Here is a 57671-nt window from a genome sequence, read left to right on the forward strand (position 1 = left end):
ATAACTATAATAATTGTTACTTTTCACACCCAGTACATGGCACATTAAAACCACAGGCCAGATCTTCTTATGTTGGGCAATAAACGAATACTTTACTTCGTTTCTTTGGCAAAGAAGACCGTCGCTTTTTTTAATATCTCGCGCTCCATTTCGAGACGTTTCACTTGAGCTTTTAAGTTACGGATCTCTTCTTGCTCAGGTGTTAATTTCCCATTACCACGAAAAGCATGACCATCCTCATTTTCAGATTCTTTTATCCAACGACCAAGCATATTGGGATTAACGCCCAGATTTCTAGCGGCTTCTGCCTGCGAATAATTTTGTTCAACAACTAAGGCGATAGCATCAAGTTTAAATTCTTTTGAATATTTTTTACGTTTCGTCATTTTGGATCTCCTATTAAGTTTATTATCTCTTAACTGGAGTAGTCGAATCCATTAAACCACGTTACAGGGTTAAATATTTTAAAGCAAGATAATATTGATTTAGTGATCCTTGATGTTGGTTTACCAGATATAAATGGTTTTGAACTTTGTAAACAGATACGTTTATTCTCTGATTTACCTATTATATTTTTAACTGCACGAAGTGATGAAATAGATAGAGTTGTTGGGCTTGAAATTGGTGCTGATGATTATGTTACAAAACCATTTAGCCCAAGAGAAATGTTAGCAAGGGTGAAAATACGTTTAAAACGTCATCTGCAACCTGTCAATATTGAGCCTCAGGTACAGCAAGTTCTAATTGAATCAACAGCCGATTTTGACTTTAAATGTCATGGGCATTCTTTGGGTCTAACGGCAATAGAATACAAAGTTTTAGCTAAGTTATTTAATCAGCCTAAGCAGGTATTTTCTCGTGAACAATTGCTTAATACTTGTGGTGTGGCTAATGATGTCGGTTACGAACGTAATATTGATAGTCATATCAAAACCCTAAGACAAAAAATAAAGCGTAAAGATCACTCTTTAGATGTGATCAAAACTAAAAGAGGTTTTGGTTACTTTTATGAGCAAACACCCTCATGAACTATTGGCCTAAAATCCCTTTAGGGGTTAGGCTCTTTTTACTTTATTTTGTACTAGTAATACTGACTACTTATGTTGTTAGCAGTACGATAATGCGAGAAATAAAGCCTACAGTTAGACAAACAACAGAAGAAACCTTAGTTGATATGGCTAATTTATTAGCGGTATTAGTGGCTGAAGATGTAAAAAATAAAACCTTATCTCACAGTCGTTCGGCACAATTACTTAAGCATTACGGGCAGAGAAGACCACAAGCAAAAATTTGGGGTTATGATAAAAAACATGTCAATCACCGTATTTATATTACTGATCATAAGGGGATTGTCATTTTAGATTCTGAGAATACAGATCTAGGTAAAGATTTCTCTAAATGGAATGATGTATATCTTACTCTGAAAGGACAGTATGGTGCTCGTTCAACTGCACTTGATATTAATGACCCCTTATCCACAATAATGCATGTTGCTGCACCTATTTATAATGGAAATAAAATAATAGGCGTTGTAACTGTTGCTAAGCCAAACCGAAGTTTACAACCTTATATTGAAATTGCTAAAAAACGTGTGATCCAATGGCTTGTGGTTATGTCTGTATTGGTCTTATTTGTTGGGGCATTGATCGCTTGGCGTATAAACAGTGCATTAAATAAGCTTGGTAATTTTGCTGATAAAATTGGTCTTGGCGAGAAAGTGGCGAAACCTAAATTTCGTGTGTTTTATGAGTTTAATCAATTAAGCAATGCATTAGAAAAAATGCGTAAACAACTAGATGGTAAAAATTATGTTGAACAATATGTTAAAACCTTAACACATGAGCTTAAAAGTCCTTTAGCTGCGATAAAAGGAGCAAGTGAAATTTTACAAACGCAACTTACTGAAAATCAAAAAGTACGTTTTGCGATGAATGTTGAACATAGCTCAGAGCGAATGCAAAACTTAATCGAACGTTTATTGAGTTTAAGCAAAGTCGAACAGCAGCAGCAATTATCAGATATTAATATTATTTTAATTGAACAGTTATTGAGTGATATTGTTGATGCTATTTCACTGAGATCTGATCAAAAATGTATTCAAGTAATAAAACCAAAATGCAATGACATGAGCATCAAAGCAGATGTTTTTTTATTACACCAAGCATTACTCAATATTTTAGAAAACGCATTAGACTTTACACCAATAAATGGGTCTATCAGTATCAGTTTACAAAATACTCAAGGGCAAGTTGCTTTTGTGATTATTAATCAAGGAAAGCCTATACCTGAATATGCTCTTAACCGCGTATGCGAGCGATTTTATTCACTGCCACGGCCAAATAATGGCAAAAAAAGTACAGGGTTAGGTTTAAATTTTGTAGAGCAAGTTGCTAAATTACATCAAGGTTTATTAATTGTTGAAAATACAGAGGAAGGTGTGAAAGTAAGTTTATCTATATCGACTCAGTTAAAATAATAAACTCCATATATTTAACATATTAAATGCACATAAAACCCATAATCTTTTTTCATACTGATTCAAAATTAGTCGGAGAATGTTATGCAGCAAAAATTGGGAATGAAAGCATTAATTGTATTGGGTTTAATCGTTTTTTTAATGATCCCGCTTATTTTAATAGAGGGTATTGTTGATGACAGAATAGCGTTACAACAACAAGTACAGCAGGAGATTGCTCGCAGTAGTAGTGCAGAGCAAAAAATAATAGGGCCCCTGTTGAAAATTAATTTTAAAAAGGCAGTTGCGACCAAAGATGACATTAAATTTGTAATTTTCAATAAGGTTTTTTTGCCTGAGCAACTCAAGATTTCTTCTAGTTTAGATACTTATGAAAAATATCGTGGAATTTATAAAGCACTATTATATCAGTCAAAAAATGAATTTTTAGGTGAGTTTTTATTAAGTCAGGTTGAGAATGTAGAATTTGAAACGATTGAATCTATTAGTTTGGCTTTTGCCATATCAGATATTAGAGGGATCCAAAATACATCACATATTAGTATAAACGGTAAAAATTATAGCCTTGAGCCCGGAACAGATTTACCTTTTATATCTGACGGAATACATGTCAAATTACCCGTTGAGGCAATTTTAAATAAGAATAAATTGAATTTTAATATCAACCTATCGATTCAAGGTATGAAAAATATTGCTTTTTCGCCACTTGGAAAAACAACACAATTAAATCTGCAAGCAAATTGGCAACATCCTAGTTTTTATGGTGAATATTTACCAATAAACTCAAATATCACAGATGAAGGGTTTAGTGCTCATTGGCAAACAAATTATTTTGCAACCAATATGCAAGATATTGTAGCCAGTTGCATGGAGCGTGATCAATGTGGAGCACTTTATCAGCGCTCTTTTGGTGTCAATATGATTGATTCAGTAGATCAATATTTGAAGAGTTATCGCGCTATTAATTATGCTTTATTATTCATAGTACTGACTTTTTCTAGCTTTTTATTATTAGAGATTTTTAAAGCAATACCTATTCATCCTGTGCAATATGGATTTGTTGGTTTAGCTTTAGCCGTCTTTTATTTATTATTATTATCTCTGAGCGAACATATAGGTTTTAATTTTGCTTATGCTATTTCAGCCTTATCATGTTCAAGTGTGTTAGGTGTGTATGTTGGTGGTATTTTTAAAAGTAAAAAGGAAGGGGGATATTTTAGTATTGCTGTTGTTGTTTTATATATTTTGTTATTTGCTTTACTGAGTGCTGAAAATTTTGCCTTGCTTATGGGCAGTATTTTAATCTTTATTATTTTAAGTTTATTGATGGTGCTTACGCGAAAAGTTAATTGGTATGATTCTATTGTGCCTCAAGAAAACTAGTTAATGTTTATGCTGCATATGACGATTATAATATAACTATATGCAGCAAAGTTCATATTTTGTTACGAATAATTCATATAAAAATACAGGTATTACATCTCAATTTAGCTTTAAAGGTGAATAAATTCTGTTATAACTAAGCCTGATTAAATTTAACCCTAATGGAATAATAATAATGACACATTTAAAATCACTCTTTAAAGGTTCACTTATCGCAGCTAGTCTTTTATGTACAGGCATGGTTAGTGCTCATGAGTCACATCATAAAACGTCTCATACACTAAGTGCGCTAGATAAAGCGATTGCAGGTGAACATCGCTCAGATAAAAATAAAAAACGTGATATGTACCGTAATCCTAAAGAAACGTTAGAGTTTTTTGGTTTTAAATCATCCATGACAGTTGTTGAGGTATCTCCAGGTGGTGCTTGGTATAGTGAAATTTTAGCGCCTGCATTAAAAGGTCAGGGTAAATTTTATGGTGCACAATATCCAGATACAGGTGAAGATAATTACTATAGTAAGTCTCGTAAAAGATTAGAAAAGAAATTAGCGAGTAATGCTATTTTTAGTGAGATGATGCTTACAGATTTTACACAAAAAAAACAAAGTGTTTTGGCGCCAAAAGGCAGTGCGGATTTAGTGCTTACTTTTAGAAATTTACATAACTGGGGTGAAGAAGGAGTTGAACAGCTTTTTAAAGATGCTTTTGTTGCACTAAAACCAGGTGGTGCTATGGGGGTTGTTGAGCATCGCATGCCAGAATCACAAGATTGGAAAAAGAATAAAAAAAGTGGGTATGTGCCAACAACTATGGTACTGAAACTTGCCAAAGAAGCTGGGTTTAAATTAGCCGCGAGCAGTGAAATTAATGCCAATGCAAAAGATACTGCAATGCATCCGAAAGGAGTATGGACTTTACCACCTGTACTTGCTTTAAAAGAACAAGATAAAGCTAAATATGTGGCAATTGGTGAAAGTGATCGTATGACATTAAAATTTGTAAAACCAGGCGCTAAACTTTAATCATTAGTGTAAAAAAGGACTGTTCTTAAATTACAGTCCTTATTTTTGATAAGACCAATAGATAAATAACCTTGGTGATATACCTCCCTTAGAATAAGATTTTAATTTAAACGCCTTCATATTTAGTTTATATTTCGACAATACCTATACATTGAACAATTTTAAAGTTAATTTTTTAAATGGAAGCTTAAGAGTTGTCTTTGTGACAGATTCTTATCGATATGTCTTAGTACTATCAAAACAGTTAACATGATGTTCAATTATTTTAAATCAACTCAAAATGATGGTTTAATAAACATGTATATCATTTGAGTGTATTAGATTACCTCAGATAAATTATAACGATTTACTTATTTAACAATAAAAAATATGTTTTCATCTATCTAAATTTTCCTGCTTATTTTCGTAATTATTTTTAATTTTTAAATTTCCCTAAGCCTGAGGTCTTATAAGTCTTATTGTTGAGTTTAATGCTAAACAAAGAGGTTTTAGATTTTCATTTTTTATGTGTTTTTATTAGGCTATAGTTTAATAATTGTTAATTGCGCAATTATTAAAAATGAACGAAAAATCGTAATTAACTCCTATAATTCCAAAAGAGGTCTTGCTTAGCTGGCTATGAGTAATAAACAAGATAGGATGATAAGGTTAGCAAGAGTATTACGTTATAACCGAGATCGAATAGACAAAGCATTAACACTTTTCAATGACAAGAAACGTCCTCTTTTTTACGCTGTGCCATTTTTACTTCAGATCAATCATCCAGACTTTCCTGGTTATATAGATGACCCAGAAATAATTTATGGCTTAGTCCTTTACCCTTATACAAAAGAAATTCAACATGCCCTGCTGAAAATATTTCCCAATCAAAAAAAACTGATAGATGATCCTAGGGAGATTTGGCCGAAAAAACGTTGTATAGAAGCTTTGTCTTTAATGGGGAGCATAGGTACGGCGGCACAATCTGAAAAATCTGACTTAGATTATTGGGTATGTGTTGATGGAGAAACTGTAAAAGATGTTAGATGGGAGCTGTTACAAAAAAAGTTGACCTTAATAGAGCTGTGGGTCTGGAGCACTCATAAACTTGAGGTACACTTTTTTTTGTCTGATATTGAACGTGTGCGTAATAATGACTTTGGTGCCGCTGATGGGGAAAGTGCGGGTTCGGCTCAGCCTACATTTTTAAAAAATGAATATTATAGTACGAATGTTATGATTTCAGGGAAAGTTCCTTTTTGGTGGATCACACCATGTAACTGCTCGAAAGAATATTATCAACAAGAATATCTGGCTTTAAAAAAAGGAAATGAACTGAATCCAAATCATTTTATTGACTTAGGTAATGTTGAGAAGTTAGAAGAAAATGAAATGTTTGGTGCGGCTATTTGGCAACTGACTAAAGCGATGGACTCTCCTTTTAAGTCAGTTTTAAAAATGGCAAAGCTAGAAGTTTTTCTTGATAATGCTCAAAAGCGGATCCCTTTGTGTAATATATTGAAAGGGAGAGTGCATAAGGGCGTTAATTCTAAAAAAAATAGCCGATATACAGATCCTTATGCCTTAATGTTTGACAGCATCATCAGTTATTATGAGAAAAATAACCCAAAGTTTAATGAGCTATTTAAAATCTGTTTATATATAAAAAGTGATTGTGCTTTATCAAATCAATTTACGGATAATTTAACTACTTTCAAACAAAATATGATCTTTCAATATTTACAGTCATGGAACTGGCAACAAGACACAATAGAAAATTATGATAGCGTAAAAAATTGGGAGTTCCAGAAAGTGAGTGTACTGGGACAACAAATACATTCATTTTTAATTGGCTGTTATCGACGTTTATCTACACAGATTCAAGGCCACGAACAGCTTGTAAATAATGAGGATATGACCGTAATAGGTAGAAAAATAGTGTCATTTTACAGTGTTAAACCTGGGAAAATACAATATTTAAAACGGGCATTTGAAACGGGATTAATTCAATCAGATATAACGATAACGATGGAGCTAGATTTAAGCTTTGATACCAAGCAGCGTTGGTCGGCTTTTAGAGGGCGTCTTAATTACCCCGATACTATGCATGAGAACCCTTGTTTTTTAAAGGATAGTAGCGACCCAGTTGATTTAGTACTGTGGTGTATTTTCAATCGAATTATAGATAAACATCCTAGATTTTACTTATTACAGAGTCATTTGACTATTAATGTTGATGATATTAGTGAGCTTATAAATGATGCATTAATGGACTTTCATCCTATTCGAGTTTCAGAATTATCAAGAGAAAAATTACTTGAGCCATGTCAAATCACGCACTGTTTACTTGTTATTAATTTTTCGAGTCATAAAAGTGTCGCTGATGTTGAAACTGTGCGAGTAATATATTTAACGAGTTGGGGAGAGTTATTTAGCTTTGCTGGCATCAAATCTTTTACTGATATAAAGCATGAGTTTATTTCGCAAGCGACACTTCCTTTTTGTCGTCTTTTTACGCCCAGTAGAAATAAACGTAAAGTGCTTTATAAGTTTGTTGAACAATTAGTTGATTTTGACTTTGATAAAGTAGGATTAGAAATAAAAAAGAAGGTTTAGGTAATTAATGCCAATGTTATAAGTCCATAAAGTAATCTGTCTGTCATAAATTTCGCATGAAATAGACATGTTTTTTAACTCGTTTTGTCTTATTTAGACTTTATTGTATTGCCTGAATACAATAAATGAGTAAAGGATTATGAAGTTAAAATTACGAAGCGTAGCAGTTTTATGTGCAACATCACTATTGATAGTTGGATGTTCAGATTCAGATAAAGATGACCCCAGTCTTGCGCCTGAAATAGGTACTCAATTAGAGCTTCGTCTGTTAGAAACTACCGATTTACATGCAAATGTGCTGAGTTACAATTATTTTTCCGATAAATCTGATGATAAAGTAGGTTTGGCTAAAACGGCTTTATTAATCAATCAAGCACGAGAGCAAGTGAGTAATCATATCTTGGTTGATAATGGCGATTTATTGCAAGGTAATCCGCTAGGTGACTATATTGCAAAAATAAAAACATTGAAACCTGGTGATATTCATCCAATGTATAAAGCAATGAATACACTCAATTATGATGTAGCAAATATTGGTAATCATGAATTTAATTTTGGTTTAGACTTTTTACAAGAAGCCATTAATGATGCTAATTTTCCTTATATATCAGCTAATGTATTTGTTGATGATGGTGATGCTGATGAAGGCAACGATGAAACTTTATTCCCCCCCTTTTTAATCAAGGAAAAAGCTTTTACTGATAAATCAGGTAATACACATCAAATAAAAATTGGTTTTATTGGTTTTGTGCCACCACAAATAATGCAGTGGGATAAAGCAAATCTAGCGGGTAAAGTGATTGCAAAAGATATTGTAAAAATGGCGAAACATTATGTGCCATTAATGAAAGCACAGGGGGCTGATATTGTTATTGCAATACCTCACTCAGGACTTGATGTTAGTGAACAAAAACCATTAGCGGAGAATGCCAGTTATTATTTGTCAGAAGTAGATGATATAGATGCCATCATGTTTGGTCATGCCCATGCTAATTTTCCTGGTGAAAAATATGATGGTTTGGTTGAAGCTGCAATCGATAATGAGAAAGGAACATTAAATGGTGTAGCTGCTGTTATGCCAGGTTTTTGGGGAAATAATTTAGGCATTATAGATTTAAACTTAGAATATACGATAGATGGTTGGCAAGTTATTTCATCACAATCTCAATTACAATCAATTTATGAAATAGATGATAATAAAAAAGTTATTCCTTTAGTTACAAGTGATACAGATATTGTAGATGCGGTAAGTACTGAGCATGATGAAACACGAACTTGGGTTAATAAAGCATTTGCGAAAGTATCAGGACCTATCAATAGTTATTTTGCTTTGGTGAATGATGACCCTTCAATACAAATTGTGACAGATGCCCAAAGTTGGTATACAGCAAAAATAGTAGAAGGAACTGAACTTGAAGGGCTACCAATTTTATCTGCGGGAGCGCCTTTTAGATCTGGTCGAGGGGGGGCAGACGATTATACCGCAATAGAAGCGGGAGATATTGCATATCGCAATGTTGCAGATCTGTATATTTATCCAAATATTCTTAAAGTACTCAAATTAAATGGTGAACAAGTTAAAGAGTGGTTAGAAATGTCAGCTGGGCAATTTAATCAAATAACGGCTAACTCAAATCAAGTACAAGCGCTCATTAATTCAGATTTCCCATCATATAACTTTGATGTTTTAGACGGTGTCACCTATCAAATTGATGTAACACAGCCCGCACGATATGATACTAAAGGTACAAAAATAAGTGATGGTAACCGGATTAAAAATTTACGCTTTTCGGGTGAATTAGTAACAGATCAGCAAGTGTTTTTAGTCGCAACTAATAACTATCGCGCTTCAGGTGGTGGGCACTTCCCAAATATAGATACTAGTAAAGTCGTGATAGATTCACCTAATGAAAATCGTCAAGTGGTGGCTGATTATTTAACAGCACAAACAGAGTTAAATACTGAGTCTGGACTTGATCCATCCGCTGACATGAACTGGCAGTTTTCCCCAGTTGAAAATGTGAACATTCAATTTCACAGTTCAAATAGTGAACAAGCAAATGAGTTTAGCAAAAAATTCGACCATATTTTACCTACTGGTGAAATTAATGATGCAGGTTTTGCACTGTACTCATTAGATTTAAATATAAAAAAATAGCCCCCCTTTAAAACCTGCGTTCTTTAGCAGGTTTTTTTCTATGGAATGAAAAAATGAAAAATATCAAGATATTTAACAAAGCTTTGCTTAAAACGGCTCAAGCTTTAAGCTTAGCGTCTGTATTCTCTCTAAACTTTGCAAATGCAGCTACCCCTTATGCTTGGAATAATATAGCGCCAGTTAAAACGCCTAGCAGTACAAATAATAATGGAAAAACCGTTTTGTTTGACGTGTCTCATGGTGGTGTAGAGGGCAATGCTGATTGGGTCATTGACGGTGCATTTTCTGATTTTGCAGATGCACTTGTTATCCAAGGATATACGGTAAAAGAGTATAGAGGTATTGATTATAATCAAGATGGCGTAATACGTTTTCATGATGATAGAGTTAATAATACGCCTCAAAATGAAGCGGTTATCACTTATGATGCCATTAAAAATTCAGATGTATTTGTATTAGCTGAAACGAATCGTCCTTTCACATTATCTGAACAAACAGCATTAATTCAATATGTAAATGCAGGTAAAGGGTTGTTTTTTATAGCAGATCATTATGATGCTGATCGCAATTTAAATACTTGGGATGCCACCGAAGTGTTTAATGGTTATAACCGCTCAGACCTAGAAAAATATAATTTAGGTGGACAATATGGAGATTGGCGAAATCCTAAAGATGCATATTCTGGATGGTTAGTTGAAAATTTTGGTATTCGTTTTCGTTTTAATGCCATTGACTATAAAGCAGGTATAAGTGGTATTAAATCTCCAAGTGAAACAGAAGGAATTACGCAAGGTGCGCAGCCTGTTTTGATGGCGGGTGGTGCCACTTTAGCGATTGTTGATGAACAAAAAGCAAAAGGTCTTGTTTATTTTTCAGAAAATGACAAGCCAACAAAGTGGAGACATGCGAAAGATTCCGGGCTTTATTTTGGTGGCGAAGCTGAAGGCCCTTATGTCGCAATCGCTAAATCAGGTAAAGGAAAGGCTGCATTTATTGGTGACTCATCGCCTATTGAAGATACTACGCCTAAATATAAACGCCAAGATAATGGTAATTCAAAAAAAACGTACCCTGGTTGGACTGACTCAGGAAATGCGGCACAACTGAGTGTAAATATTATTAATTGGTTAGCAAAAACAGAAAACTATACTTCTTTTAATAATGAAGATGGTCATATATCAGGAATGGTTACCCCTGATGCGATGGCCACACAAGAGTTTACCGACCCTAACAATGGAAATCCTTGGGGAACACCTGCAAGCGGTTTTAATGCTTGGGATACAGATAGCTATAAAAATAATGCTTTTAATGCTGCTTTTGGCGATATTCAAGGTGAACCGGATCCAACGCCTGATCCAACAACAAATATATCTGTTTCAGAAGCATTAAAAATGCCGCAAGGGAGTAATGTCACTGTGGTAGGTAAAGTGACTGCCGCGGTAAATGGCATTTATGCGTTAGAACTAAGTGATATAAATGATATATCAAGTCATATTTTTGTAAAACTTGAAAGTACACAACGTTCAGACTTTAATCCGCAGCTTAATCCTGAAATTTTAAATCAACATATCATTGTTACAGGTATTCGTAATAGCTATATGAATGAAGCAGGTATACGCAATGTCAGCAAAATAGCACTCGCACCTACTGCATTATCAGTAAAGCAAGCACTAGCAAGTGCAAAAGGAGAGCTAATCACATTAACAGGAAAAGTAAAATCAGCATTAAATGATATATATGCTTTAGTGCTAGTTGATAATAATTCAGATCTCACAATAAATATTAAATTAGAAAGCAACCAACGAAGTCAGTTTAGTCCACAATTGAATCCTGAACTATTAGATGCACAATTATTAATAAAAGGTGTTCGTGATAGTTATATGGGGGGAGATGGCGTAAGACAAGTCTCAAATATAGAGCTTGTATCTAATAACACTCCAACCACACCAGAAGGGCTAACGGTTTCTCAAGCACTGGCTTTGCAAAATGGCACTTTAGTGACAGTTATTGGGGAAATTAAAAGCGCAATTAATGGTCAATATGCTTTAGCTTTGATTGATGCTGATAATCAATTTGAAACACTTTATATTAAATTAGAATCAAATCACCGAGACACTTTTAGTCCACAAATCAACCCACAAAATATAGGTAAAAAAATTCGTGTAACGGGTATTCGAAATGATTATATGAATGAATTAGGCGTTAAATATGTTAGTGATATTTCTTTTATAAATTAAATAAGCTTAGTGTAAGTTGCCAAATTTAGATGTGGTAACTACTTTTAAGCTGCATTGAGATAAATATTATATTTGGCAGCATTTACATTGAATTTTGTATGATATTTAGCCATCATTAATTTAGAGGGTATAATGATGGCTAACATGATAAAAAGTTTAATAATGTTTAACTTTTTGACATTAAGTATAACGATATTTGCTAATACTCATTTAAGCATTGTGATTGGAGAATGGCCTCCATTTAATTATACAAATGAAAATAATCAAATTGTTGGAAGTACAACAGACCTAGTTAAAAAGGTGCTAAAACAAGTCAATATTTCATATAGTATTCGGAGTTATCCTTGGGCTCGTTCAATGTTGATAGCGCAAGGTTCTGGAAATGTAATGATATATTCCATTTACCAAACACCCGAACGATTTAATAAATTTCAATGGATTTGTCCCTTATCCCCTCCAGTTAAAACCTTTTTGTATCGTTTAGAAAGTCGTAAAGATTTAGATATTTCCTCACTTTCGCAGGCAAAAAATTATCGAATTGGTGTCCACCGAAATAGCAGTACACATGAGTTTTTAGTTAAAAAAGGATTTGCAGCAGGTGATAACTTAGATTTAATTGCTGATGGTAAGATAAATACCCGAAAGTTCTTAGCTAAAAGATTGGATTTTATTGTAGAAACGGAATTTTCAGTGAAGCAAAGACTAAAAAATTTAAACATGTCTACTGATATTGTAGTTAAGGCTCTAGAACTAAAAGGCTTTAGTGGAAATTCGGTTTGCATGGCATTTAGCTTAGCTACGGATAAAAACTTGATAGAAAAAATAGAAATTGCTTTACGAAAAATTCAGAGTAAGTCGTAAACAGGTATAAGTGAGGAGGAATATATAACCATTATTATTCAGATAGATCTAATCCTTTTTAGTTGTTTTTTGATTGATATTTAGTCACTATGAGGGTAATAAATATTAAGGCTACTAAATATGATTAAACAGCTATTTTTGATATGTTTTTTATTTATAAGTAATAGTTTAAGTGCAGATGTTAAATTACAAGTTGTTACAGAGGAATGGCCTCCATTCAATTTTACAAACGAAGATAATCAGGTTGTAGGTACTACAACGACTCTCGTTAAAAAAATACTTAAACAGGCGAATATAGAATATTCAATTCATAGCTATCCATGGGCTAGATCGATGCAATTGGCACAAGGGCCTGGTAATGTCATGATTTATTCTATATATCAAACATCTGATCGTCTTAATAAATTTCAATGGATCTGCCCTCTATCTTCACCTGTTAAATCTTATCTGTTTCGTTTAACAAGCCGAAACGATCTCAATATCACTAAGCTTAATCAGGCTAAAAAATATCGCATTGGTATTAACCGTGCTGATAGCTCTCATGAGTATTTGACTAAATATGGCTTTATAGAAGGTAAGAATTTAGACCTAACGGCGGATGGAAAGGCAAATATTAGAAAGTTTTTAGCAAAAAGAGTTGATTTTATAGTGCAAACGAAGCATTCAATGTTAGAACGTTTAAAAGAAGTTAATATGCCATATAGCAAGGTCGAAAAAGTAATAGAGTTAACAGGTTACAATAAAAAATCACCTTGTATGGCTTTTAGTCTAACGACTGATAAATCTATGATAAAAAAAATACAAAAAGCTTTTTTAAACATAAAAAATCAGTCATAAAGAGTTTCTTATTTATTAGATAAAGTTAAGGTATTGTTTATTTTATTTTCGTAGTTTACTTTTATTTTATATAAATCGGTTGTTGGTGAGCTATATAAAATATCAGCCGTATCTATAACTAAAGCTAAATAATGCCCTTGAGGTACATCATAAGCTGTTGCAACTAAATCGATGTCTATCTCAATTGTTTCATTGGGGGTCGCGTTTAAAATTGTATAGGGTGCATGTGTGATTAAAGTACCAATACCAGCCCAGTTTACATCATATAAATATGCAACTAATAAGGCATCACTTTTACTAGGTGTAACATTTAAATGAATTTTAGATATGCCTCTAAGGTACATTTTTTCCTCTAACCAGTCTGATTCCCATCTAATAGCATTAACAGTACTGATCAAAGGCATGCTTGAGATAATCGGCAGGTCTAAGTAATCCTCTGTCATATATGAAATCAATGGAATTCCTGTACTTGCTAAAGTATCTAAACCTGAATAAATTGTATCCGTTTTAGGCCACCAAGGTGAATAAGGTGTTGTTTTCATATCCCCGTCACCATCAAGTTCTTTTTCATGAAGATATAAAGTAGTTTGAGATATATCGGCTGATGGCCAGTTATCAAATTGCTCGTACTCACCAAATTTGATTTCCATTTCAACTGGTTTCTTATTTGTAATACCGTTTTGTTCACCCTTCAACCAATGATCAAACCATGCATGTACATTTTTCCAAACATGGTGTTGTGCTTTACCCATACCGAGTACTTCACCAACGGCATGTGTTCCTTGGTTTAAATCGAGTAATTTAGGCCCTGTTAGCGCTTTATATAATTTTAAGACACTATTTGGCTGGAATAAGTTATCACCAAAATTATTAGATAAATATATCGGCACTGCATTTTGATTTAGTTTATCTATGTAATTTAATGGGGAGCGTTGGTTAGCCCATTGAGTAATTTCAGCAATACGCTCTTGTTTAAGTAAACCAATATAATTTTTTGCAATTTCATCGCTGGGGTCTCCTGTTAAATATCCTAGTCCAGTTAATAATGCCCCCCAAATTAATCTTGGAGACTGGTGACCATAAAGAGACTCTGTCAGGCTTCCCCAAGTGCTCATAGCGGCTACGGCATTAATTCTGGGCTCATGAGCAGCACTTAATAAACTTATACCTGACCCGTATGAAACACCAGCAAGGCCAATATTACTTTCGTCCACAGGATAGTTTGCCAATAAATAATCAATCACTGCAGAGACATCATTTATATCTTGTTCACCTGCGGTCGCAATTTTTCCTCCTGAATTGCCAAACCCTCTAGTCGAATAACTTAATACGATATACCCTTGCTCTGCAAATTTAGCTGCTTCAGTAAGGTATTCATATTCATCTAGCCCCCAGCTATTAATGAAAATTATTGTAGGATAATAATCTAACCCCGAAGTTGGTACGAAAATGTTTGCGTGTAAGTTAATACCATCCTGAGCAGTAATAATGATGTCGTCATTACTTGTATATAAATGTGACTGTTTAAATACTGGGTGCCCAACAAGTGCCTTTAATAAGTCTATTAAAGAGCTTGCATGTACTTGATTAGTTGAAAAAATAACGGTGAATACAAATAAAAACTTGTATAAATATTTCCTATTTTGTTTTTTTATCATAATAGTTCTCTTTTTATTTTTTATTTAAATGAACTCTAAACGGATTGTGCGATAATTGGCTTAGAGTTTTTATTCTAGGAACTAAAAAGAGGGTTTGATATTTTTAATATTTATATTCAATATTCACGATGTTTCTTTAATGGGTAACCAGCATGTTTGTTTTTCATTCAGTTTAGGTTAATCAATTTTTATTTATGCTTATAATCAAGTTTTAAAAACATGGGTAATAAAGAATGAAAAAGAGTACTCTTACGATTTCTTACATTTTAAAAACAATTACTCACGTTATTGTTTATGTTTTTATATAAAATGACCGTATTAGCATGATGCTATGCTAAGCATTTATTTCATAGTTTAAGAGTAATTAATATTTCATGTTAAAGCCTTTATATTCAAAAATTTTGTATTTATTAATCATTTTAACTTTGCCTGGTTGCGCAACGATGCAGTTCAGAGACTTGTTCTCAGGTTATGCTCAGCAAATGGAACCAGTGAAATTTCAAGCTAATAATGGTCAATTTAAACAAGCAATTGCTTCAACCCCAGAGCGCTCTGTGTCAGATACAAACTATGTTTTAGCTTTATTAGAAAAAGGTCGTCTGTCTCATTTGTCTGGAGATTATCCGACAAGTATTAAATTGTTTTCTCAGGCGAGTCATTATATCGATGAGCAAAAGTTGAAAGCAAAGTTACAAGTGAGTAAAGGTTTTCAAAATGTGGGGGCAATTGTAAGTAATGACAGTGCAATTACCTATGTAGTACCAGATTATGAACAAAGCATGATGCATAGTTATCAAGCTTTAAATTATCTTTATCAAAAAAATACTGAAGCTGCGTTAGTAGAAATCAGGAAGGCAAACTTAGTTCAAAGAGCTGCTTTAGAAAATAATTTTGATGCAATAAATGATGCAATTGATAGTTTAGAAAATGAAGTTGAAGTTGACTGGCAAAGTATTAGTGATACCTATCCTGAAATGGAGAATATAGTAGGAAAGGCCAAAAACGGTTTTCAAAATGCATATACTTTTTATATATCAGGCGTACTTTATGAAGCATCAGGTGAGTTAAATGATGCTTATATAGATTATAAAAAAGCCTTAGAAATATATCCTGAAAATACTTACTTGCAGCAAGATGTATTAAAAATAGCAAAAAAATTAGGCATGACAGATGATTTACAAAAATTCGAAAAGCGTTTTGGTAAATACACATCAAAAAATGTAAAAAATGACGGTCAGATTGTTGTGGTATATGAGCAAGATTTAGTTGAAGCGCGTGATGAAATGGTATTACGTCTTCCTGTTTATACGAGTAAAGATGATATGCGCTTTTATAGTCTGGCTTTACCTGTTTATAACAATAAACAGCAAGTATCTCATGTTGCTAATTTTCAGTTAGATTCAAAAGCATTAAAATTTTCTCAAATAGTGAAAGTAGAGGCGTTAGCTGCTCAAACATTAAAGTCGCAGTTACCGGGTTTAATAACACGTCAAGTTTTAAGGCTTATTGCTAAAGAAAAGGTGCGCAAAAAAATGAGTAAAGAAGCTGGAGATGTTGGCAATATTTTAGCGAATTTATATAACTTAGCATCCGAGCGAGCTGATACTCGAAGTTGGTTAACATTACCTCAATCAACCAATATTTTAAGAACTTATGTTAAAGAAGGTGAACACCATTTAGTGCTTAATATTGGTGGCAAGCATAAAAAAATTGAAGTTGATGTAAAACCAAACCGTATCACTTTAGTGAATATCACAGCAATGAGTAACCATATTGGTTACAAAACGATTAACTTATAAAAGGAAGAACGAGATGCTTAAGGTGATAAACCCCATTTTTTTAGTAACTTTTAGCTGTTTTATTTTAGCTGGATGTGCAAAACCTGTTACTTCAGGTATAGGAACAAGCCAATTAACTTTAGGTGATGATTTTAGTCAACATCTAAAGTTAGATAATCCCAAATTGGTTAAAAAATTGAAAATTTCAAATGTAATAAGTCGTAAAAATAATGATTTATTACAATTAAATTTAGAATTAAGCAGTCAATATAAAAAATCACAAAGTTTACAGTACCATTTTGAATGGTTTGATTTACAAGGGTTTGCTGTAGAAGCGGGTAAGTCACCTTGGCAGTCTTTAGACTTACATGGTTTTGGAGTTATTAATTTAACAGCATTAGCTCCTTCAGTTAGGGCCGAAAAATTCAAAATATATGTTCGCGAAGTATCAACAAAATCGCAAAAGTTTTAAATTAATAGTATTAGATAGAAAGAGGAAAATCCCTTGAAAAAAATTATAGTAAGTGCAGTCGCTGGTGTTGCAGTCTTAGCTTTAAGTGGTTGTGCAAATAAAGCCGTTGTGAGCTATGGTGATGCAACTGCCGTAGAAACTACAGATATAAACTTTGGATCAACCGATCTGCAAAAAGTAGCAACTCAAATGACAGATTCATTATTGTTATCACCTGTTGTAGGAACATTAACTGCGAATAGTCGTCCGGTTGTATTTGTTGAGCGTATTAAAAATAAAACCAGTGAACATATAGATACTGAGTCCATTACCGATTCTGTATCAACTAAGTTATTACGTTCAGGAAAGTTCCGCTTTGTTGATATGGGCCGTGTTGAAGCTGCTCGTGAACAACTTAATTTTCAACATAATGGCGGTATGGTTAATCCAAATAAAGCAATTGCTTTTGGTAAACAGGTTGGGGCGCAATATATGTTATATGGAAACCTTTCAAGCATAGTGAAAAGCAATAAAGATAAGGCCGATGTATATTATAAATTTACTTTACGTTTGATGGACTTACAAAGCGGTTTAGTTGAGTGGGCTGATGAAACAGAAATTCGTAAAACACGCGAAACAGCAAGTTTAGGTTGGTAAGCGAGTCACTTTTAAAGGGGGTAAATTATGAAAAAATTAATTTCCTTATTATTTATAACTCTTATATTTAGCATGCAGGTCAATGCTGGTTATGAAAGAAATAAAGCTGTGCCAGTACAGGAAGTTTTATTCGGTAAAGTGCAGTCTGTTAGAAATATAACTGAGCAAGAACTGGTCAGAGATAAAAACCAAGGTTGGAAAGTTTTTGGTGGTGCTTTAATTGGCGGTGCTATTGGTAATCAATTTGGTGATGGCAGTGGCCAAGTCGCTGCAACCATTTTAGGCGCTTTAATTGGCGCGTCTATTTCTGATAGTCGTCATCCTCAATATCATGAGCGCAGTCTGCGTTTGGTTGAGATGATGATTGAAACGGAGCAAGGCAAAGCGTACATGGTAGTGCAAGACTTTGATTCCAGAATGACCTTTAGTCAAGATGATAAAATACGCTTAATTTATCTTGAAAATGGCTCAGTAAGAATTGATAAAGCTTTTTAAGTTATAGCGCCAAATGCATAAAAAAGACCAGGAGCAAAAGTTACTGGTCTTCAATTGAAACTGTCAATTTATTTTAGAACGAGACAAGCTATAAATTATTTGGACTCTGCACGGCCCATAAATTTACGTTCTTCAGTATTGACTTTTATTTTATCACCCGTTGAAATATGTTCTGGTACTTGAACACTTAAACCGGTGGAAAGCATGGCGGGTTTAGTGCGTGCTGTTGCAGAACCACCTTTAATTGATGGGTCTGTTTCAGTGATAACTAATTCTACACTTGATGGTAAATCAATGCCGACAGGTGAGCCATCTACTAAGACAACCTGAACACCTTGGGTATTTTCATCAATAAATAATATCTCATCGGCGATATTTTCTTTATTCAGGTTATATGGTGTGTAATCTTCATTATCCATAAATACAAGTTCATCACCATCAAGGTATGAAAACATCACTTGGCGACGTATTAAATCAGCCAATGTAAGCATATCGCTATCTTTGAATGTTTCATCAACTTTCAAGCCTGAAACAACATCATACATACGCATACGATATAAACTACCACCAGCACGGCCTTGAGGTACAGAGCGCTCAATGTCTCTAATAATATATACACTATTGTTATATTCTATTGCGGTATTTTTTTTTACTTCACTGGCCTTTGGCATGATATTTTGTCCTGAAAAAAATAATGCGGTAAAAATAACATGAACTTAGTTTAATGCAAGTTGATTTGAGAAATTAAAAAACCTATATTGCAAGCAATATAGGTTTGAAGAAACGAACGGGAATTGAATTAGAAGGTCATAGACCAGCGATTAATTGTGCCTGTATCCCAATTAGCATTATCAACTGCTTTAAGTGACCAAGTGCCAGAAGTATCAGCGCCATTTAAAGTAACAGTGTAGGTTTTTTTGATATCATTTGTACTACCGCCTGAATTGTCATGTAAAACATAAGTTTCATTTGTCGGGCTGGTTAAAGTGACTTTTAAATCACCTTTATAGGTATGACTTATATCAACCTCAACACTCACTTGTGCAGACGTACCTATATTGCTAACGCTGATGTCACTTGTAATACCCTCTGAATTATTATCAGGAATTGGATAACTTTGATTGTTCTCAAATTTACCTGTACCGCCGCCATCACCATCTTCGGTATAGCTTGCGACTAAACTAACGCCAGAGTATGCAGCGTAGCCATCTAGCATAAATGAATAGCGAACAGTTTGTGGTTTGGCTTCAGCACAAGACTCAGTATTACCATCTTTATAAGGGCGACAATCATAATTTGATTTTGAAGCTGTACTGCCTGCTTTTAGATATAAATCAACATCACCTGTTCCTGAGCTTGTTTGCACACTTAAATCAGTCGCACCTGTTGGCACATCGATGTGGTATAGAGTTTGACTCCCTTTAGCGCCACTTAAACCCGTTACTGATACGCCATTTTGAAGTTCAACGCTTGGTTTAGTACCGCCACCACAAGTAGCATCGACACCAACAGTGTTAAATGCTGCAATAACATGGTCAACATTATAACTTGCATCTGCAGCAGCACGTTTGACACCACAGCCCCCTTCGTCAAAGGTAGAATTATCAGTCCAGTATAACTGATTCGCTCTTACCATCACTTCAAATGCTTTTTTTGTATCCCAACCAGCTGTATTTGCTAATAAATAAAAAGCACGGTTAAAAACTCCACTTGAAAGGTGAACATCTAAGCCACTATAGTAATCAGAAGCATGGCCTATAGAGCGACCATCTTGTGTTGGGTCTTGAAAGTAACGTAATGCACCTTGGGCTTTCAATATTTGTGCGCCAACTAACCAATCATTCGTACCATTCATAAAGAATTCTGCGGCTTCACCGGCCATATCAGAAAATGCTTCATTCATGCCACCAGATTGGTTTCTATAAATTAAGCCTGAATTTTGTTCTGTAAAACCATGGCTCACTTCATGCGCAGAAACATCTAAACTTACTAATGGATAAAAAGTATTTTGACCATCACCAAAGGTCATTGCTGAGCCATCCCAAAATGCATTGTCATAATTACTAGAATAGTGAACGCGCATGCTGAGTTGAAATGTCAAAGGTGCTGTGCCGTACCAATCTTTATATAAGTTAAAGACGACACCACCAAAAAAGTGTGCATCATTAAGTGGTGCATATGCCCCATTGATCTGTTTTACTGTATTACGCGGACAATTATAGCTATAAGCTGTTGAACCAGATGTACCACCATTTAGATTAACGGTTTTAACATTGGCATTATTCATGGTACAAGTATCACCTGATTGTTCTACATCTAAGTAGCCAAAATCAGTGCCATATTCGTATTGTCCAGTTTTTTCATTTCCACCAGGGCCAGTACCAACTAACGCATGCGCTAAACCATCCCATTGTGCTAAAAATTCTCCTGTATTGGCATCTAATATGCCAAATGGACGAGTTGGTGATTGGTGAGCATTAAAGTACGACACTTGATAAACAAGGCGAGCTTGTTCATGTTCGTCCATATAAATATAGAGTTCGCTTTTTATATTTTCGGTAACTACAGGCACTCCGCTTTGTGCTATTAGTATTTTTAAAGCGTCTTCGGCAGATAATTTTGGTGTTACGGAAGGCACATCTTGCTCTACTTGTGTCAATATTGAGCCAACACTCGATTGCATCAAACCAAAGTTATTTTCCTGTGCAACAACCGAACTAGCATAAACCGGAACTCCCTTATAATGCTGTTGGTATTTGGCTTTTACTTTGCCATTTGCTAATACTACACGGCGAACTTCTTTCATTTGGTAATCGTTTGAAAGATTAAGTTGCTGACTGATTGATTGCTGCATTACTGAGTTAGAAATATTGTTATTAGTGCTAACTTGTTGTGTATCCTGCCATTGTGCGGCTTGGACATTGACACTTAATGCAACTGCAACAGCTACTGGAGCAACTTTAAATAGATTTTTCATTTATTTGAATCCTTTAATAGTTATATTTTTGTTTATCTCACTCAACAGCAAATAATCTGAGTGGTGTTCCTATTTATAGAACACAAATAACGCTTTGCAAGAAAATAATTTACAAAAAATTAACTTTTATATTTGTTTTTGTTTGATTTAAAGGCAAATAGAAAGCTCTATAGTTTATCTTTGCGTACCGTTTTTGGTTCTTTTGTGGTTTGTTTGCATTTACTTTTTTGGAGGTTGTTTATTTTGAAATTTTTATTTTCTTTAAATTGTTTAACAAAAATTTAAAGAAAATAAGAGGAGTTGATCTAGTAAATAGATGTAAAGTGAATTAAGTATTTATTTTTACATGATGCAGTGAATCAATTTTATAGTTGGAATTTTGATGTTTTTATGCAATTTTTATCAGATTGTGAGTTTTTTCTTTATTTAATATGGCATTTTCATTCATAAAATAGGCAAGTATTTGGCTCATTTCATTAATGCGTATAATAAAACTCGCTTTACTTGCTCTTTCATTTATAGTGTGATCTCCATCTCCAAAAGGACCAAAACCATCAAGTGTAACAAGGCCTGCAGCTGACATAATATTTGCATCACTGACCCCACCTCTATGCTCTGTTTTTAATTCGTAACCTAATAATGAGTTGATTTTTTTGATTAATACTGCTTGCTTAGGAGTTGGCGGCATAACATCTCTTTGAACACCACCTTCTATAGTCACCTGTATATTTTCAACTTTTGGGTGATCAACTATGTGGTATATATTTTCAAGAACTCGAAGTTTTTCGTTAAAACAATTAAAACGTGCTTCTACAACTAAATTTGCTTTTGGTGATATGGTATTAGCACCAATTCCACCTGTGCATTTTCCAACATTTACAGTTGTAGCTTGTTCTAAATCGGTTAAAGCGGTTAAATCGATAATCATATGTGCGGCGGCTAAATTGGCATTTATACCTGATGTATATTCATTGCCTGCGTGAGCAGATTTACCTTCAATATTGATATTAAATGTTGCGACACCTTTTCTGGCTGTGACTATTTCATGATTTTTACCCGCAGCTTCAAAAACAAAACAGTAGTCATAATTTTTGGCTAAACGGGCAGATAAATGTTTACTATCATCACTGCCAGTTTCTTCATCACTTACCAGTAACATATCTATATTGGTAATTTCATTAAATTCTTGTTTTAATTTCCTAAGTGCACATAAAGCAACATAATTACCGCCTTTCATATCACATACACCTGGGCCATAAATCCAACTGTCATCTTCTGAAAACGTCTCAAATGTTCCTTTAGGAAAAACAGTATCTAAATGCCCTAATAATAAAACTTTCTTCCCTTTCACCTTGTTAGATATAAATAAAATATGGTTACCAATATCTTCTCTTTCAAAGGTTTGACATTTAAAACCCAGAGGCATCATCCATGATTTAAAAACATCTGCATTTTGATTTATTCCTCGTTTATTTTTACTGTGGGAATTTATATTAATGATTTTTGCCAGTTCAGAAAAATTCATATTAACATTCATAAATAAAGCCCATCCTTAGTGATAAAGTCAGTGTCATTGCACCTTGATTATCAATATTTAAATATAAAAGTTTAAATTTTCAGTTTCATTCTCATGACCGTTTTATGAACAATTTTGTTGTTTTATATTTCTTCAACAGATTGTCACAAAACTGGATTTTAATAGAGCAAAGAGACGCTTTTCAATTTTATCTAAACTCAGATGTTTTTTACTTTAATGGCTCCTTGTTCCTTAAAGTGATTTAGATATAGAGAAGGCAAATTTCATTGAAATTGTATTAATGGAGATAAGCAATGTCGGCAGCAAATGTTGGTTTGTGGTTATATGAAAATGGGGGCGGTTTACATATTCAAAATGCAATCGTCAATGCACTAAAGCAAAGAGATATTAATTGCATTACGGGCTTAAACCTAAGAGATGCTCATGCAAGAGATGGTCATATTCATTGTAATAATATTTTAATGGAAGAATTAGACTTATTTTTGAGTTACAACGCTGGTCAGCAAACCCAATATCAATTGTATCTTTATGAAGCGATTAGCCAAAGCATTCCAACTATTAATAATTTTAATGCTTTTGCTTTATCTGAAGACAAATTCAAAACGTCGCATTTGTTAAATAATCACGGGATTATTACACCTGAATATCGTTTGTGTCATAAAAATGATACTGATGGTTTAAAAAAAGCGATTAAAGATTGGGGAGGGAAATTAGTTTATAAACCGACAGATGGTTGGGGGGGCGCGGGTATAGTGAAAATAGAAGGAGAACAGGCGCTTGATATGCTGTTGCCCTTTTTAAGTCGAACAGATTTAAGATATTTTTATTTAGAACGTTTTATAGATTATGACAATACGGATTTTAGAATTGATATCGTTGATGGTCAGTATATAGGATGTTATGGCCGTAAAGCACCTAAAGATGATTGGAAAACAAATATCACCAGTGGCGGTAGTATTTTTGTGAGGGAGCCCACGGATGAATTGATTAATTTAGCAAAAAAAGCAGCTTTGGTAACAGGGCTTGAAATTGCTGGTGTTGATTTAATTTATGACCGTGAAAAAGAGCGTTATGTTGTACTTGAAGTAAATGGCATCCCAGCATTTGCAACACCAGAACAAGAAAAGTTGGGATTAAATTTTAATCATAAAAAAATTGATGCCATTGTTAATTTAATTGACCGAACAGTTTGTAAATCTAATGCTAAGGTAGCTTAACTTATGAAAAATACACCGGGATTACCTAAACTTGGGTTTTTATATTTAAATCATGTATTACGTTTTTTTGATAATTCTAATTTTAAAGGTTGGCCAGACAAAATTGCCCAAGTAACTTATCGTTGGGGAAAAGATAAACAACGCTTTATTGATGAAGTCAAAGCAAAAAAAATTAATGTATTAATAGGAAATATACCTGCAACAGCATATGAAACCTTTCGAGAAATTGCAAAAGCATTGCCTGAAGTTGAATTTGTACCTTCACTCGATGCGCAGTTTTCAAATAAATCAAAAGAAAATGTGACTCACTTTTGTAATAAATATAATTTGCCCGCTCCTAATACAAGTATTTTTTATGTTCCTGACCGTGCAGATAAATATTTAAAAAATGCGGTTTATCCGAAAATAATAAAGCGCTCTTTTGGCCCTTCAAATTATGGCGGTTATTTTGTTCATAAAGTTGATAACTATACTCAAGCTAAGATGTTATTGAATAAGCGCAAATACTATCCTGTATATGTACAAGATTTTGTGCCTATGGAAGCTGATATCCGTGTAATGCTGATTGGGCATAAACCCGTATGTGCATTTTGGCGAAGACCACCTGAAGGTGAATGGCTTACAAATACCAGTCAGGGTGGCAGCATGGACTATGAAAATGTACCAAAAAACATTCTAAAATTGGCAGTTGAAACTTCAAAAGCTGCAAATGCTGAATATTGGGCCTGTGATATTGCTCTGGGGAAAAATGGTCAAATATACATTTTAGAGTGTGCAACTGCATTTGCAGCTTTTCCCTATATCAGAGATTGGATTGGACAATATTTGATGTGGAAATATTCAAGTGGTCAATTTAAGTTGCCTAATATTCCCATGTGGAACTGGGAAGAGTTAGGAAAAATAAACGTGACATTATTACGTACTATGCGCCATATCACTTTTGGTAAGCATATACCCAGTTATGACTCAAATGAATTGTTCAAACAACTGGATGAATATGGTTTTCCTGTTATGGAAGTGCAAAATAAGCCATATGAAGAATGGCCAAGTAGTATTTGGAATTTTCAAGATAACTTTCAATTAAATCACCCTGATCTATATTGCGAACCTGATCCTATTGAAATAAGTAAAGATGAAAGTTGTGAACCATTAGTGGTTGAAGAGCATGATGATAGCACTGTTATCTCTCAATTGAGTTTAATGACTTTTTTTACGGGGATCAAAGGTATAGGCAATAAAATGGCACAGGATATTATTAATACTTTAGGTACGCAAGGTGTTATTGATGCCTTGCAAAATAACCCGAATAAATTATGTGAAATAAAAAATGTTAAGGCAAAGAAGTTAGAGATGATCACATCCCATTGGCAGCAATTTAGTCAAACTTTGTAGTTAATATTGAGCAGTAGTAAATATATTGCTGCTTATATGATTTTTTAATTTTGGGCTATTAATAATTTTATGAAAATTCAATATACATCTTATCAAGAAACGATTTCATTTTTGAAACAAGCCATGAGTGAACACCCTAATTTAATTCGTTTGCAAAGCATAGGGGATACATGGGAAAAGCGGCCTATTATGCTAGCAACAATTTCAAACGATGTTGTTTATGCAGATGAAAAACCTGGCTTGTTATATACAGGAACGATCCATGCTAGGGAGTGGATTGGTAATGAACTTGCCATAAATTTTATAAAGTATATTATTGATAATTATAGATTTAACCCTAAGCTGATGAGCGCGCTCACTCGTAATACATTTTATATTGTGCCTTGCTTAAACCCGGATGGATTTGAGTACTCACGTAACCACTTTTCATTTTGGCGTAAAAATCGAAGAGATAATGGTGATGGTACTTTTGGTGTTGATTTAAATCGTAATTTTGACTCTAAATTTCGAAAGGGCAGTGATAGTAATTTAAGTACTTATGGAGGCCCTCATGCATTTTCAGAGCCTGAAACTTGTGCCATTCGAGATTTTGTTAACCTACATGCAAATATTACGATATCCCTTGATTATCACTCTCAAGGTAATGTTTTTTTTCCTGCACATAAATTTAATCATGAAGTTGAAATTGAGGGCACAGATTTAAATATTTTATGTGCCAATATGAACAATGAAATAAAAAAGGTGACGGGTCGCCAATATGGTATTCACCGAGGAAAACCACCTGCTAATTTAATTAGAGGCAGCGGCCGAGAGTATTATTATTCTAAGGGAATATTAGCAACTGTAGTTGAAGTTGGCACAAGAAATATACCCGATCATATGCAAGATATGTCACAAAGCATAGATGAAAATATACCCGCATTGATTTATGCCTTATCGGAAGCCATTAATTATTCAGCGTTAGCACCAAAAAGAGTGGAAGGTTTTACAATCAAAGAGATAGGATCAGATACAGTTACACTAGAGTGGTTATATCCGATAAAAGATGATTTATATTTTGAAATTTATCGTAGCGAAACAAATAAAAATATGTGCAATGAACAAACGTTAGTTGCGATTACTAAGTCGTCTTATTTTAAAGATGTACAATTAAAAACAGGTCAAAGCTATTTTTATAATATAAGAGCTGTAGATAAGGTCACAAAAGTTAAATCTCCTTTTAGCCCTGAGTTAAGATTAAAAACCTTGCTTGCTAATGATGAGTTTTCATTAACGTTGTACCCAGCAAAACAAGATGTGGGTTATTTAGCTGAAAACTATATCATTAAAAATAAAGAACATTTTGGTTATAACTCCATGTTTATTGGTATTAATAAAAATCGCGGTAAAAGCTACGGTTTAATACGGTTTAATTTAAATAATTTACCAGAGCAAGTTCAAATTACAAGTGCACAGTTTTCTTTATATCCTATGAACCGTGTTAATGCCAAAATCGAAAAGTACGGGCAATGGTCAATTGATATTTTAGATGCCAGCAAAATTACAGACATTTATGATTTTAATGAAATAGAGCAAGCTGACAGTATTTTTACGTTAGGCCAGACCATTGAATCAGACAAAATGACACAAGGTATTTGGAGTAAATGGCAATTTAATGGTGTAGAACGCAGTTTATTACACACTTGTGGTAAAGAATTATTGTTAAGAATTAAAGGGCCCATCTCTTTACCGCTTGGTAACGATTCACAAATGATGCAATTTGACATCGGTTATGGTCCGTTTGGTAGTGGTTTACATTATCGTCCATATTTAGACTTAATTTACACTCAGGAAAGTAAGTGCATTGAAATGTTACCTGCAGCGCTTAATGTTATTTATCCCGAATATATTAAAAGTAATAAACTTGCCTGTGGCTTTAATGAAAAAGGTGAAGTGGTTTATGGTCAAATGGCTTTTGCTTTAGATGTCTTGCCTAAAGTTGATACTACTGTGATCACCCATGCCTATTTATTACTTCATAACAAAAACCATTTAACAAGTGCAAAAGACATTAGATTTACCATTGAGCTGGTGGAGTTAAAAGATCTTGATTATAAAAGTGTTAAACAAAGAGATAAAATTGAATATATAGGATACGAAGTCAGTAATGAGCAATTAAAGGAAAAGTCACAGCACCACTTTATATTTGATAGTTACAGTCGCCAGGCATTAGAGCGTTTGCACAATGAAAATAAACCTTTCTATTTTATAATGAGAGCAACAGCAGAGTCTCAGGCATCAAATGCTTTGGTTGATTGGCATTGTGACAACGCCCTTCAGGCAAAACTCATTATAAATTACATCGAGCGACGCAAATATGCATTAGATGCACCTAAAGACATCAATATTGAAATTGAAAATAAGCAAGTTAAACTCAGTTGGAAAAATCCAGAGCATAGTGATTTTGTTGGATCATTTGTCGTGCGTAATCGTTTTCATCCACCTAAATCTCCTTTTGATGGTGTGAAAATTTATGGTGGTAAAGATGAATATACTTTTGACAATTTTGGTAATGCGCACATCCCTAAATATTATTCAGTTTTTAGCTATGATAATGTTCCAAATTATTCAGCCCCTGCAGCAATTTATTATGCTAAAACGCAGACCATTCTCTTAGATGAATTAAATGACGATTTACCTTGTGAACTTCAATATGAATTAGAAGATGAAGATATGAACCTAGGGGATGATTAGCTGATTACATAAAATGCAGTGGTTTACTTTGATTAATTTACGCTAACGATTATGATGTTGGGCATGATAATTGTTAGCTGAAAAATTTAAAATGAGCATAACAGAAAAATTGCGTCTATTACTGCAAGAGAAGCATATAGAATATAAAGAAATAGATCATGAGGCGGCTCAAACTTGTGAAATATCTGCTAAAGCGCGTGGTGAAGATATAAAAATAGGAGGTAAAACTTTATTATTTAAGGATAAAAAAGGGTTTCATTTATTTGTACTTTCTGCTGAAAAACAAGTAGATTCAAATAAAGTAAGGCAAATTTTAAAATCACAAAAATTGAGGTTTGCTACCGAACAAGAACTTCAAGATCTCTGCTATGTACAAAAAGGTGCATTACCGCCTTTTGGTAAACCAATTTATCCTTATGATTTATATTTGGATGAATCAATTTTATATAACGAAAAAATTGCATTTAATGCGGGCATATTAACTAAGTCTTTTATTTTAAATACACAAGATTACCTTACTTTAGTATGCGCAAATTATAGTTGTTTTGCCAAATAATGAGAATTCAGATTAAATAAAATTCACTTTTGAGGCCTTTACTTATGAGTTTTAAACTCACTCTATTTTCCTTATTCATTTTGATAGCTTCAAATTCACATGCTGATATTCTCAAACCTTTTAAAAGCGATGGCTGTAGTGGATTTCCTGATGGTACATTAAAACAGAATAAGTTATGGCTTACATGTTGTAAAAATCATGATTTTGATTATTGGAAAGGTGGGACATATCAACAAAGGTTAGCATCAGATAAAAGATTAAAGGTGTGTGTTTCTGATGTTAATGAGCCTGAAATTGCATTGTTAATGCTTGCAGGTGTACGAGTAGGAGGGTCTCCTTTGTTACCAACAAACTTTAGGTGGGGGTATGGTTGGTCATACCCTAGGCTATATGGTGAATTAACGGATGAAGAGCTAAACCAAGTTAAGCTATTATCAAATAAATCAAAATAGAATGAAGGAAAAAAAATATGCCCCATTGCATTGTTGAATATTCAATTGATTTAGAGCGTAAAATTGAAATCACTCAGTTAAATCATGCTGTTTTTAATAGTGCACTAAAATCTGAACTTTTTGAAGAACAGGACATAAAAGTAAGGGCAATAGGTTATGCACATTTTCAAACCGGAAAATATAGAAGTGACTTTATTCATGTTGTCGTAAAAGTATTGAATGGTCGAACATTTGAACAACAAAAAAATCTCTCTGCTCTGGTTTTACAAGCACTTGATAATTTAGGAGTATCATCGATTTCATTAACAGTAGAAATCGTTGAAATTGAAGCTGACTTATACGCTAAATTGGTTAAATAAACTCATTTTATGAGTTTATACCCTATCAAAATAATCATAAGCACTGTGTGTGCACTTATTGCATTTGCGGGTAATTCAGTATTGTGCCGTATAGCCTTAGGGCAAAATTTAATCGATGCTGCAAGTTTTACAAATATTCGCTTGTTATCTGGCATTGTCACCTTGATGTTAATTGTTTTAGTAAAAAAGAAACACATACTAACCCAATCTAAAGGAAGTTGGTTAGCAAGCTGTATGTTATTTGTTTATGCAATCGCATTTTCATATGGATATATTTCTCTAGATACAGGAGTTGGCGCGCTAATTTTGTTTGGTTCGGTACAAATTACCTTGATTTTTGTAAATGTTACTTCAGGAAATAAGTTGCATTATTCAGAGTGGTTAGGGCTATCAACTGCATTTGTAGGTTTTGTTTATTTAATTTTTCCGAGCTTAACAAGCCCAACGATCAGTGGCATGGCAATTATGGCTTTATCAGGCGTTGCTTGGGCTTTTTATACTTTATTAGGGCGAAGCTCTCAAAATCCTTTGAGTGATACTGCTTATAATTTTTTACGTACTCTCCCTTTTATCCTTTTCATGTTTTTATTGTCGTTTAAAAGTACCACTATTAGTCAAGAAGGAATTGTTTTGGCTGTTTTATCTGGTGCACTCGCATCTGGTATTGGCTATGTTATTTGGTATATTGCACTGAATGAGCTTTCGATTTCTCAAGCTGGTGTTGTTCAGTTGTTTGTGCCTGTCATTGCCGCTATTGGCGGTGTTTTATTTGCTCAAGAACAAATTACATTACGTTTATTTATCTCCTCAGTTTTAGTATTAGGCGGAATTTTAATTGTTATTCTAGGCAAGTCTTATTGTATGAAACAGGCTTTGAATGAAAAATAAATATTGAAAATTCAAATAATTAAACAATGTTAATTTATGTTTAATGATTGAATTTATAAGCGGTTATGCTAGATTTATTTTTGAAGTAATTTCAATATAATCATTTAAAAGGAATAAAAAATGAAAAAATTACCATTAATTTTATGTATGAGTAGCGTATTGGGGTTAGTTGCTTGTGGTTCTGATGAAGTTGTTGCACAAATGCCTGCTTGTGACAGTCAAGATGTACTTGAACTTACTACTGAGATATTAAAAGAAGAAGCAAAATCTCAATTGTTTTTTGCTATGCTGAAAAAAGCGGGTAAACCAGCGGAAGATCTTCCGTATAAAAAAGCAGTGGAGTTAAGAGGAAGATCTGAAGAGCTGGGTAAGGTAATAGATATTGTTGATGAAGCCGTAGAAAAAAAGAATATGAAATACTACGATATTAATATGGATAACCAAGACACTGCTGAGAAAAAAGTTTGGTGTAAAGCTGATATGAAAGCTGAAAAAGGCACTAAAATGGCAATTAATTATATTGCGCAATTTGTCGGAGATGATGTTGAAGTTGAGGTGGTTTTTTAACTACGACAATTTAGTTAATTAATATACATAACACAAACCCATAACGGGTCTGTGTTATTTCAAATACTTAATATTGCCAGTTAAGATTTAAGCCTGAAAAACTATCATACGCCTTAATACCTATGTGCCAAACACCTGCTTTCGGGGCAGTTTGAGTGCAACTTTCACTATTGCCACCTTTAAAAGGTCGACAAATATAGCTACTGCTGGTGGGTTTACTACCTTGTTGTAAATATAAGTCAGCATCACCCGTTCCATCAGCGATACCTACAGTGAGCTTTGAAATACCTTCTGGAACAGTTATTTCATAATAAAGCCAGTTATTAGTTGTTGCCGATAAATTTAATTCTGATCCATTGTTTCCATCGGGGATTGAAGTATCAAAAGAGGCACTTAAGGTTACACCACTGAAACTGCTATAGGCATTTAACTGAATGTAAAAATCACCGCTTAAATCAGTCGTAAAGTTACAAGTTTCATTGTTGCCATTTTTAAAGGGGCGACAATCATAAAGCTTGGTTGTAGGTTCAGCACCTTTTCTTACGTATAGATCTACATCTCCACTACCGCCAGAGGTTGTTATTGTGACGGATGATGCATTAGTAGGTACACTAAATTTATAATTTGTTAGGCTATTTTTCACGCCTGCAATATTATTGATAGGTACATTATTTTCAATCATTGGCGTTTGTGCTACATCAGTATTAAAACCCATTTCAATTGCAAAACTCATGGCTAATTTTGCAAAGTTGAGAGCATGTTCAGCACTTGCGTCGAGTTTATCAGATGTATCATTTTGAGTATGAATATGCGGATTATATGAATTCATTTTAGACTCAAAGGGCATAGATGCTGGGTACCCTTTATTGTGCCAAGATGCATGATCTGAACAACCGTAACCACATGTACTATATGCATAGTTTACAGTTGGTTGGTAAGTATCTAATAATTGTGTTAAGTAGGTGTTTAAACCGGAATCGGTATAATCATCCATAAAAACAATATCTTCAGGACCGCCTATATAGCCTGTCATATCGAGTTGCATCACAGCTAAAACCTGATCGCTATTATTGGCTGATAAAGAAGCTATTTCTCCACTTCCTCTTAAGCCAACTTCTTCAGCTGCATAACCCATAAATTTGATGGTGCGTTTAGGCTGTTGACCTGTGGCTAAAAAGACTCTGATCACTTCAGATAAAGTCGCAATGCCAGATGCATTATCATCTGCTCCTGGTGCGATGCTTGTTTCACCTGAAGAAGCACCATTTATAGAATCTAAATGCCCGCCTATAACAATAAACTCATCGGGTTTTTCACTCCCCGTTAAGGTTAAGATAACCGAGTTTTGTTTCCACGCACTGTGATTAAAAGCTGTTACATTTGCCCAATTAACATTGTTTGCATATCCCTTCCATGTTGCTTCAATGCTATTTGCTGCATTTTCACCATGAGTTGTTTGATAGTACCTATTGGTGAAACTTGATAAGTCTGTGATTGTATTTTTAATGTTAGTTGCATTTAATTGACTGATAGCATTATTTACTTTTGCATTTTGATTTATTACAGGAGGAATAAAGCTTGCTAAAGTAACAGGTAATAAACTTGCAGCTATCGCATCTTGCTCTGAGTTATGAACAGTAAAACCGCCACAGCGTTTATGCTCATCATGCATCATTTTACTGAGTTTAAGCACATTTTTTTCATCTAACCTCGCAATTATTTTTGTCGTTGCAGATGTATTGCTAGTTTGTTTTTTTATGTGTGCATTCGCTTTTTTTAATGTTACCACAGCATCAGAATCTGTGGTGATCCAAAGATCTTTTGCTGTACTTGAGTAAGCGGTGATACTCAGTGCTAAATATAAAGGTAGTGTTTTTAAATAAGGTTTCATCTTTTATTCCATATATTTACAAAATGACACATTCACTTTGTTCCTCAAACAAAGACTAGTATAGTTGTTATAAACTTGTTAATTATTTTTCTAAAAATCGCAATGATATTTTTTTAAATTCGTTTTGTTGGAATATATTTCTACAGTTTTGTACATTTACATACAGTTTTAGACAAAATCAATACAGTATTCTGACAACATGTTTTGCTTTTATCGTTTACATTATTTGTAAATTCACCCATGGATGAAACTCATGAAAATACAATTTAAACTTACACCCATAGCTTTATGTGTTATTGGTAGTTTGCAATATGCGAGTGCTGTTGAAATTGAGCAATCAAAAAAAATAGAACGTATCGAAGTGCAGACAAAACGCAGTAGTGTATTAACACATATTACTGAAAACGCAGAAAAATTAATCAGCATGCCAGGTGCTATGGGCGATCCATTACAGGCTGTTTTTGCATTACCTGGAGTTGTTGCTGCGGGTGGTGCTATGAGCGAACCCGCAGTAAGAGGTTCATCCCCAAGTGATAACTTATTTGAAGTTGACTTTATGCCTGCGGGCTATATTTTTCATGACTTCGGTTCATCTATTTTTAACAAATATGTAATTCAAGACTTTCAATTATTTTCAGCAGGATATGGTACAAGTTATAGCAATGCAACGGGTGCCGTATTTGATGTTTCTTTAAGAAACCCTAAATATCAAAAACTTAAAACAACGCTCGATTTTACGATGTTTAATGCGGGTATTTTTACAGAAGGACAATTAACAGAAAATACAGCATTTTATTTTTCAGCAAGAAAGAGCACTTTGCCATTATTTTTTGATGAAGGCGAAGAGATTGAAGATGATGATGGGGAGTTAACGGGCGTTACCATAAATAAAGCACCTGATGATCACGATTATCAAGGAAAGTTAATATGGGATATTAATCATAACAATATGTTTACTTTCTCATTTACAGGGGCCCAAGACAGTGCAAAAGCAAACTTTAATCAAAGATCTGAATTAGCTTTAAAGAACCCAGAATATCAAGGCGATGCAACTTTTAAGCGAGGCTTTAATAGTCAAAGTATTTTATGGGATCATTATGGTGATGGTGTTCATGTTAAATTAGGGGTCGGTGCACTTTCACATACAGAGTTATTTGAATATGGTCGTATAGCGACTGGTGGAGATGGTTTTTTTGAAGATGAAACTCAGAAACAAATTACCTATAAAGCAAGAGTTAACTATCAAGTAAATAGTGATCATAACATTCTATTTGATGCGGCTTATCATGATAAAAAACTTGAATATAGTTACGACATGTTTCAATACACTTGTACAGATATAGACCCTGATTGTACCTTAAACAAAGGTGGGCGCATTACAGACAAAAGAACACAAGATGTTGATGATCAATTTGTAGGCCTTGCGCATATTTGGCAAATAACAGATAAAATTCAAAGTGACTTAGGTGTTCAATGGCAACACAATAATTATTCAAAAGAAACATTTATACAACCAAGGGTGGCATTAAACTACTTTATCACAGACCAAAGTACGGTTAGTTTAAAATATGGAGAATATAATCGATTACAAGATATAGATACAATATTGCCCGTTTTGGGTAACCCAAATTTAAAGTCGCAAACATCTCAGCATAGTACATTAGGATTTCAACAAGAATTAGAAGATGAGTGGAGTTGGTCAATCGAGGGGTATTATAAAACCATGTCAGATTTACCTCTGGCATTAACTGATAATTATGCTGATTCAGATAAATTGTATAGTAACGATGTTGAAGGGCGGGCATATGGATTTGACTTACTCGTTAATAAAAATAAAACGGACAAGTGGTATGGTTGGGTATCGTTGAGCTATGCAAAAAGTGAGCGAACAGATTTAAGACGCAATATAACGCGAGATTATTATACAGATACGCCTTTGGTGATGAATGTTGTTTTTAATTATCAAATAAATGAGCGATGGAACGGGGGCTTTAATTTTACAGCGCGAAGCGGGCAAGCTTATACTCCTATAACAGGTGTTGTTGAAAACCCAGATCATGACGGTAAATTCTTACCACAATATGGCGAACCATTTTCAGAGCGATTTGATGTTGCTCATAGACTTGATATTCGATTTGAACGAAAAACTGACTTTTTTGATTTAGATGCTATGTTAATTTTTGAAGTCATGAATGTATATGGGCAGGATAATGTGAGTTACATCGATTTAGATTATCAGAAAGTAAAATCAACAAATGACTTAATTTTAGAAGAAGAAACCGATGATTTTGAAATGCGCCCCTCAATTGGTTTTAGTGTGAATTTCTAATTTACTTTAAAAACTTGTTTACATTATTTTTATAATTATAAAAGCCAGTTATTTTTCATTCAATGATAATAAATGGCTTTTATTTATTTCAGATGCATATTTCCATAATTGCTCCATATTGTTTTTCTAAAATAGAACATATTAAGGGATTAGCTATTTGACTATGAATGAGACAAGATTATTTAAAACAGACACAGTTATTACTTGAAAGTGGAATATTAGATGCATCGCATAACAAAGGTTGTGCTAAACCTGTGACGAGTGTGAGTAATGCACGTTTTATTCTTATGTTATTGGTTTTCATTCTTTTGATTGTAGCAACTTTTCATCAACTGGTTGTTTTAGCTGGGCCTATTAATAAAAATGATATTATTCAGTTGGACAACTCCCATAAATTAGCTGCAACGAAACAGCTCAAACTTACGAATAAATCTTCATTAGTTTATAGTGAAATTGGCGAAAATGAGATACATACTTATATTAAAGTATCACCTTTTCACTTAATGGAATATTTGTTAAATAAAGGTCTGGCTACCCAAAACATTTGTCCAAGTGTTGAAGAACTTAATGTATCAAAAATACCCGTTAATCAATGGGTTATTCACTTATATTCAAAGTCAAAATCAAAAAATGTTCGGATAAATTGTATTAAAGTATAAATACATATATTCAAGTTACTTTAAGATGTGAGTTTTAGTTAGAGGTAAAAATGGTGTAGGCGCAAATTGTACATGTCACACATGATCTAAATACCTCTTTCATCGAGGAAAGTGATTTATAGTCAGAATAGCTGTGTTTCCTAGTCAAAATCAACAATGAGGTATAAACCAATTTAAACCTACTAATTAGGCCTTTTGGTGAAACTTTCTCACTGTGTCCAACTTATCAAAAGGCAGTTGTCGCTTCTGAAAAGTAGTGTTTTGAGGTAGTTTGAGTATACAGTTTATTACAAATATAAAACGGACACTTACAATTTTAATTATTAAGCTCTGTGTATCAAAAGGGTCAGGGAAGTTAGTGTGCGTTTATATAAATCTAAAAAGGCAGTTGTGAGTACGATAAGCATGTTAATGATATTAACAGCATGTGGAAGTAATAAAGGTACTAAAATTAAAGACGAATTACCTCAAGCTAAACCTGCTACAGGTATGGCAGGTGATGGTAATTTAAAATCTATTGTGAATTATATTAGAGTTGAAGCAGGGTTACCTGCATTGGCTGCTGTGATGGTGCATGATGGAGAAGTAATAGAGTTGGCTGCTGATGGTTTACGTTCTATAGAAGATAATCAGAATGTAACAACTGAAGATAAATGGCATTTAGGGTCATTAACCAAGTCAATGACATCAACTTTGGCCGCAAGATTAGTGAGAAAAGGTGAAATTCAATGGAGTACAACTATTTCAGATGTTTACCCTGAAATGATTGGTATGATGAAACCTGAATATGAAGCGGTGCGTTTAGATGAATTGTTATCGCATACCTCTGGGATGAGAAGAAGTATTTCCAATATCGATAAATATGAATATATTTCAAGTGATATCAATACTCAACGTCAAAAAATGGTTGAAGATGCATTGAGTTTATCTCCAAAAATGACAAAAGGACAATATCTTTATAGTAACTTAGGTTATATGGTTGCAGGTGCGATGCTTGAAAAAGTCATGGGGAATACGTGGGAAACTTTGATAACGGATAATGTTTTTATTCCCCTTAATATGAAAGATAGTCATTTTGGCGCCCCAGATAAACAAGGTACTGTGATGCAACCGGTAGGGCATGTTGCAAAAGGTGGTGGTTGGGAAGCTGTTAAAGTGTCAGCAAGTAATATTGCAGATAATCCTGTTGTATTGGGTCCAGCAGGCACTGTGCATGCAAGTCTAACCGATATGGGTCATTATTTAATTGCACATTTAGCGGGGGCAAAAAATAGGCATGTACCTGACTTTTTAACGGCTCAAGAGTTTAAAAAATTACATACCCCCATGGAAAACTCTCATTATGCTTTAGGTTGGGGAGTAGGCGAAAATTTTCTGACACATAATGGTAGTAATACCATGTGGTTGGCAACAATTGAAATTTCAGCAGATAAAAACACAGCTATTTTTGTTGTTACAAATGCAGCAGATCTTGATAAAAATGATAGTACCGCAGCCCGTGCTAGCAAAAAGCTATTACACGAGTTGATGGCAAGATCAGATGCCGCTTTTAATCATTAACGCAAACTTAGGGTAATTAACTGAGATAAAAAGAGCCACATTACATATTGTGGCTCATATGTACTTTAACTCGCTAAACTTTGTTTGGCCGTGATGTAACTGACTAAATCTTCAATAGAGAGTACAGGCATATCATGTTTATTTGCAAAATGAGTTACTTGTGGCAATCTTGCCATAGAGCCATCAAGGTTATTTAATTCACAAATAACGCCAAAAGGCGTCAACCCAGCAAGTTCCATTAAATCAACAGAAGCTTCAGTATGTCCTCTTCGTACTAACACACCACCGCTATTCGCTTTTAATGGAAAAACATGACCAGGTCTTGATAAGTCTTCTGCTTTGGCATTAATGTGAGTGGCGGCTTTAATTGTTGTAACACGATCTTCAGCAGAAACACCTGTGGTGACACCTGATTTAGCCTCTATCGTGACGGTATAAGCCGTTTTGTTTTGGCTGGTATTATCTTGTACCATTTGTGGAAGTTTGAGCTGCTTAGTTCGCTCTTCTGTCAAGCATAAACAAACAATACCGCTGCCTTCTCGGATCATCATTGCCATTTGCTGTGTTGTTAAGTGTTGCGCTGAAAAAACGAAATCGCCTTCGTTTTCTCTATTCTCATCATCAACAACAAGTACACCTTTTCCTAAACGTAGTGCTGCTAATGCCTTTTCTACACGAGCATGCGGCTCGCCAAATTGAGTTAATAAAGACTGACTCATGGTAAATTCCTTAAAAATTTATGATTACCAGGATCAGGGAAGCAGAGGTCGTGAATTTATTGTTCACTAAAAGAAAGGACAGCTTAAATAAGTGACCTTTTTTATTCTCTCTCATCCGGACTATGACCGTCGGCTCTGGAGTTTAACCAGATCTGCTGACCCTAATATTTTAAATAAATTGATTAGGCGCTCGCGGGCTTATTCAAGTTGAATTTACCGCCGGTGGGGAATTTCACCCCGCCCTGAGAATGTGCTATATATTAGCGACTGCATTTTAGCGCGCCGATACTGGAAATCAAAACATAAATGATGAATAATGCGATTTTCTGATTTATATGCCAAAAGAAGTCAAAGATATATGATGCAATATAAAATTATTCCAGTTACAGCGTTTCAACAAAATTGTACTTTATTTTGGTGTGATGAAACGAGAGAAGCGGTAGTTGTAGACCCAGGTGGAGATATAGATCTTATATTGGCGCAAGTGAATGATTTGGGCATAACATTAACTAAAATATTATTAACACACGCACATTTAGATCATGCTGGTGCATCGGCTGAGCTTGTAGAAAAGTTATCAATTACAATTGAAGGACCGCATAAGGAAGATCAGTTTTGGATAGATTTATTTCCTGAACAAATTGCACAATTTGGTTTTAAACCTGTTAATCGTTTTGAACCTGACCGTTGGTTAGATCAAGGAGATAAAGTCACCTTTGGTAATATTACTTTAGATGTTTATTTTTGCCCAGGTCATACGCCGGGTCATGTTATTTTCTATCATAAAGACAGTCAACTAGCTCAAGTTGGAGATGTATTGTTTGATGGTTCAATTGGACGTACTGATTTTCCGAAGGGTTGCCAAACTACGCTAATAAACTCAATTAAAGAGAACTTATGGCCACTAGGAAATGATGTACAGTTTATACCTGGACATGGTCCTATGAGTACTTTTGGAGACCAAAGACGTTCTAATCCTTATGTACGTGATTGACAGTGATATAAAATTGATAAAGAACAAGCTCAATAGATAATATTATCTATTGAGCTTCAATCATATTATCCTGCAAGTTCACATGTATCTATCATTTCATTTTCTAATACATCAGGGTTATGTTTTTGGTTTGTTAATTTAATGCCTGCGAAAGCTAAAATTATTGCAAGGAAAATAAAACCTATCTGTAAACCAATAACCGTATTAATACCTTGTTGCCATAAATTTATAATTTCGTTTGCAAACATAATCCAGTCTATTACAACTAAAGATAATAAGAGCAAAGCGGTTGATGTCAGTAAATAACCTAAAAATACTTTCTTATTTCGGCTTAAAGGGAGCAGACAAGCAACTAAAGCTAAGGTGATTATAAAGCTATAAACCATATAATCTGGCCTGGTTGTTAGATTAACAGGAAGTAAACGCTCAGTCATAAATGATACAGCAGTTGCCAATACGATGCCGCCAGTACTCCAAAGCGTGAAATTATTAACAAATTTTAATGTTTTAGGAGAGTGATTTCGTTGTCGACTTCGTTGCTCTATCCATAATAAATTACCTGTTATGATTAAGCCGCAAACTCCTAAACCAAGTAAAAAATAAAGAATGCGTAAATCAAATCCTGCAAAATCACCAAAATGAAGTTGTGATATAACATATAGGCCTTGTACTAAGGTATTTGGATTCTGTGCATCTTTGGTGAATAAAGTATGCTGGTCTTTTACTGTGATTGCAGTTTCAAATTTTTGAGCAAACGCTTGTTCTATTTTTCCTATGGTATGTACGACCGCACTTTCATCACCATAATTATAAACCCGGATCATTCTTGGCAGAGTGCCATATTCGTTTGTTATTTTTTGCAAAATTTGGTCTAAATCGGGTTTATTCCAAGTTTTATCAACCCATTGAGGCTCAATTGCTTGATAACCTGCATCATCTAGTAATGCTTGTTGATCACCTTTGTATAACACTAAAGCAAAGGCAATTTGATATATAATGACTAAATTAAATATTAAACCACTGATGGCATACATAATTGTAAAAGGTAAACTCATCACACCTACAACATTATGCATATCTAATAGTTGGCTGCGCTTATTGTGCTTACTACGATATTTAAAAAAGTTAATAAATAGTTTTCGAGCATGAATGAAAATGCCTGAAACAAGTGCAAAAAAGAAAAATAATGTCACAAAACCGATAATATACTTACCTGCCGGGATATTTAAATCTATATGTAAATCATAAATAAAATCAGCTAGAAAAAAATCATCAATACTTGCTACAATTTCGCCACTAACAGGGTCAATTAATAAGGCATCATGGTCTTCTTCTCCAGGTTGATGTTGAATATCAACATACGCTTTATAATACGGTATATGCTTACTGGGTTTTATTAGTGTCAAGTGTTCTTTTGGGTCAAAATCCCTGTCTTTTATTGCAATTTTTAAAATTTCACTGACAGGTAAAAACGCTCCTTTTGTGGGTTCAAAATGAGGTTGCATTGACCACTGCGTAATTTCAGCTCTAAAAAGTGAAATTGAACCTGCAAAAAATACAATGAAAAGTAAACCTGAAATAATTAAACCAAGCCAACTGTGGGCATCAGTTATTCGTTTTAAAAAAGTTTTATTCATTGTTTAACCCAATACAAAAATAGCGTTGATGCCAATAGAAACTAATAATACGGAACCACATCGTTTCCATGCTTGCAAACCACCTTCACTGACATAACACCACACCATCATAGTGATCCATAAAGGAAAGGCACACAGTAAACCTATGAATAAGCGGGTATCTACGGCTGTAGGCAAAATATAATTAAGGTTTAGCATTATGGAGATTGAAACAAGGCAACCGCCAAAAATTGCAGCTGTACTTTTAGGCCACATTAAACACCTCCTAGTTGAGCTAATGTTATAGATATTAATAGGCCTGAAAGCGCAAAAGGGTAAAGAGTCATTTTTAAATGACCGTGAGCTAATACTATCAAAGTCCAAAAAGCCATAACTGCTGTTAATACGACTAATGCTGCTGATATTGCGGCGTATTGTTCAGATAAAAAATACCAACTAGATAACATTAAAATAATGCAAACTGGCCAAGCTATTTTTTTTGATACGCGTTTTTCGATTAGTTTTTGATTTGGGCTTGATATAAATACAAGCAAAGATCCTACCCATAATAAAGCTGAATAAATAAACATTAAAATACAAGTGATTGTTATTTGTATTTGTATTTGTAATTATATCGATAATATACTGAATTAAAAGTTATTATTTGTTTCTTTCATCACTAAAGTGTAAATTTTTCATAAAAATTCATTAAAAAATAAAGCTTTAGCACTAGTAATTAAATGGTATTTATTGCTATTATCGCCGCGAATTTTAATGAGAGTGATTCTCATTGCTTAAAGTAGGGTTTAACGGGAACTTAAAATGCAAACTAACTACCTTGTTCAGGCTATTCGCACTGGATTATTATTATCTGGCACTTTTATTATTTCTGCTCAGGCACAAGATGATTTAAAAGAGATTGAAAAAATCATTGTGACAGGTCAAAAAATTGATAGAAGTTTACAAGAAACGGCCGCAAGTGTTGCTGTTTTCACTCAAAAATCATTAGAACAGCAAAACATAACTGATCTAGGTGATGTATTAGCCCAAGCACCTAATGTGAACTTTGATGGGTATACATTTAGTATTCGCGGCATTGATGCTTTTAATGTTTCAGGGGGGGGCACAAGTTATTTGGCGAGTGTATATGTAGATGGTGCTGCTTTACCATACAGGATGATCCAATCTGGCGGTTTTTCTACTTGGGATGTTAATCAAGTTGAAATATTACGCGGACCACAGTCTACATTACAAGGTCGAAATGCATTAGCGGGTGCGGTTGTAGTGAGTACTCAAGACCCCAGTTATGAACCTGATATGAAAATTAGAGTTGGCACTGGTAATTACGGCTTAAAAGAAGCTGCAATCGCATTTGGCAGTGAGTTAATTGATAATCAGGTGGCGTTTCGCTTTAGTGCTGAAAAGAATGAGTCTGATGGTTTTGTTAAAAATATAACAAGAAATGCACCTTCAGATTATAGCGATGATCAAACATATCGTTTAAAGGTGAGAATTGAACCTGAAGCAATTCCCGATTTATCTATGATGTTAAGTTACACTTTTAATGAACAAGAAGATGGATTATCAGGAAGTTCACCTTCATTTGGTAATAAAAAATACTCCATTCTTGATACTAAGACATTTGATGTCACGCAAAATGATTTGTATAACTTTAAAGCTGATTATGATGTTAATGATATTTGGTCTCTCACTTCAATTACAAATTATGTGATCAGTGATTATGATTATCAATGGGATGGTGATAATGGCTTTGGTGAAGAAAAATCAGTATTAACAGATAACAGAACTGATACCACATTTAGTCAAGAGTTTAGGGCTACTTTTGAATATGAGCAAATAACTGGCTTGATAGGTTTGTACCATTCAAGCTTAAAAGTTGATGATTTATCGGGTGGTAAACGTAATATTACATTAGCACGATTAGGTGTACCAAGATTACTTGTTTTACCTAGGGAAAATGGGGGTTTTGGATTGCCACAAAATTATGCAGACCAAATATTGTCTTTGTATGCGGATGTAAATCCTGTACAGCTAAGTACCTATGGTAAAGTTGATCAAAAAATAACGAGCAATGCTATTTTTGCAGATGTTACTTATAAAATTAATGCACAATGGGATATTCTAGCGGGTATACGTTGGGATAGTGAAAAACAAGAAAATTCAGCTGATCGTAAGGTCACTGTAGAAAATGGTCATTTATTACCAGATCCAACAAATCTTAACTTTGACCCTACAACGGCCCAAGTTGTATCTATACTCAATGCTCAGTTATATAAACAAGCAGATGATGCATCTGGTATTGAACCTTTAGTTGATACCAGCTTTGATGCGGTGTTACCAAAATTAGGTGTGAGTTATCATATTAGTGATGATATGACCACAAGCTTTATTTTTCAAAAAGGCTATCGTTCAGGTGGTGTAGGTACAAATATTGCTCAAGCTACCACCCATACTTTTGATTCAGAATATACCAGTAACTACGAGTTGTCGTTTCGTTCAATTTGGTTGGATGGGTCTTTAACTGCCAATGCAAACATGTTTTATATTGATTGGAAAGACCAACAGGTCAATGTGCAGTTAGGTGTTAGTCAGTATGACAAAGATACAAGGAATGTTGGTAGTTCAGTTGTTAAAGGCTTTGAAGCAGAATTACGATATCAAGTTAATAATAACTTAACTTTTTCTGCAGGTTTAGGTCAATCTAAAACAGAGTTCAAAGATTTTCCACTAGATAAAATTGGTGAAGTGAGCCCTAACTTATCGGGGTTTAGTTTTAGAGACTCACCTGAATGGACTGCGAACCTAAGTGCAACATATGTGGGTGATAATGGTTTTTTTGCTAATATAAATGCAAATTATGTTGATGAGTCTCGTGCTTTATCAAACCCTTTTGCACAAGGAAAAGTAGCTGGTGATACAGATTTTGATCCTATGGATCAAGCTGTCACTTTAGTGAATACGCGAATAGGCTATGAGTGGGATACTGTGGGTTTATACTTAACAGTGACTAACTTATTGGATAAAGAATATTTGTCTGATATTGATACCGGATATGATGTTGAAACGTATGGTGCACCAAGGCAAGCTGCGCTTAAATTTCAAGTTGATTTCTAAAAAATAATTCTAATTAAGTAGGTCTGCTTTAGTGGCAGATCTCTTTTTCATTTACTTAATAAGTGAAATAATCTTGCCATATTTATAAAGAATGATTGATACTTGATAGTTTAAAATCTATCACTGAGTGAAAAAAACTTAAACATTAATGATATAAAACGAGAGATGATTTCTAAAAATTCTTATTTAGAAATAAAGTTTGATAAGATTTAAAATGGCTGGAATACCAGGATTTGAACCTGGGAATGCCGAGATCAAAACCCGGTGCCTTACCGCTTGGCGATATTCCAACAAATTTAAAATTTACATCAACTAAAATGGTGCGGAAAGAGAGACTTGAACTCTCACATCTTGCGATACTGGAACCTAAATCCAGCGCGTCTACCAATTCCGCCACTTCCGCATTTTAAGTATCTTAGTCTATTACATAGAAAAGTAAATGGTGGCTACGACGGGATTTGAACCTGTGACCCCATCATTATGAGTGATGTGCTCTAACCAGCTGAGCTACGTAGCCATTACTTAATCATCTACATGATGCGGAGCGCATTATGCTGATACATACGTGAATCGTCAACCTTTTTTTTAGAAGTATGAGTTTTTAATTGATATCGTAATTATAGAATATTAGGATATGTACCATTAATGGAATTAAGTTAGGTAAATTATGAGCAGTAAGGCCAGTCATTCACAAGGTGTATTGTTATTTAAATTAAATGCAACTCAGTTATTTGCAATGGGTACACTCAAAGTTAAAGAGCTTGTGCGTTACTCTAAAATGAGTAAATTACCTAACTCACATCCAACGGTGATAGGTACGGCAACAATTAGAAGTCGCTCTATTCCTATTATTGATATGGCTAAAGCTGTGGGCTATAGAGCAATATCTGAAGAGGAATTAAAAGATAGCTATATTATTATTACAGATTGCCAACGCAAGGAAGTCGGGTTTTTAGTCCGTGGCATTGATAAAATAATTAACTGTAATTGGAAAGATATTAAGCCACCTCCAAGCAATGTCGGTAGAGATGCTTTTTTAACTGGTGTAACACAATTTAATAATAAAATAGTACAGCTATTGGATGTGGAATTATTACTTTCAAATGTTTACCCAGATGATGCAGTTCATTCATATCCAAGTTTAACTGACATACAAAGGGAAATGGTCAAACCATTAAATATTTTATTAGTTGATGACTCTCGTGTTGCCAGAAAACAATTATCTGATGCATTAAATGGTTTAAATATCCCGTATAAAGTTGCAACCAATGGTCAAGAAGCACTTGATGTGATGAAGCAAAGTGCAACAGCAGATGAACAAGTACATTTACTTGTTAGCGATATTGAAATGCCAGGTTTAGATGGGTATGAGCTTGCATTTGAAGTGAAAAATACCCCACATCTTGCAAGTGCATACATTATTTTACATACATCATTATCCAGTGAAATTAGTGTGAGTCAGGCGCATCAAGTGGGCGCAAACGAAGCTTTAACAAAATTTGATGCGACTGAACTGATTGAAGCTATTTTGCGTGGTGCACAACACCATTATGAATTAGAGTCACAAATGGCATAACTGAAGTTAATGCAATAAATTTGCTTTTAATGAGCGAGTTTTAAAAAATAAATCACTGTTTTTTCATAATAAGATTTAAGACTGATGGTAAATTTACCTGTAAAAGCCTAAAATTAAAATCAAATATTGAAACCTCATTATATTCATATGTTACTTATTCGAATTTTATCATTTTTTTCTATTTTGGCTTGTTTTATAAGCTTTCAAAGTAATTCAGCTCCAGTAAGTGAAGGCATGTGTATCTTGTTAAAACAACAGGTGCAGCAATTTAGTCATGCAACTAAAAGTAGGCAATATCGTAATGCTAAACGAGCATATGAAAGAGGGTGTTATAAAACTAAAACGGTAGAAACAAAAACAACTCAAATTAAACCTAATGTTGCACCTAAAACAACATTACAACAAAAAATTGAACCTGTGCTGATTGAGCCAATTAGTTCTTCTGAAGCTGAAGTTTTACCTAACGAGGTGGAAGTACTTCCAATAGATAATAATGCAGAACAAACCGGTACTAAAGAAGTGGAGGCAATCCCTGTTGAGGTAGTACCCATTGATGATAAAAAATTAAATGAACAAAAATCAGTCGCGGCTGCTAATGCTAATAAGGCGCAAGTTAATCAAAAAGCGATAAATCTAACTCCAAATAAGTCAAATGACTTGTTAGATGTTTATCTTTTACCGAGTTTACTTTTATTGGGAGTATGTATCTTAGCTGCTTTTGTTATTTTCTATATCAAACCAAGAAAAGATAAATTAAAAGAAAATATTAAACAATTAAAATCAAAAGCTGAAAAAGTAAAGTCTTCAATACCTAAAAAAAGTGATATCACTAAAAATGGTCCACTAAGATTCGGTCCATTAATTTCCAGTAAAAAGCCGGTTATAAAAAAACGGAAAAAAGATGAGTTAGATAGAGAAATATATAAATCTTTTAAGCATTTGGTATTGCGACTGGAAAATAAACAATTAGAAAAAGTTGAACGTATCACAGTTTCCCAATATGGTATTTTTGTTATCGAAAGCCAACGTTTTTCTGGTGATATTTTTGGCGGTCTAAATTCTGCTAAATGGACAAGTAAAACACAAGACAACTTAGTTGAATTTGATAATCCAATTCAGCTAGTGAAACAAAAAAGTACGGCTTTAAGTAAATTTTTAGATTCTAAAGAAAATTTTCAGTTAATTGTCTTATTTGATGACTCGGCCGTTTTTAAAGCGCCAATGCCTGCAGCTGTTATGCACAGGAAAAAACTTAATGCATATATAAAAAGTTTTAAAGAGTTGATTTACAGTGATGAACAATGTGAAGCATTTAATTTGGCAATAAATGAAAAAGTGAATTCAGACTGGGCAAAAGGGCAAAAACAGGATGAGCCTCATAAGGCTCCAGCTCTTGATAAAGTGAAAAATGAGACGAAAAAAGTACAAGAAAATATCTCTAGAATTGATAATTCACCTCAACCTCAACCTCAACCTCAACCTCAAGAAAAGCCAATCATAAATAAAGAGGAAGAGGCTCAAGAAGGGTCAAATGAAAAACATTTATCTTTAGAGGAGACTTTAAATAGCCTTTCTAAAAATGAGGCTCATTTACCCAACGTTCATCCTGAAGAACAAGAGTTACCTCAAAATAAATCGCCTGAAGAAGCTCCTTTCAGTGGTGAAGAGGAGTCCTTTTCTGAGCTACCATCACACGATGATTTTTTATCTAGTTTAGAAATGCCAGAACAAATTAAAGATGATACTGCTGTTAAAGAGAGTCAAAAACAACAACTTGATGAAGAATTTGATGAAAAAGAGATGTTGGCTGAATTAGAAAAAGCAAAAAAAGAAATGTCCGCTTATTTAAATGATGATATAGGGCAAGTTTCAAAAGAAGCTGTAACCATCAATGAGACAGGTGTAGAAAAAACGACTGTAACTGACAATCTAATAGATATTAACAATGAAGACATAAAGCAATCGGACGAGACTTCATCTGATTATTTAGAAAAAGAGCTTGAGGATAATGTTAAAACAGATGCTGTTGAGGTGAATACACATGTTGATGGCAGTGAAGTTGATATTGTTAATGAAGACATAAAACAAACGGGCGAGACTTCATCTGATTATTTAGAAAAAGAACTTGAGGCTAATGTTGAAGTAGATGCTGTTGAGGTGAATACATGTGTTGATGGCAGTGAAGTTGAGATTGTTAATGAAGACATAAAGCAAGCGGATGAGGTTTTGTCTGCTTATTTAGAGAAAGAGCTTGAGGTTAATATTGAAACTGATGCTGTTGAGGTGAATACACGTGTTGATGGCAGTGAAGTTGAGATTGTTAATGAAGACATAAAGCAAGCGGATGAGGCATTGTCTGCTTACTTGGAAAAAGAGCTTGAGGTTAATATTGAAACTGATGAAACTATTGAGGTAACGAATATTGGTATTGATACAGCTAATGGGGATATAAAACAAGCAGATGAGGCTTTGTCAGCTTACTTGGAAAAGGAGCTTGAAGGTAACATTGAGATAGATACAGTCGAAACTGTTAATATTGATAATGTAGACATTAGCTCTGATAAGCTATTAAAAGGGAATGAAGAGACTCAAGAAAATATAAAACCAGAAAAAGCTGGAAGTGATGATGTATTCTCAAATCTTTCTCTAGATCCTACATGGGATCCTAGTTCTTCTGAAACACCTATCAATCCAACACTCAAAAAAGAAAATAATTTAATAAAAGATAAAAAAGAACAAAACGATAGCATTTTCTCTAATATGCAACTTGATCCTACATGGGATCCTAAAACACAAAGTAGCTCTGATAAATCAAAAGGTAAACCGGAATAAAAGCTATTTTTTGATTACCCTTTGTTATTAATATTGGGTAATTGTTTCAGCTGGCCATTTTTATTTAAATGATAAGTCGCAAAATCTTCGGCTAAGAATAGGTTTCCACAATAAAATTTTTTGGCTTCATCATGAATGAGTTTAATTGAATTTTTACCATACTGAGTATATCTAGCGCTAAAATGCGTTAATACTAAATTAGGAAGTTGTAAATTATTAGCGAATAGGGCGATGTCTTTTGCACTTGTATGCATAGGAGCTTTACCAACTTTATCGGAAACTTCTTGTGTGTAAGTTGCTTCATGGACTAACACATCAAGTGTTTTTGAAGCTTGGGTTAATAGGTTAGGCTGGCAATTGTCTCCTGAAATGATAATTTTTCTGGGTCGAATATTGTCAATCCAATAGTCTTTACCTATTAAAGCTCTTGTCTTATCTAAAATTATATTTTCCCCTTTGCATAACCTTCCCCAAAGAGGTCCTTGAGGTATATTGTCTTGTTTTAGTTTTTCAATATTAAGCTTATGGTCTAAATTAATTTCCGTGAAATACCAAGCATGACTTGGAACGCGATGGCGTAATTCAACAGCTTCAACCTTAAAACCCGCTATTTCAATATCGTTATCAAGTTCTTCAGTAGCAATAAATTCAATAGAGTAAGGAATATAACAATCCGTTGTTTTTAAAACGACTGTTATGAATTCTTCTATTGGTTTCGGGGCTATTATTTTAATTGGTTTTGTTCTACCACTCATGCCAGCTGTTGCAAGAATGCCCGGTAATCCATAACAGTGGTCGCCATGAATATGGGTAATAAAAATAGCTTCGAGTGTTGCTAAAGTATAAGGGGTATGTAGTAATTGCTGTTGAGTTCCTTCTCCACAGTCAACTAGGCACCAGCCTTTTTCTTTTTCTAAAGAAATGGCTAAACTGGTAACATTACGTTGTTTTGTGGGCAAACCTGCTGAAGTACCTAAAAATGTAAATTTCACAATATTTAAGCGTTAAGCCACCTCTTTATCAAAGCAGGTTTGTAAAAATTCAAAAGATTGTTTTTTTAAAGGAGATATTAAATGCTCTGTTAATAGAGTGCTTTTTATGAGTTTAACAGTTTGTTCTTTTATCGTTTCATCATGGATATTTTGAGCTCTTTGGAAGATAAACTCGTTTATCTGTTTGTCTTTAATAATATCACTGCATTTTAATTTTATATCATGTATATAAACTTCATTGTATATTTTAGACTCGCAACTTAATTTGTTTAGATATTTTTTTACAGAAATAAATTCAGAATCATCAAGGGCATCATCAATTTTGGTAAATAAAACAACCAAATCTATTAAGGCTTCTTGTTGTACTTGCTCTACACATACACCTGTATCTAAGTAATTTAATAGGTTTTCAAATTTCATTTTAATTCCTTATTATTGTTGTACCCATAGTGTATACCATAAAACGCAATTTAGCTTTAATACCTATTTATGTTAAATAGTATGAATATTTAACTATATATTAGGCATAAATACTGATAAAAAGCGAAAGCTTAGTATAAATTTAATTCAACTTGATTAATCAATCTTAGCCACTTATTCTTTGTAAACCCTTCAATTACTTATGTATTGAAAAGACCCCGAGGTGTTGTTGTTTATGGTACAAAATATAGTCAAAGAATCTGTTTATAGTAAAACAATTAAAAATTTAATTGGCTCTATTTTTTCGATGACCTCCTTTCAAGATTCCATTTATGAAGTTGCTACTGAATACTTTAAATATGCACAAGAAAATGAAATTAAAAAAAATGCGATTGAACAGCAAATCATTTCAGATAAACAGGCATTAGAAAAAGACCCTAAATCAAGTACTCTTAATCACAACATTAAAATTTCCCAAAAAATATTAAAAGAATTTAATTTAAAACAAGAAGAAGAAAAACAAAGCCGATTAGAAAAAATAAAAACAATTTGCCATGATATTTTAAATTTGTGCAAGGGAAAAGACGAGAGCGATCAAAACAATAAATTTGCACGTATTCTTGGTACTATTCAGTTAATGACTCCAACAAACACTAAAGCAGCAATTAACCAAAATAAAAAAAGCAAACATTTATATCGTGCTGTTCTGAGTTTATTATTGTTTGAGCAATTAATGAAAGATGAACAAATCACTAATCCTTATATTCAGGAAATAAAAAATAGAGCGTTAGACGAGGATGATGATGAAGTTTATCAAAATGAGGTGCAGATCCCCGTTCTTATGTCAGCCCTATTACTTGATGTTGGGAGTCACCATCCTGATGCTTTAGAGATATTAAAAGGAAAAGATGGGAAATTAAATGAATTTAGAACATTGACTAATGAAGAGCGTTTATCGTTATTAAAAATTAGTTATCATCAAACAATTAATTATTTAACCCATGGCATCGGGTCTGCCAAATATATTGGCAATAGCAAAGAACAAAGAGATGTTTTTAATAAAAATGAAAAAGAAAAAATGTCTTTTATTTTAAATTTATTTAAACGTTCAGTCGACCCTAAGCAAGGGATAGGCAATATAATTAAAATACCTCAAATATACGTTTCTGTTGTATTAAGTACGCGCAGTAATTTTGTATATCAATCTTTGCCGAAGGTATTTTTACTCTTGCATAAAGGAGCTGAAAAAGGCAGTCATAGTCAAGTTGTGGTCAACAGTTTACAAAAAATATTAGGCATATACCCACCAGGATTTGGTATTACGTATATTCCAAAAAACGCCGATGGTATAGATTTAGACCGGTTTGAATATGCAATTGTTTCAGGTATTTATCCAAAAAATCATCACGAACCTATAGTAAGAATTGCAACTAAAAATCTAACTTTTACATCGTCAGGGCATGATATTACTGTGCAACCAGATAATAATTTATTTTATGCTAATTGTCGTAAAAAATTAGAAAAAGTCAGTAGTGAAAGGTTAAACGAAATATTACAAAAACTCTGGTCTAATTTTGAAAACAGAACCAATGAAGCTCAGTTTGTACCTAACTGCTGGGAACCTCATGAGTACTTCTCATATATTAAATATCAAAATTTGTGGAATAAAAATAGGTGAATGTGAAATTAAAAAAATTCAAAATAGCGAGTATTAACTTATTTAACTATCTATCTCCTCCATCTGCATATTATGATTTTGAGAATATTTATAGCCAAGCGCAATGGCAAAAAAAACAGCTTTGGTTTCGTTCTTTTTTGTCTGAACATCAACCTGATATTGTTGGTTTTCAAGAAGTGTTTAGTTCAAAAGAATTAAGTGTTTTATGTAAAAAACAAGGCTTAGATTATTTTGCTGTAGTTGATAAGCCGGAAATAATGAGTGACTTTATTTATAAAAGTCAGGTAGTTGCAATTGCTGCACGTTATCCTATATTAGCAGTTGAAAAGGTTTTGCCATCTGAAGAATTGGTTAATCACTTAGGGCTAAATGAATTTAACTTTAGTCGGCAAGTACTGAGAGCAACAATTGATTTACCATCTCTTGGTTTATGTGATTTTTATGTCGTGCATTTTAAATCCAAACGTGCCAATTTAAATGTATCTGATGAAAACCTTCCTGGTCTATCAACAAGCGCTTCAATTTTTGCGAAACAATTTCTAGGGCGTTGGAGTGCAGATTTTCAAAGGGGTAATGAGGCCGCTTTATTATTTCACGCTATGCTGCAAAGGCGTGAAAAAACCAATCAAGCAATGATTTTATTAGGTGACTTTAACGATAATTTACACTCAGGGGTATTGGATGCGCTCAATATGCAACGAAAAAAAATCCATAGTGTAGATATAAAAATGAGTGAATTATCACAACTGCCAGATCATGCAATAAATAACTCACTTAAATATTACCAATTAAATGATGCTCATAATTTATTTATAAAAACGCGTGATTTTAAGACTATGAATCACTTGAGGAAATCAACACATTATTATGGAACACAAGGCTCTGTGCTTGACTATATCTTATTATCAAATGAGTTTGATACTGAGTGCGGAGCAAGCTTAGCGGAAGTCACCTCTTATGAAACATTTGATAGTCATTTAATAAATCCTGAGTATGATATTGATAGCGATTCGACAGATCATGCTCCGGTTATGGCAACAATTACAATAAGAAGTTAAAGAGAAATAGATGATTAGAATAGTATATATTTTATTGGTTTTTTTACAGTTAGCCTGCTCTGAAGTTTCTTTAAAGCCCTTATCTGATAGTAGTACAATCGTTGCTTTTGGCGATAGTTTAACATATGGAAAAGGCGTACCTAAAGAAGATAGCTACCCCAGTGTTTTGGCGCAATTAACTCATTTGAAAGTGATTAACACGGGTATTTCTGGAGAAACAACTGGTAAAGGTTTGATGCGTTTTGAAACGGTTATTCATAAATATAATCCGCAGCTTATTATTTTACTCGAAGGAGGAAATGATTTCTTACGCAACAAACCTAAAGTGCAAACACAAAATAATTTGGCGAAAATGATAGAAATGGCGCAAGCGCGAGATATAGAAATTATATTAGTTGCCGTACCACAAAAAAGCATATTTTTAACGCCATCGATTATTTATCAGGAATTAGCACAGAAATACAATCTTGTTTTACTTGAAGACATTATCACTGACCTATTAAAAAATAATCAGTATAAATCAGATCAAATTCATTTTAATAAACTTGGGTATCAAAAATTAGCGCAGCGCATTTATCAGGAATTGAAAGATAAAGGCGCTATTGATTAATGGGATCTTAATCGTGAAAATATATTCAAATCATGATATTGCTGCTTCCAATAGCCATATCCTCTGAGCAAACCTTCACTTTTAAACCCTAATTTTAATAATACTTTTTCAGATGCGTGATTTCCCTGCATGGTAAATGCCTCAAGCCTGTTTATTTTTTTTACTTCTTCAATTATCAAGAGGTAATTTATGACCTGCTTTAAAGCCTCAGTAGCAAAACCTTTGCCCCAAGTTGATTGGTTAAATTCATAGCCTAAAGTGGCACTATGATTATCATTATTCCATTTTATGCCTATGCTACCGATTAGCTTTAAGGATGTTTTTTCTCTGACAGCCCAACGTAAATGACTGCCATTATTATATTTTTTTTGATCTTGTTCTATTAATTCGACAGCTTGTTTTAGATCTGTGAATTGCTCAAAGTCATAATATTTAATGACCTTGGAGTCAGAAAATATCTCATATATTTCAGCTGTATCTACTAAAGTTACTTCATCAAGTAAAAGCCGAGATGTAGTGAGTGTAGGAAATTGATTATTCATAACGGTTTAGCTTAAAGCCCCAGCGTTCATAGGTATCAACATGTTTTAAACCTACTTTTAATAAGATTTTATTTGAAGCGATATTTTCAACAACAGCTTCAGCCATTATATTTTCTAATTTTAAGGTATTATTTGCATAATCCATTGTGGCTCTTACTGCCTCAAGTCCCAAGCCTTTACCCCAATACTCTGGCAACATGCGATAACCGACGTCTGGGCGGTTTTCTTCAGGTAAATACTTGATACCACAAAACCCAATTACATGGTTATTTTCTTTATAAACCAAGGCATAGCGGGCATAACCATATTTTTTATATTCAGCTTGCCAAACATTTGTGATCACATCTTTGGCATCTTGCTTGGTTTTTACCATACCTAAGTCACCAGTGTATTTAGTCACGTCTTCATTAACTGAAAATTCATATACGGCATCTAAATCATCTAATGTAAATTCTCTCATAATTAATCTGGGTGTTTCTATTAATATTGTCATTGTTTAGCCTCTTGATATTTGAGTTCAGTTTAGCTGGAATATTAAGGCAAAACAGAAGCAGTTTAGTTATATAAAAAGCAATACAGTTTTATTTGTGAGCATTTATATTTCATATTATGTAACGTGTTTTTATTCATAACAAAAAAACAACATTTCAATTGAAGTAAACCTGTTATTATCTCAAAAATTTTTTAGTTAGTATAAGTTAAATGAATAAAACGCAATTAATCGCACACATATCTAAAGACTCAGAAATTACCAAAGCACAAGCGAAAAGGTTTTACGACGCATTTGTTGCAACGATTACAAAACAGTTATATGAAAGTGAAATTGTACAGCTAACAGGTTTTGGTACTTTTTCGATTAATTATCGCCCTGAACGTCAGGGAAGAAATCCTAAAACAGGGCAGCCAATAACAATTGAGGCTTCTTTAATACCGACTTTTAAACCAGGTAAAGCATTAAAAGATATTTGTAGTAAATAAAGAAGTAAGGTTATTTTATTCTCATGATTTTTTAGTATGAATGGGCAGTAATAAAAAAGGCGCTCAAAGAGCGCCTTTTAGATATAGATTATTTGCTTAAACCATATCATTAAAAGGGTTATCTTGGCTTAAGATAATTGGATTTTCAAAGCCTGGAAGTGTGATTTCGTTTTGGGTGATTTCAATTTGACTTTCATCAATTAAACCATCGCCAAATTTATAAATAAGTTCATATTGACCCTTATTTATTTTTGTTTGGTAATCAAGTTGTGCAGCTTCCACTGAGGTTAATTTTTCTTGATAACTTACCATTGCAGATTCACCATGGCGTTTAGCCATCATTTCTAGACTGATTGTGGGTGAAAGTACCGTTGCTGTTGCGTTATTACCACCAAAACCTTTTGAGTTTATAAAAGCAATATCTTGGGTAGGGCATTTATAATGTTCGGTTCTAATATCAAGTTGTTCGGTATGCACATCATCAGCCACTTTATCTATTGTTGTGATCCCAGGCATAATATTATGTTCAAAAATACCTAAAGCTACTGCCATTTGATCACCACTTGCAGGGCCAATAGTATGCCCTACAAAGGCTTTTGGAGCAGTAATAGGCCAATTAGTAATATCGAAACTTTTACCTATTCGGTCATAAATAAGAGATTCTGTAACACGATTTTGTGGTGTACTTGAGCCATGGGCTAAAATAAAACTGCGATTTGCAACAGCCTCTTTCCCCAAAATGCTTTGTGCAAGTGCAACAGACTTGGCCATAGTAATATAATTACCTGGTCCAGGTGCTGTGATTGATTTTTTTATACCATCGGCATTTATAAATACATCTGCAACTGAACCTAATACTTTGGCACCAAGCTCAAGTGTTAATGCATCATCCATCAGTACAATGAACTGTGCGCCTTCACCAATTGTAAAACCACAATTGTTACCAAATGGGCGACTCGTTCGGCGATGATCAGCAATATCACTGTTATCTAACTTTTTTAACCCTTCTTCATTCGCCAATGCACTCATATTTCCAAAGCCTTCAATAATTTCAGGCGTAATAGGTGTTTCAGAGCTACCCACTACAGCGACTCTGACTTTACCAGCTTGAATATCTTGAACGGCAGCACGCAAATTATATAAAAATGTGGCACAAGCACCTGTTGCAGTAAAAGTGGTTCCCACATTGCCAGTAACATAGGCATTAATGAAATCGGTAGGCATAGTATTTAAACCAAGTGCCAAGTTTTTAGTTGAAACACGATCGCCACACATGCGGTTTTTCATTAAACCACCAAAACCTTCTTGTTGCATTTGACCTGCAATTGAAGCGGAATAAGTACCGATTTGGTCTGGTCCAACTTTATCGACAACTGTTTTCCATTCAATCCCCATAGACTTTATCGCATCGGTTGCTGCAAAAATAGTTGCCTGTAAGCCTCTTGGTTGATAACGACTATTGTACATAGTTGCAGGTTCAAAACCTGTTGGGAATTGTCCAGCCGCCTTAATTGGATTATCACGAAAAGCATCATGTTTTATTTCTAAATCCCCAGGAATCTCAACTTTAACTTTTCCTGATTCAAGTTCTGTTATTTGCCATAAACGCGGTAAGGGAGAAGGCAGTCTACGTTTACTGGTTTCAAAACTGATGGTTTCACCGGATGGACTTAAAGTCATTTTTTGTTGCCAATGGGTTGCATCAACATCAAAATGATTTTTTTCGATTTTACGAATTAAGGTACCATCTAAAATTTGTTGACCAAATTTTTGTTCTATTTCACTTGGCGCAACAGGATTACCTTCATTATCGATAAGTTGTCCATCTTTATAGCTAATGATGTTCATTAGGGTAGCAAGGCCACCAAAAGTTTCTCGACGTAACTCTTGATCTAATTTATCAATTACAATGCGTTGGTAGCCCTGATGAAAAGAGGTACGGCCTGCGGCGTTTATGCCACCCATACCAACAATAAGAGGTAAAGCTATCATGAAAGATCCTATGATTTGTAATTAACGATTTTGAATATAACTAGAGTGTATGCCGCTTTTGTATTTTTTTTTATAATTAAACAGCCAAAAATTGTGACATAATAGCCAAAGTTGTTTTTCAGGTACTGTGTTATGCAAAATTCGAATCAAAAATCTCCAATAAAGGTCAAAGTCTCCCTTTTGGTGTATCAGCATATGCTGGCAACGAGCTTAACGCTCCCTGTTGAAATGTTACGTGCAGGTGAAGCCTTTGCGTTAAGTCATAATAAAGATAGTAAAGTTTTAAGTATTCAGCTGGTAGGTGAGAGCTTAGAGCCGATTGCTTCTCGTGCTGGTATTAGTATATTAGCGGATTGCATCGCCGATAACGCTGATATTCCAGAACTTATTATTGTGCCTAGTATTTGGCGAAACCCCAGACCTGTATTAAGAAAGCATCCAAATTTAATTCAGTGGTTAAAAAAACAATGGAGCGAAGGATGTACTTTAATTGGTGTGGGAACGGGTAATTGTTTTTTAGCAGAATCAGGATTGCTGGATGGTTTACCTGCTACGATACATTGGCATTATGCCGAACAATTTAGGCGTGATTACCCTTTGGTAGACCTCAAACCTGATTTTTTTATTACACAATCCGATAGGATTTATTGTGCAGCAAGTTTAAATTCATTGGCTGATATTATCGTGCATATCATTCATCAATTTTATGGTACAGAAGCTGCGCAGCATGTAGAAAGAAACTTCTCTCATGAAATCAGAAAACCCTATGAAGAACAAAGATATTTAGCGGGTGCCGTTGATA

Annotated in this window: 47 protein-coding genes, 3 tRNA genes, 1 pseudogene and 1 riboswitch (1 of these 52 running past the window's edge); of the genes and pseudogenes, 33 read left to right on the forward strand and 18 right to left on the reverse strand. The window is 34.0% G+C overall.

Annotated features, from left to right (window positions below):
- Positions 1-386 (reverse strand): annotated as a pseudogene (locus tag BM088_RS10195) (transposase); the annotation flags it as partial.
- A 75-nt stretch (positions 387-461) separates the two neighbouring features.
- On the opposite strand from BM088_RS10195, the gene BM088_RS10200 reads away from it, so the two are divergent.
- From BM088_RS10200 to BM088_RS10240, 9 genes are all read left to right on the forward strand, one after another.
- Positions 462-1028 carry a response regulator gene (locus BM088_RS10200; RefSeq protein WP_091983373.1) on the forward strand — a complete coding sequence of 189 codons (567 nt, stop codon included), beginning with the start codon at positions 462-464 and terminating at the stop codon, positions 1026-1028.
- Positions 1025-2476: a two-component system sensor histidine kinase CreC gene (creC, locus tag BM088_RS10205; RefSeq protein ID WP_091983375.1), complete on the forward strand. Its 1452-nt coding sequence runs from the start codon at positions 1025-1027 to the stop codon at positions 2474-2476. Before BM088_RS10200 ends, creC begins: the two co-directional genes overlap by 4 nt.
- A gap of 84 nt (positions 2477-2560) precedes the next feature.
- Complete coding sequence (gene creD, locus BM088_RS10210; protein ID WP_091983376.1) at positions 2561-3859, forward strand: cell envelope integrity protein CreD; 1299 nt, start codon at positions 2561-2563, stop codon at positions 3857-3859.
- A gap of 175 nt (positions 3860-4034) precedes the next feature.
- On the forward strand, positions 4035-4883 hold the full coding sequence (locus tag BM088_RS10215) for a class I SAM-dependent methyltransferase (protein WP_091983378.1): 849 nt from the start codon (positions 4035-4037) through the stop codon (positions 4881-4883).
- A gap of 618 nt (positions 4884-5501) precedes the next feature.
- Entirely contained in the window at positions 5502-7478 is a 1977-nt protein-coding gene (locus tag BM088_RS10220) for a class I adenylate cyclase (protein ID WP_091983379.1), read from the forward strand.
- A gap of 139 nt (positions 7479-7617) precedes the next feature.
- Positions 7618-9636 (forward strand): bifunctional 2',3'-cyclic-nucleotide 2'-phosphodiesterase/3'-nucleotidase, encoded by a 2019-nt coding sequence (locus tag BM088_RS10225; protein WP_091983380.1) that lies wholly within the window; start codon positions 7618-7620, stop codon positions 9634-9636.
- A gap of 53 nt (positions 9637-9689) precedes the next feature.
- Complete coding sequence (locus BM088_RS10230; RefSeq protein ID WP_091983381.1) at positions 9690-11873, forward strand: DUF6359 domain-containing protein; 2184 nt, start codon at positions 9690-9692, stop codon at positions 11871-11873.
- Between the two features lie 162 nt (positions 11874-12035).
- A complete protein-coding gene (locus BM088_RS10235; RefSeq protein WP_177208011.1) occupies positions 12036-12734 on the forward strand; it encodes a substrate-binding periplasmic protein in 699 nt (232 codons plus the stop codon).
- 120 nt (positions 12735-12854) lie between these two features.
- The gene (locus tag BM088_RS10240; RefSeq protein ID WP_091983384.1) at positions 12855-13571 is read left to right on the forward strand and encodes a substrate-binding periplasmic protein; all 717 of its coding nucleotides are present in this window, start codon (positions 12855-12857) and stop codon (positions 13569-13571) included.
- Between the two features lie 8 nt (positions 13572-13579).
- On the opposite strand, the gene BM088_RS10245 is transcribed toward BM088_RS10240, so the two are convergent.
- Positions 13580-15229, reverse strand: coding sequence for an alpha/beta fold hydrolase (locus tag BM088_RS10245; RefSeq protein ID WP_091983386.1), 1650 nt, complete (start codon positions 15227-15229; stop codon positions 13580-13582).
- 374 nt (positions 15230-15603) lie between these two features.
- Between BM088_RS10245 and BM088_RS10250 the strand changes: the two genes are divergently transcribed.
- The 4 genes from BM088_RS10250 to BM088_RS10265 are packed head-to-tail and all read left to right on the forward strand — an operon-like array spanning position 15604 to position 18610.
- Complete coding sequence (locus BM088_RS10250) at positions 15604-17028, forward strand: COG3014 family protein (protein ID WP_091983387.1); 1425 nt, start codon at positions 15604-15606, stop codon at positions 17026-17028.
- A 13-nt stretch (positions 17029-17041) separates the two neighbouring features.
- Positions 17042-17479 carry a YcfL family putative periplasmic lipoprotein gene (locus tag BM088_RS10255; RefSeq protein ID WP_091983389.1) on the forward strand — a complete coding sequence of 146 codons (438 nt, stop codon included), beginning with the start codon at positions 17042-17044 and terminating at the stop codon, positions 17477-17479.
- Positions 17480-17512: 33 nt separating this feature from the next.
- The gene (lpoB, locus tag BM088_RS10260) at positions 17513-18115 is read left to right on the forward strand and encodes a penicillin-binding protein activator LpoB (RefSeq protein WP_091983390.1); all 603 of its coding nucleotides are present in this window, start codon (positions 17513-17515) and stop codon (positions 18113-18115) included.
- A 27-nt stretch (positions 18116-18142) separates the two neighbouring features.
- The gene (locus BM088_RS10265; protein WP_091983392.1) at positions 18143-18610 is read left to right on the forward strand and encodes an outer membrane lipoprotein; all 468 of its coding nucleotides are present in this window, start codon (positions 18143-18145) and stop codon (positions 18608-18610) included.
- 95 nt (positions 18611-18705) lie between these two features.
- On the opposite strand, the gene efpL is transcribed toward BM088_RS10265, so the two are convergent.
- From efpL to BM088_RS10280, 3 genes are all read right to left on the reverse strand, one after another.
- Positions 18706-19281, reverse strand: a complete 576-nt coding sequence (efpL, locus tag BM088_RS10270) for an elongation factor P-like protein EfpL (protein WP_091983393.1) — start codon at positions 19279-19281, stop codon at positions 18706-18708.
- Positions 19282-19409: 128 nt separating this feature from the next.
- On the reverse strand, positions 19410-21587 hold the full coding sequence (locus BM088_RS10275; RefSeq protein WP_091983395.1) for a M4 family metallopeptidase: 2178 nt from the start codon (positions 21585-21587) through the stop codon (positions 19410-19412).
- Between the two features lie 388 nt (positions 21588-21975).
- The gene (locus tag BM088_RS10280) at positions 21976-23124 is read right to left on the reverse strand and encodes a M20 family metallopeptidase (RefSeq protein WP_091983396.1); all 1149 of its coding nucleotides are present in this window, start codon (positions 23122-23124) and stop codon (positions 21976-21978) included.
- Between the two features lie 293 nt (positions 23125-23417).
- Between BM088_RS10280 and BM088_RS10285 the strand changes: the two genes are divergently transcribed.
- The 8 genes from BM088_RS10285 (at position 23418) to BM088_RS10320 (ending at position 31288) form a co-directional block, all read left to right on the forward strand.
- The gene (locus BM088_RS10285) at positions 23418-24341 is read left to right on the forward strand and encodes an ATP-grasp domain-containing protein (RefSeq protein ID WP_091983398.1); all 924 of its coding nucleotides are present in this window, start codon (positions 23418-23420) and stop codon (positions 24339-24341) included.
- Positions 24342-24344: 3 nt separating this feature from the next.
- On the forward strand, positions 24345-25733 hold the full coding sequence (locus BM088_RS10290) for an ATP-grasp domain-containing protein (protein WP_091983399.1): 1389 nt from the start codon (positions 24345-24347) through the stop codon (positions 25731-25733).
- A 69-nt stretch (positions 25734-25802) separates the two neighbouring features.
- Positions 25803-28466 (forward strand): M14 family zinc carboxypeptidase, encoded by a 2664-nt coding sequence (locus BM088_RS10295; RefSeq protein ID WP_091983401.1) that lies wholly within the window; start codon positions 25803-25805, stop codon positions 28464-28466.
- A 70-nt stretch (positions 28467-28536) separates the two neighbouring features.
- On the forward strand, positions 28537-29022 hold the full coding sequence (locus BM088_RS10300) for a YbaK/EbsC family protein (RefSeq protein ID WP_091983402.1): 486 nt from the start codon (positions 28537-28539) through the stop codon (positions 29020-29022).
- A gap of 44 nt (positions 29023-29066) precedes the next feature.
- Complete coding sequence (locus tag BM088_RS10305; protein WP_091983404.1) at positions 29067-29474, forward strand: hypothetical protein; 408 nt, start codon at positions 29067-29069, stop codon at positions 29472-29474.
- A 17-nt stretch (positions 29475-29491) separates the two neighbouring features.
- Complete coding sequence (locus BM088_RS10310; protein WP_091983405.1) at positions 29492-29833, forward strand: 5-carboxymethyl-2-hydroxymuconate Delta-isomerase; 342 nt, start codon at positions 29492-29494, stop codon at positions 29831-29833.
- Between the two features lie 9 nt (positions 29834-29842).
- On the forward strand, positions 29843-30721 hold the full coding sequence (locus BM088_RS10315) for a DMT family transporter (RefSeq protein ID WP_091983407.1): 879 nt from the start codon (positions 29843-29845) through the stop codon (positions 30719-30721).
- Positions 30722-30841: 120 nt separating this feature from the next.
- Positions 30842-31288: a hypothetical protein gene (locus tag BM088_RS10320; protein ID WP_091983408.1), complete on the forward strand. Its 447-nt coding sequence runs from the start codon at positions 30842-30844 to the stop codon at positions 31286-31288.
- Between the two features lie 67 nt (positions 31289-31355).
- On the opposite strand, the gene BM088_RS10325 is transcribed toward BM088_RS10320, so the two are convergent.
- The gene (locus tag BM088_RS10325) at positions 31356-33179 is read right to left on the reverse strand and encodes a M20/M25/M40 family metallo-hydrolase (RefSeq protein WP_091983410.1); all 1824 of its coding nucleotides are present in this window, start codon (positions 33177-33179) and stop codon (positions 31356-31358) included.
- Positions 33180-33432: 253 nt separating this feature from the next.
- Here BM088_RS10325 and BM088_RS10330 point away from each other — a divergent pair, with 253 nt between their 5' ends.
- The 3 genes from BM088_RS10330 (at position 33433) to BM088_RS10340 (ending at position 37727) form a co-directional block, all read left to right on the forward strand.
- Entirely contained in the window at positions 33433-35508 is a 2076-nt protein-coding gene (locus BM088_RS10330) for a TonB-dependent receptor plug domain-containing protein (RefSeq protein WP_091983411.1), read from the forward strand.
- A gap of 167 nt (positions 35509-35675) precedes the next feature.
- Positions 35676-36167, forward strand: coding sequence for a hypothetical protein (locus BM088_RS10335; RefSeq protein WP_091983413.1), 492 nt, complete (start codon positions 35676-35678; stop codon positions 36165-36167).
- A gap of 360 nt (positions 36168-36527) precedes the next feature.
- Positions 36528-37727, forward strand: a complete 1200-nt coding sequence (locus BM088_RS10340) for a serine hydrolase domain-containing protein (RefSeq protein ID WP_245763798.1) — start codon at positions 36528-36530, stop codon at positions 37725-37727.
- Positions 37728-37792: 65 nt separating this feature from the next.
- Here BM088_RS10340 and ribB read toward each other — a convergent pair whose 3' ends face one another.
- Positions 37793-38446: a 3,4-dihydroxy-2-butanone-4-phosphate synthase gene (gene ribB / locus BM088_RS10345; RefSeq protein ID WP_091983414.1), complete on the reverse strand. Its 654-nt coding sequence runs from the start codon at positions 38444-38446 to the stop codon at positions 37793-37795.
- Positions 38447-38545: 99 nt separating this feature from the next.
- Positions 38546-38700: riboswitch (FMN riboswitch) on the reverse strand.
- Between the two features lie 62 nt (positions 38701-38762).
- Here ribB and BM088_RS10350 point away from each other — a divergent pair.
- A complete protein-coding gene (locus BM088_RS10350) occupies positions 38763-39440 on the forward strand; it encodes an MBL fold metallo-hydrolase (protein ID WP_342742235.1) in 678 nt (225 codons plus the stop codon).
- Between the two features lie 65 nt (positions 39441-39505).
- Here BM088_RS10350 and BM088_RS10355 read toward each other — a convergent pair whose 3' ends face one another.
- The 3 genes from BM088_RS10355 to BM088_RS10365 are packed head-to-tail and all read right to left on the reverse strand — an operon-like array spanning position 39506 to position 41646.
- Positions 39506-41077: a PepSY-associated TM helix domain-containing protein gene (locus BM088_RS10355; RefSeq protein ID WP_091983416.1), complete on the reverse strand. Its 1572-nt coding sequence runs from the start codon at positions 41075-41077 to the stop codon at positions 39506-39508.
- 3 nt (positions 41078-41080) lie between these two features.
- Entirely contained in the window at positions 41081-41332 is a 252-nt protein-coding gene (locus BM088_RS10360) for a hypothetical protein (protein ID WP_091983417.1), read from the reverse strand.
- On the reverse strand, positions 41332-41646 hold the full coding sequence (locus BM088_RS10365) for a hypothetical protein (RefSeq protein WP_091983419.1): 315 nt from the start codon (positions 41644-41646) through the stop codon (positions 41332-41334). The genes BM088_RS10360 and BM088_RS10365 overlap by 1 nt, the downstream gene beginning before the upstream one ends.
- Before the next feature lie 232 nt (positions 41647-41878).
- Between BM088_RS10365 and BM088_RS10370 the strand changes: the two genes are divergently transcribed.
- Positions 41879-44191 (forward strand): TonB-dependent receptor, encoded by a 2313-nt coding sequence (locus tag BM088_RS10370; RefSeq protein WP_091983420.1) that lies wholly within the window; start codon positions 41879-41881, stop codon positions 44189-44191.
- Between the two features lie 215 nt (positions 44192-44406).
- Here the strand turns inward: BM088_RS10370 and BM088_RS10375 are convergent.
- The 3 genes from BM088_RS10375 to BM088_RS10385 all read right to left on the reverse strand — a co-directional run bounded on the left by BM088_RS10375 (position 44407) and on the right by BM088_RS10385 (position 44708).
- Positions 44407-44481 (reverse strand) — tRNA-Gln (locus tag BM088_RS10375).
- 28 nt (positions 44482-44509) lie between these two features.
- A tRNA-Leu gene (locus BM088_RS10380) sits at positions 44510-44594 on the reverse strand.
- Positions 44595-44631: 37 nt separating this feature from the next.
- Positions 44632-44708: transfer RNA gene (locus BM088_RS10385), tRNA-Met, on the reverse strand.
- Between the two features lie 150 nt (positions 44709-44858).
- On the opposite strand from BM088_RS10385, the gene BM088_RS10390 reads away from it, so the two are divergent.
- Positions 44859-45767 (forward strand): chemotaxis protein, encoded by a 909-nt coding sequence (locus BM088_RS10390; RefSeq protein WP_091983422.1) that lies wholly within the window; start codon positions 44859-44861, stop codon positions 45765-45767.
- A 243-nt stretch (positions 45768-46010) separates the two neighbouring features.
- A complete protein-coding gene (locus BM088_RS10395) occupies positions 46011-48599 on the forward strand; it encodes an NERD domain-containing protein (protein ID WP_177208012.1) in 2589 nt (862 codons plus the stop codon).
- A gap of 14 nt (positions 48600-48613) precedes the next feature.
- On the opposite strand, the gene BM088_RS10400 is transcribed toward BM088_RS10395, so the two are convergent.
- Together BM088_RS10400 and BM088_RS10405 are read right to left on the reverse strand one after the other, a co-directional pair.
- Positions 48614-49591, reverse strand: coding sequence for a ribonuclease Z (locus BM088_RS10400; protein WP_091983425.1), 978 nt, complete (start codon positions 49589-49591; stop codon positions 48614-48616).
- 12 nt (positions 49592-49603) lie between these two features.
- A complete protein-coding gene (locus BM088_RS10405) occupies positions 49604-50011 on the reverse strand; it encodes a hypothetical protein (RefSeq protein ID WP_091983426.1) in 408 nt (135 codons plus the stop codon).
- 235 nt (positions 50012-50246) lie between these two features.
- Between BM088_RS10405 and BM088_RS10410 the strand changes: the two genes are divergently transcribed.
- The 3 genes from BM088_RS10410 to BM088_RS10420 are packed head-to-tail and all read left to right on the forward strand — an operon-like array spanning position 50247 to position 53357.
- Positions 50247-51689, forward strand: coding sequence for a hypothetical protein (locus tag BM088_RS10410; RefSeq protein WP_091983428.1), 1443 nt, complete (start codon positions 50247-50249; stop codon positions 51687-51689).
- 2 nt (positions 51690-51691) lie between these two features.
- Positions 51692-52747, forward strand: a complete 1056-nt coding sequence (locus BM088_RS10415) for an endonuclease/exonuclease/phosphatase family protein (RefSeq protein ID WP_245763799.1) — start codon at positions 51692-51694, stop codon at positions 52745-52747.
- 10 nt (positions 52748-52757) lie between these two features.
- A complete protein-coding gene (locus BM088_RS10420; RefSeq protein WP_091983431.1) occupies positions 52758-53357 on the forward strand; it encodes a GDSL-type esterase/lipase family protein in 600 nt (199 codons plus the stop codon).
- On the opposite strand, the gene BM088_RS10425 is transcribed toward BM088_RS10420, so the two are convergent.
- Together BM088_RS10425 and BM088_RS10430 are read right to left on the reverse strand one after the other, a co-directional pair.
- Positions 53354-53899: a GNAT family N-acetyltransferase gene (locus tag BM088_RS10425; protein WP_091983432.1), complete on the reverse strand. Its 546-nt coding sequence runs from the start codon at positions 53897-53899 to the stop codon at positions 53354-53356. The genes BM088_RS10420 and BM088_RS10425 overlap by 4 nt on opposite strands.
- The gene (locus BM088_RS10430; RefSeq protein WP_091983434.1) at positions 53892-54392 is read right to left on the reverse strand and encodes a GNAT family N-acetyltransferase; all 501 of its coding nucleotides are present in this window, start codon (positions 54390-54392) and stop codon (positions 53892-53894) included. The genes BM088_RS10425 and BM088_RS10430 overlap by 8 nt, the downstream gene beginning before the upstream one ends.
- 209 nt (positions 54393-54601) lie before the next feature.
- Between BM088_RS10430 and BM088_RS10435 the strand changes: the two genes are divergently transcribed.
- Positions 54602-54877, forward strand: a complete 276-nt coding sequence (locus BM088_RS10435) for an HU family DNA-binding protein (RefSeq protein ID WP_091983435.1) — start codon at positions 54602-54604, stop codon at positions 54875-54877.
- A gap of 96 nt (positions 54878-54973) precedes the next feature.
- On the opposite strand, the gene BM088_RS10440 is transcribed toward BM088_RS10435, so the two are convergent.
- Entirely contained in the window at positions 54974-56869 is a 1896-nt protein-coding gene (locus tag BM088_RS10440) for a beta-ketoacyl synthase (protein WP_091983437.1), read from the reverse strand.
- Between the two features lie 132 nt (positions 56870-57001).
- Between BM088_RS10440 and BM088_RS10445 the strand changes: the two genes are divergently transcribed.
- A protein-coding gene (locus tag BM088_RS10445) for a GlxA family transcriptional regulator (protein ID WP_091983438.1) crosses the window boundary here: on the forward strand, positions 57002-57671 show its 5' portion. Its footprint extends 341 nt past the window's final position; only the first 670 of its 1011 coding nucleotides appear in the window; its start codon is at positions 57002-57004; its stop codon lies beyond the right edge, outside the window.

Origin of the sequence: Pseudoalteromonas denitrificans DSM 6059 (assembly GCF_900112265.1) — a bacterium.
Classification (GTDB): Bacteria; Pseudomonadota; Gammaproteobacteria; order Enterobacterales; family Alteromonadaceae; genus Pseudoalteromonas; species Pseudoalteromonas denitrificans.

Bases quoted from the DNA above. Each gene is read 5' to 3' on its own strand.
- creC (WP_091983375.1), top strand. From the start codon at position 1,025: ATGAACTATTGGCCTAAAATCCCTTTAGGGGTTAGGCTCTTTTTACTT.
- creD (WP_091983376.1), top strand. From the start codon at position 2,561: ATGCAGCAAAAATTGGGAATGAAAGCATTAATTGTATTGGGTTTAATC.
- BM088_RS10215 (WP_091983378.1), top strand. From the start codon at position 4,035: ATGACACATTTAAAATCACTCTTTAAAGGTTCACTTATCGCAGCTAGT.
- BM088_RS10220 (WP_091983379.1), top strand. From the start codon at position 5,502: ATGAGTAATAAACAAGATAGGATGATAAGGTTAGCAAGAGTATTACGT.
- BM088_RS10225 (WP_091983380.1), top strand. From the start codon at position 7,618: ATGAAGTTAAAATTACGAAGCGTAGCAGTTTTATGTGCAACATCACTA.
- BM088_RS10230 (WP_091983381.1), top strand. From the start codon at position 9,690: ATGAAAAATATCAAGATATTTAACAAAGCTTTGCTTAAAACGGCTCAA.
- BM088_RS10235 (WP_177208011.1), top strand. From the start codon at position 12,036: ATGTTTAACTTTTTGACATTAAGTATAACGATATTTGCTAATACTCAT.
- BM088_RS10240 (WP_091983384.1), top strand. From the start codon at position 12,855: ATGATTAAACAGCTATTTTTGATATGTTTTTTATTTATAAGTAATAGT.
- BM088_RS10245 (WP_091983386.1), bottom strand. From the start codon at position 15,229: ATGATAAAAAAACAAAATAGGAAATATTTATACAAGTTTTTATTTGTA.
- BM088_RS10250 (WP_091983387.1), top strand. From the start codon at position 15,604: ATGTTAAAGCCTTTATATTCAAAAATTTTGTATTTATTAATCATTTTA.
- BM088_RS10255 (WP_091983389.1), top strand. From the start codon at position 17,042: ATGCTTAAGGTGATAAACCCCATTTTTTTAGTAACTTTTAGCTGTTTT.
- BM088_RS10265 (WP_091983392.1), top strand. From the start codon at position 18,143: ATGAAAAAATTAATTTCCTTATTATTTATAACTCTTATATTTAGCATG.
- efpL (WP_091983393.1), bottom strand. From the start codon at position 19,281: ATGCCAAAGGCCAGTGAAGTAAAAAAAAATACCGCAATAGAATATAAC.
- BM088_RS10275 (WP_091983395.1), bottom strand. From the start codon at position 21,587: ATGAAAAATCTATTTAAAGTTGCTCCAGTAGCTGTTGCAGTTGCATTA.
- BM088_RS10280 (WP_091983396.1), bottom strand. From the start codon at position 23,124: ATGAATGTTAATATGAATTTTTCTGAACTGGCAAAAATCATTAATATA.
- BM088_RS10285 (WP_091983398.1), top strand. From the start codon at position 23,418: ATGTCGGCAGCAAATGTTGGTTTGTGGTTATATGAAAATGGGGGCGGT.
- BM088_RS10290 (WP_091983399.1), top strand. From the start codon at position 24,345: ATGAAAAATACACCGGGATTACCTAAACTTGGGTTTTTATATTTAAAT.
- BM088_RS10295 (WP_091983401.1), top strand. From the start codon at position 25,803: ATGAAAATTCAATATACATCTTATCAAGAAACGATTTCATTTTTGAAA.
- BM088_RS10305 (WP_091983404.1), top strand. From the start codon at position 29,067: ATGAGTTTTAAACTCACTCTATTTTCCTTATTCATTTTGATAGCTTCA.
- BM088_RS10310 (WP_091983405.1), top strand. From the start codon at position 29,492: ATGCCCCATTGCATTGTTGAATATTCAATTGATTTAGAGCGTAAAATT.
- BM088_RS10315 (WP_091983407.1), top strand. From the start codon at position 29,843: ATGAGTTTATACCCTATCAAAATAATCATAAGCACTGTGTGTGCACTT.
- BM088_RS10320 (WP_091983408.1), top strand. From the start codon at position 30,842: ATGAAAAAATTACCATTAATTTTATGTATGAGTAGCGTATTGGGGTTA.
- BM088_RS10325 (WP_091983410.1), bottom strand. From the start codon at position 33,179: ATGAAACCTTATTTAAAAACACTACCTTTATATTTAGCACTGAGTATC.
- BM088_RS10330 (WP_091983411.1), top strand. From the start codon at position 33,433: ATGAAAATACAATTTAAACTTACACCCATAGCTTTATGTGTTATTGGT.
- BM088_RS10335 (WP_091983413.1), top strand. From the start codon at position 35,676: ATGAGACAAGATTATTTAAAACAGACACAGTTATTACTTGAAAGTGGA.
- ribB (WP_091983414.1), bottom strand. From the start codon at position 38,446: ATGAGTCAGTCTTTATTAACTCAATTTGGCGAGCCGCATGCTCGTGTA.
- BM088_RS10350 (WP_342742235.1), top strand. From the start codon at position 38,763: ATGCGATTTTCTGATTTATATGCCAAAAGAAGTCAAAGATATATGATG.
- BM088_RS10355 (WP_091983416.1), bottom strand. From the start codon at position 41,077: ATGAATAAAACTTTTTTAAAACGAATAACTGATGCCCACAGTTGGCTT.
- BM088_RS10360 (WP_091983417.1), bottom strand. From the start codon at position 41,332: ATGTGGCCTAAAAGTACAGCTGCAATTTTTGGCGGTTGCCTTGTTTCA.
- BM088_RS10365 (WP_091983419.1), bottom strand. From the start codon at position 41,646: ATGTTTATTTATTCAGCTTTATTATGGGTAGGATCTTTGCTTGTATTT.
- BM088_RS10370 (WP_091983420.1), top strand. From the start codon at position 41,879: ATGCAAACTAACTACCTTGTTCAGGCTATTCGCACTGGATTATTATTA.
- BM088_RS10390 (WP_091983422.1), top strand. From the start codon at position 44,859: ATGAGCAGTAAGGCCAGTCATTCACAAGGTGTATTGTTATTTAAATTA.
- BM088_RS10405 (WP_091983426.1), bottom strand. From the start codon at position 50,011: ATGAAATTTGAAAACCTATTAAATTACTTAGATACAGGTGTATGTGTA.
- BM088_RS10410 (WP_091983428.1), top strand. From the start codon at position 50,247: ATGGTACAAAATATAGTCAAAGAATCTGTTTATAGTAAAACAATTAAA.
- BM088_RS10420 (WP_091983431.1), top strand. From the start codon at position 52,758: ATGATTAGAATAGTATATATTTTATTGGTTTTTTTACAGTTAGCCTGC.
- BM088_RS10425 (WP_091983432.1), bottom strand. From the start codon at position 53,899: ATGAATAATCAATTTCCTACACTCACTACATCTCGGCTTTTACTTGAT.
- BM088_RS10430 (WP_091983434.1), bottom strand. From the start codon at position 54,392: ATGACAATATTAATAGAAACACCCAGATTAATTATGAGAGAATTTACA.
- BM088_RS10435 (WP_091983435.1), top strand. From the start codon at position 54,602: ATGAATAAAACGCAATTAATCGCACACATATCTAAAGACTCAGAAATT.
- BM088_RS10440 (WP_091983437.1), bottom strand. From the start codon at position 56,869: ATGATAGCTTTACCTCTTATTGTTGGTATGGGTGGCATAAACGCCGCA.